We start from the raw sequence: 55,727 nt of genomic DNA, 5'->3' as shown, positions 1-55,727 counted from the left end.
CGTCGATCTGCTCGTCGGTCAACCGGCAGGTGGTGCACGCCATCCCGTCGGCCGAGCAGGTGCTGCGCGAGGGCGACCTGATCTCCATCGACTGCGGCGCGGTGCTGGACGGCTGGCACGGCGACGCGGCGGTCACGGTGCCGGTCGGCGAGGTCGATCCGGCGCTGCTGAGGATGACGGCGGTGGCCGAGGACGCCATGTGGGCCGGGATCGCCGCCGCGGCGCGCGGGGCGGCCTCCGGCAAGGGCCGGCTCACCGACATCTCGCACGCGGTCGAGACGGCGGTCCGCAAGGGCGGCCGGTACGGCATCGTCGACGGCTACGGCGGCCACGGCATCGGCACCGAGATGCACCAGGACCCGCACGTGCTCAACCACGGGCGTCCCGGCAAGGGGCCCCGCCTGGTGCCGGGCCTGGCGCTCGCCATCGAGCCGATGATCACGATGGGCTCGCCGCGAACGGTCGAGCTGTCCGACGGCTGGACCGTGGTGACCCGGGACGGGTCGATGGCGGTGCACGTCGAGCACTCGATGGCGCTGCTGGACGACGGCGTGTGGGTGCTCACGGCCGAGGACGGCGGACGGGCCCGTCTGGGTGACCTGGTGACCGCCCGGCAGACGTCCGTCGACTCTCCGGCGGCCTGAGCGGGCTGCCCCCGTACCCGGTCGAGTGCTGCCGCCTTGGCGATCGGGTGCCATGCTTGTTCCCATGGATGAGCGCAACCGGATGCGGGCGGCCGACGCGGACCGGGAGGCCACCGCGGAACGACTCCGGGTGGCGCTGGCCGAAGGCCGGCTCGACCTGGGTGAGTACGACGACCGGCTGCGGCAGGCGTACGGCGCCAAGACCTACGGCGAGCTGGACGAACTGCTGACCGATCTGCCCGGTCCCCGGCCGGCGGAGAACTCCCTGCCGGCTCCCCGCGCGACCGGGAAGAGCGGGGTGGCCGAGCCGGGCCGGGCGGCCGTCAGCGCACGTAACGCCTGGCTGCTGGGGGTCTGGGGCCCCTGGCTGAAGGTGGCCCTGATCCTCAGCGCGATCTGGTTCGTCTCCCAGCTCGGCGAGGGTGAGTTCGAGTTCGACGACTACTGGCCGATCTGGGTGCTCGGGCCGTGGGGCGCCGTGGTGCTCTACCAGACGATCCAGGGGCTGGCCCACGGGGCGCCGGAGCACGACGCCGAGCGCCGGCGGCGCAAGCAGGTCGAGCGGGAGGCCCGTCGGCGGGCGAAGCGGGAGCTGCCGGAGACGTGACCTGCGTCATATCCGAGCCGTCCGGGTGACCGTCGCGCCGGTCGGTTTGGCGAGCACGTGCGGGTCGGCGTACACTTTCTGATCGGCGCACAGCGTCCACTCCGCCATGCCCACCCTGCGCTTCGGTGGGAGTCGGAGCCGCGGCTGGCGCGGGTTTCCTGATCTTGGTCAGTTCACCCGTGTAAGACGTTGTGAGCCGTCCGGAGTAACCGACGTCAGGACAGCGGAGGACATGCCGAAAAAAGACGGAGCAATCGAGATCGAGGGTCGGGTCATCGAGCCCCTGCCGAACGCCATGTTCCGGGTGGAGCTCGCGAACGGCCACAAGGTGCTCGCTCACATCAGCGGCAAGATGCGCCAGCACTACATCCGCATCCTGCCGGAGGACCGGGTCGTCGTCGAACTCTCGCCGTACGACCTGACCCGCGGGCGCATCGTCTACCGCTACAAGTAAGCCTGACGGCGGCCGGGAGACCCGTGTCCGTCTTCGACGTCCGGATCGCGCACCGCCGCGGCTCCGGGCCAGATGGGAAGTAAGGCAACCGTGAAGGTCAAGCCGAGCGTCAAGAGGATCTGCAACAAGTGCCGGGTGATCCGCCGGCACGGCCGGGTCATGGTCATCTGCACCGACCCGCGCCACAAGCAGCGCCAGGGCTGACGCCCCACACATCACCAGCTCGTCTCAGCCGCGGTCGGGTGCGCAGCGCGTACCCCCTCGTGGTTGACCCCCGGTCGGAGGCCGGGGCCCGCTCGGGCAGCGACCGATCCCGGTCGCCGGCGTTCTTGACGCCGGAAGGACAGGGACGGCCGGTAGCGGGGTGGGACGGGTCCACACCTCCGCCACAACATCACGAGGAGTACGCCCGCACATGGCACGTCTAGTCGGCGTGGATCTCCCCCGCGAGAAGCGGATGGAGATCGCGCTCACCTACATCTTCGGGGTCGGTCGTACCCGCGCCCTGGAGACGCTCGCCGCGACCGGCATCTCGCCGGACAAGCGCGTTCGGGACCTCACGGACGAGGAGCTCGTCGAGCTCCGGAACCACATCGAGGGCAACTACAAGGTTGAAGGCGACCTGCGCCGCGAGGTCGCCGCTGACATCCGCCGCAAGGTCGAGATCGGCTGCTACGCCGGTATCCGGCACCGCCGCGGTCTGCCCGTGCGTGGCCAGCGCACCAAGACCAACGCGCGGACCCGGAAGGGCCCGAAGCGGACCGTGGCCGGCAAGAAGAAGCCCGGCAAGAAGTAACTAGGAGCGCACAGACTTATGCCACCGAAGGCTCGTGCCGGAGCCGCCGTCAAGAAGGTCCGGCGCAAGGAACGCAAGAACGTCGCCCACGGGCAGGCGCACATCAAGAGCACCTTCAACAACACCATCGTGTCCATCACGGACCCGACCGGTGCGGTCATCTCCTGGGCCTCCTCCGGCCAGGTCGGCTTCAAGGGCTCCCGCAAGTCGACTCCGTTCGCCGCGCAGCTCGCCGCCGAGGCCGCCGCGCGCCGCGCGATGGAGCACGGCATGCGCAAGGTCGACGTGTTCGTCAAGGGCCCCGGCTCCGGCCGGGAGACCGCCATCCGTTCGCTGCAGGCCGTCGGCCTCGAGGTCGGGCAGATCTCCGACGTCACGCCGCAGCCGCACAACGGGTGCCGTCCGCCGAAGCGTCGCCGGGTCTGAGAGGTTAGAGAGAGATGGCTCGTTACACCGGTGCTGACTGCCGCCGTTGCCGGCGGGAGAAGATGAAGCTGTTCCTCAAGGGCAGCAAGTGCGATGGTCCGAAGTGCCCGTTCGAGTCCCGGCCGTTCCCGCCCGGGCAGCACGGCCGCGGCCGCACGAAGGAGACGGAGTACCTGCTCCAGCTCCGTGAGAAGCAGAAGGCCCGTCGTGTCTACGGCGTGCTGGAGAAGCAGTTCCGCGGCTACTACGAAGAGGCCGTGAGCAAGGAAGCCAAGACCGGTGAGGTCCTGCTGCAGATCCTCGAGTCGCGGCTGGACAACGTGGTCTACCGGGCCGGCTACGCCAAGTCCCGGGACATGGCCCGTCAGCTGGTCAAGCACGGCCACTTCACGGTGAACGGCAAGAAGGTCGACATCCCGTCGTACCGCGTCAAGGAGCACGACATCGTCGAGGTGCGTGCCAAGAGCAAGGAGCTCACCCCGTTCCTCGTGGCGCAGGGTGAGGCCGGCTCGCGGACCGTTCCGGCGTGGCTGGAGGCGATCCCGAGCCAGCTGAAGATCCTCGTGCACTCGCTCCCGGCCCGCCAGGTGATCGACACCCAGGTCCAGGAGCAGCTGATCGTCGAGCTCTACTCCAAGTAAGGGCTCGTTGCGGTGGCCCGTCCTCCGGGGCGGGCCACCGGAACAGTTGTGTCGTGGGCGTCAAATAGCGGGCGCCCCGGAAGAGAAGAGAAAAGATGCTCATCAGCCAGCGACCGTCTCTCTCCGAAGAGTCGATCAACGAGACCCGCTCCCGGTTCACCATCGAGCCGCTGGAGCCCGGCTTCGGCTACACGCTGGGCAACTCGCTCCGGCGTACGCTGCTGTCCTCGATCCCGGGTGCGGCGGTCACCTCGATCAAGATCGACGGTGTGCTGCACGAGTTCACCACGATCCCCGGTGTCAAGGAGGACGTGGTCGAGCTCGTCATGAACATCAAGGAGCTGTGCGTCAGCTCCGAGCACGACGAGCCGGTCAGCATGTACCTGCGCAAGCAGGGCCCGGGCGACGTGACCGCCGGTGACATCCAGCCCCCGGCCGGTGTCTCGGTGCACAACCCGGACCTGAAGCTCGCCACCCTCAACGGCAAGGGCCGGCTCGACATGGAGCTGACCGTCGAGCGGGGTCGCGGCTACGTCACGGCGGCGCAGAACAAGCAGGCGGGCGCCGAGATCGGCCGGATCCCGGTCGACTCGATCTACTCGCCGGTGCTCAAGGTGACGTACCGGGTCGAGGCGACCCGTGTCGAGCAGCGTACCGACTTCGACCGGCTCATCATCGACGTCGAGACCAAGCCGTCGATGGGCCCGCGTACCGCGCTGGCCTCGGCCGGCTCGACGCTGGTGGAGCTGTTCGGGCTGGCCCGGGAGCTGGACGAGACCGCCGAGGGCATCGACATCGGGCCGTCCCCGCAGGACGCCCAGCTGGCGGCGGACCTGGCCCTGCCGATCGAGGAGCTGGACCTCACCGTCCGCTCCTACAACTGCCTCAAGCGCGAGGGCATCAACTCCGTTGGTGAGCTCATCGGGCGTACCGAGGCCGACCTCCTCGACATCCGCAACTTCGGTCAGAAGTCGATCGACGAGGTCAAGATGAAGCTCGCCGGGATGGGCCTGGGGCTGAAGGACTCGGCTCCGAACTTCGACCCGGCGCACGTCGTGGACGCCTTCGGCGAGGCGGACTACGACACCGACGACTACCGCGAGACCGAGCAGCTCTAGTCCGCGCTGCCGCCACACCTGAGGAGCACCAAGCATGCCCACGCCCACCAAGGGCCCCCGCCTCGGCGGCAGCCCCGCGCACGAGCGGCTGATGCTGGCCAACCTGGCCACTGCGCTGTTCCAGCACGGCAAGATCCAGACCACCGAGACGAAGGCCCGGCGGCTGCGTCCGCTGGCCGAGCAGCTCATCACCAAGGCCAAGCGCGGCGACCTCGCCTCGCGCCGCCGCGTGCTGGGCGTCGTCAAGGACAAGGACGTGGTCTACGCCCTGTTCGACCAGATCGCGCCCCGGTACGCCAACCGCAACGGTGGCTACACCCGGATCGTGAAGACCGGTCCGCGCAAGGGTGACGCCGCTCCGATGGCGATCATCGAGCTGGTGGAGGAGCTTCAGGTCGCCGAGCCGAAGGCGAACAAGAAGACCGCCGCCCGCAAGGCCGCGCAGCAGGACAAGGTCGAGGCCCTGGCCCCGGCCGAGGAGACCCCGCGCTCCAGCGCCGGTGACCAGGACGCCGAGGCGCCGGTCTCCGCGTCGGGTGACACCGCCGCCGCCCGTGAGGACAGCGACGAGGCCACCGAGAACGACAAGGCCTGACATCAGGCTCGACCGGGCCCGGCATCCCCTCGGGGGTGCCGGGCCCGTCGCCGTCGACAGGAGGTACGAGGTGGACGAGCGGACCCGGCTGCGGCTGGACGTCTCGTACGACGGCACCGACTTCTCCGGCTGGGCGCCCCAGCCGACCCGGCGCACAGTGGCCGGCGTACTCATGCAGACGCTGGACCTGGTGCTCGGCGCGGGCACGGCGACCGGCCTGACGGTGGCCGGGCGTACCGACGCCGGGGTGCACGCCACCGGGCAGGTCTGCCACCTCGACCTGCCGACTCCCGTGTGGCGGGAGCACGAGGGCCGGCTGCTGCGCCGGCTGGCCCGGCTCCTGCCGCCAGATGCCCGGGTACGCGCGATGACCGAGGTGCCCGCCGACTTCGACGCCCGGTTCTCGGCCACGTTTCGGCGCTACGAGTACCGGGTCACCGACGCCCGGTGGGGTGCCGAGCCGCTACGCCGCCGGGACACCCTGGCCTGGCCCAAGCCGTTGGACCTGGCGGCCCTGAACGCCGCCGCCGCCGGGCTGGTGGGCGAGCACGACTTCGCCGCGTACTGCCGGCGCAAGGAGAACGCCACCACGCTGCGCGAGGTGACCCGGCTGGACTGGCGGCGCGACCCGGACGGGATCCTTGTCGCCACCGTGCAGGCCGACGCGTTCTGCCAGAACATGGTACGCAGCCTGGTCGGGGCGATGCTGGTGGCCGGCGACGGGCGGCGGCCGGTCCAGTGGCCGGCCGGCCTGCTGACCCGGCGTGAGCGCTCCAGCGAGGTGACAGTGGCGCCGGCGCACGGCCTCGCCCTGGTCGCTGTGGGCTACCCGGCCGACCCGGCCGAGTACGCCCGCCGGGCCGAGGCGACCCGCCGGTTGCGGGTGCCGGTGGCCGAGGGCTGAGCCCGGCTCAGTCCGTGCCCCGCTGACCGGCGCTGTCCCCGGCCGATTCGGCGTCGGGCTGCCCGGCCGTGCCGGCCGCCGCGCGACGGTCCAGCACACTCCGGTTGAGGTGCAGCTCGACCATGTCGAACATGATCTCGCGGGCGGTCGCGTCGTCGCTCGGGATACGTTCCCCGTCGGCGCGGGTGACCAGGCAGTAGGCGACGTAGTGTCCGCGTACCTGCCAGGCGACCCGGGCCGCGGCCCGTTCCACCGCCTCGGTGTCGTCGCCGGCCGCCATGCCACGGAACCGTCCCTGGCGCGCGTCGAGCAGCGGCCGGATGCGGTCGCGTACCCGCTGGGCGGTGGCCACGTCGGTGAGGTTGAACAGACCGGCGGTGATCAGGTGGTCGCCGTCGGGGGAGCGGAGCGTGCCCCGCACGACCTGGTTGCAGCCGAGCCGGACCAGCAGGTCGGCGATCTCGCCGGTGGCCGCTACCTGGCACTTCGGGCTGGCCTGGGTCTTCAGCACCCGGTATGCGGGCTTCCCGTCGGTGACCACCAGATCCTTTGTCGGGAAGACCTCCTTGGCGGTGAGTGACGCCTGGTCGGTGTCCCGGGAGTCCAGGTCGGTGCCGCCGGACGGGGTGCTGGACTCGGTCGGCTGCGGGGTCGGCTGGCCAGCCGGGGGCGTGGCGGTGCGTTCGTCGAGCAGAGCCGCGACGGCGAGCCCGGTGAGCGAGAGCAGCAGCAGGACGGCGGCGCCGCCGACGAGCGTCTGCCAGAACCGGCCGCCGCCGCGGCGTTCGGCGCGCCGGGTCCGGGGCAGCTCGGAGACGTCGGCGGCGCGGGCGGTGGGGCTGGCCGGGATCGGCACCGTCGGCCGGTCCACCGCCGCCGGTACGGGCGCGGGCATGGGCGGCGCGGGCTGCGGCACCGGGGAGGGCTCCCGTGGTGGCGCGGGCCGTCCGGGTGCCGGCGCCGGGGCCGGTGGTGCCGGAACGGGTGCGCGGGCGTCGTCTGCCACCGCCTGCCCGTCGGGGATGGCCTGCTCGGCCGTGCCGGCCGGCGGCAGCGCCGGTTGCGGGCGCGGCGGCGGGGGCAGCGACGGCGTGGGGAACCGGGAGCGTGACGGACCCGCGGGCGGCGGCGTCGTGGCTGCGGGCCCGTTCGGGGCCGACCCGGGATTCGGGTACTCCAGGAAGGCGTCCTCATCGGACTCGTACCGGTACACCATGTGGCATAGAGTAGGACTGATTGTCCCTTTCAGGGGTAATATCGGGAAATTCTGGCGGAGTGGCGTCCGGCTCCGCCGGTGACACCGTCGCCGGAACCGCCCCGGCCCGGTGCGAGAATGCCTGCGTGACCGGCGACCACTACTTCACCGCTGAACCCTCGGCCCCGGCCCGCCCGCGCGAGGTCGAGTTCACCGTCGCCGGGCGCGACTACACACTCGGCTCGGCCGGTGGCGTCTTCTCCGCCGACCGGCTCGACCCGGGCACCGCCGTGCTGCTGCGCAAGGCCGACCTGCCGGCCGCCGACGTCACCGGCGCGCTGCTCGACATCGGCTGCGGCTTCGGCCCGATCACCTGCGTCCTCGCCACCGTCGCGCCGAAAGCCACCGTCTGGGCCGTGGACGTCAACGAGCGCGCCCGCGCCCTCACCACCGACAACGCGGTAAGGATCGGCGCCGCCGACCGGGTACGCGCCGTCGCGCCGGACGAACTGCCGGACGACGTCACCTTCACCCAGATCTGGTCCAACCCGCCGATCCACATCGGCAAGCCGGAACTGCACGCCCTGCTGCTGCGCTGGCTGCCCCGCCTCGCCCCGGACGGCGTGGCCTGGCTGGTCGTCGCCCGGCACCTCGGCGGCGACTCGCTGCACCGCTGGCTGGTCGAGCAGGGCTGGTCCGTCGAGCGGCACGCCAGCCAGAAGGGCTACCGGGTGCTGCGGGTCACCCGGTAATCCGGTGTCGTCCACCGACCCGGCTCGGGCAGGATGCCCGCGTGGGATACGTGGACGTGGCAGGAGTGGGGCACATCCTCCCGGACGGGCGTGAGCTGTTCAGTGACGTCTCGTTCCGGGTCGGTGAGGGTGCCAAGGTGGCGCTGGTCGGCCCGAACGGCGCCGGCAAGACCACGCTGCTGCGGATGGTCGCCGGTGACCTGCCGGTGAAGACCGGCGCGATCGCCCGCTCCGGTGGGCTGGGCGTGATGCGGCAGTTCATCGGCATGATCGGTGACGAGTCCACGCTCGCCGACCTCGCCCTGTCGCTGGCACCGCCGGCGCTGCGCGACGCCGGGCGGCGGCTCGCCGAGACCGAGGCGGCCATGCGGGCGGCCGAGGTGCGCGGCAAGTACAGCTCCGCCGCCGCCAAGACCCAGCTCGCGTACGCCGAGGCGCTGGCCGCCTGGGGTGAGACCGGCGGGTACGACGCGGAGGTCCTCTTCGACACCGTCGCCACCATCGTGCTGGACCTGCCGTGGGACAGCGCCCGGGAACGGCCGGTCCGCACGCTCTCCGGCGGCCAGCAGAAACGCTTCGCGCTGGAACTGCTGCTGCGCGGCCCGGACGAGGTGCTGCTGCTCGACGAGCCGGACAACTTCCTCGACGTACCCGGCAAACGTTGGCTGGAGGCGCGCCTGCGCGAGTCGGGCAAGTCCGTGCTGTACGTCTCGCACGACCGGGAACTGCTGGCGCAGACCGCCGACCGGGTCGTCGCGGTGGAGGGCGGCAGCGCCTGGGTGCACCCGGGCGGCTTCGCGAGCTGGCACTCCGCGCGGGTGGCCCGGCACGCCCGCCTCGACGAGCTGCGCAAACGCTGGGACGAGGAACACCAGAAGCTGCGCGAGCTGATGCTGATGTACAAGCAGAAGGCCGCGTACAACGACGGGATGGCGTCCCGCTACCAGGCCGCGCAGACCCGGTTGCGCAAGTTCGAGGAGGCCGGGCCGCCGCCCGTACCCCCGAAGGACCAGGACATCCGGATGCGCCTGACCGGCGGGCGGACCGGCAAGCGCGCGGTCATCGCCGAGCAACTGGAGCTGGACGGCCTGACGTACCCGTTCGACCTGGAACTCTGGTACGGCGACCGGGTCGCGGTGCTCGGCGCGAACGGCACCGGCAAGTCGCACTTCCTGCGCCTGCTGGCCCGGGGCGGCACCGACCCGGAGCCGGGAAACACCCCCGTCGACGGCGCCGGCGCCCTCGCACCTGTCGCGCACGGCGGCGTGGTGCGGCTCGGCGCGCGGGTCCGGCCCGGGCACTTCTCGCAGACCCACGACCGGCCGGAGCTGATGGCCAAGACACTCGTCGAGGTGCTGTGGCGCGGCGACGACCACCGGGCCGGCATGGACCGGCACGCGGCGATGGCGGCGCTGTCCCGGTACGAGCTCGCCGCTCAGGGCGACCAGCGGTTCGGCACGCTCTCCGGCGGGCAGCAGGCCCGCTTCCTGGTGCTGCTGCTGGAGCTGTCCGGGGCGACGCTGCTGCTGCTCGACGAGCCCACCGACAACCTCGACCTGGCCTCGGCCGAGGCGCTGGAGGCCGGGCTGACCGCGTTCGAGGGGACTGTGGTCGCTGTGACACACGACAGGTGGTTCACCCGTACCTTCGACCGGTTCGTGCTGTTCCGGGGCGACGGCGACGTGGTGGAGACGCCGGAGCCGGTCTGGGACGTGGGCTGATGATCGACCGGGAGCTGGCCGACCGGCTGTGCGCGGTGGACGGTGTGGTCGCGGTGGCCCTCGGCGGCAGCCGCGCCCGCGGCGACCACCGGCCCGACTCCGACTGGGACCTGGGCCTCTACTACCGGGGTACGCCGGACGTGGCCGGGCTGCGCGCGGTGGCCGCCTCGATCGCCGACGGGCCGGTGGACCTCACCGCACCGGGCGGCTGGGGACCGTGGGTCGACGGGGGCGGCTGGCTGCGTGTCGGCGGCGTCGCGGTGGACTGGATCTACCGCGACCTGGACCGGGTGCACCGGGTCTGGGCGGACTGCCGGGCCGGCCGCTACACCGTCGAGGCGCAGGCCGGGCACCCGCTCGGCTTCTACTCGCACGCGTACGCCGGGGAGGTGGCGCTCGGGCGGGTGCTCGGCGACCCGAGCGGCGAGCTGACCGCCCTGCGGGCCGAGACCGTCGACTACCCGCCCGCGCTCGGCGCCGCGCTGGTCGCCGGCGGCTGGGAGACCGGGCTGCTGCTCGACGGCGCGGCCAAGGGCGCGGCCGGGGGCGACACCGGCTACGTGGCGGGCTGCCTGTTCCGGGTGGTCGGCGTGCTGGTCCACGCGCTGCACGGCCGCGCCGGGCGGTGGCTCGTGAACGAGAAGGGCATGATCGCGTCCGCCGGACGCCTGCCGGGTGCGCCGCCGGACTTCGCCGAGCGGACGCAGGCGCTGCTGGGCGCGGTGGGGCGTACCCCGTCCGAGCTGGCGGCGACGATCGCCGCCGCCCGGACGCTGGCCGCCGAGGTGTTGCCGCTGCCCGGATGACACCCGGCAGCGGGCATAGGGTGGATCTCGTGAGTGAGATGACCTATCGCCGGCTGGGCGACTCCGGGCTCGTGGTGTCAGTGGTCGGTATCGGCTGCAACAACTTCGGCCGCAAACTCGACAGCGACGGCACCCGGGCGGTGGTGGACGCCGCGCTCGACGCCGGGATCAACTTCTTCGACACCGCCGACATCTACGGCGAGCCGCAGGGCGCCTCCGAGGAACTGCTCGGCCAGGCGCTCAAGGGCCGCCGCGACGACGTGGTGGTGGCCACCAAGTTCGGCATGGACATGAACGGCGCGAACGGGCCGGATCACGGTGCCCGGGGCGCCCGCCGCTACATCGCCCGCGCGGTCGAGGCGTCGCTGCGCCGGCTCGGCACCGACCACATCGACCTGTACCAGATGCACGAGCCGGACCCGGGCACCCCGATCGACGAGACGCTCGCCGCGCTGGACGACCTGGTGACCGCCGGCAAGGTGCGCTACCTCGGCAACTCCAACTTCGCCGGCTGGCAGATCGCCGACGCCGACTGGACCGCGTCGTCGCAGGGGCGTACCCGGTTCATCTCCGCGCAGAACCACTACTCGCTGGTCGAACGCGGGGTGGAGGACGAGGTGATCCCCGCCTGCGAGCGGTTCGGCCTCGGCATGCTGCCGTTCTTCCCGCTCGCCAACGGGCTGCTCACCGGTAAGTACAAGCGCGGCGAGGCGCCCCCAGCGGGCAGCCGCCTGGCCGGTGGCGGCCGGTACGCCGAGCGGCTGGCCGCCGCGCGCTGGGACGTCATCGAGGCGATCGAGGCGTACGCGGCCGAGCGCGGCATCACCATGCTCCAGGTGGCCATCGGTGGCCTGGCCGCCCGTCCCGCAGTCACCTCCGTGATCGCCGGCGCCACGACTCCGGCCCAGGTGAGCGCCAACGCCGAGGCCGGGACGTGGCAGCCGTCCGACGAGGACCTGGACGCCCTCGACGCCATCCTCTGACTGTCCGCGCCGGTGCAGGCGAGCCCGCTCGCGCGTCGGATCCGCCCGCGTGCTCGGTCCACCCGTGTTCGGTCCGCCCGCGCGTCGCAGGTGCGTCCGCTCGTCGTCGTGCGAGCGTCGGGGCTTGCCCCGCGCTGCGGGCGTGCGCCCACCGTGGCCGCCCGCGCGCGGAGACACCCATAACGTTCCACTCAGAGGCAGCGCTCACGATGGGTGGAACGGCATGGGTGTCAAAGGGGCCTTGAAACACCTATGGCGTTCCACTCGTCGCCAGATTCAGTCGCGAGTGGAACGCCATAGGTGTCTGCGGGCGGCCTTCCGACGCCCGTGGCGCCCGGCCCGGCCAGGCGGCGGGTGGCGGGCCGGGGTGGGGCGGAGCTGCGGGCGTGGGTCATGGTTTGCTGCGGTGGCGAGACGTTCGGCCAGGGCCTGGCGGACCAGGGCGACTGTGGCGTCGGGGCGGCGTAGCACGTCGTCGGCGGTGAACCGCAGCACCACCCACCCGGCCGCGCGGAGCGCGTTCAGGCGTGCCACGTCCCGCCGGAAGTGCGCCCGTTCGCGGTGGTGGTCGCCGTCGTACTCGACCGCGAGGCGGAGCGCCGGCCAGGCCAGGTCCACCCGGGCCACGAAACGTCCGCCGGCGCGTACCTCGTGCTGAGCGACGAGCGGGCCGAGGCCGGCGTCGAGCAGAAGCAGCCGCAACCGTGTCTCCATCGGGGACTCGCTCAACGGCTCGGCCAGCGCCAGCACCTCCCGCAGCAGCGGAGCGCCCGGCCAGCGCGACCGGGCGGCGGCGTAGGCCCGCAGGCAGGGCAGCTTCACGACCCGGCGACGCAGCAACGCGTCGACGGCGACGAGCGCGTCGACGCGGGTGCCGTGGCGGCCCAGGTCGAACGCGCGGTACGCAGCGGGGTGGTGACCGGCAGCCCACCGACGAGGGTGTGGTCCCGCTCCGGCAGCGGTGACCGGACCACCCGCAACCGTGGGTGCGGTCGCAGTCGAGCAGCAGTCGGCAGCAGCACGCTGACCGGCGCGTCGCGGGTGAGCACGTCCACGCCGAACAGCCACGCGGCGCTGCGTCCCGCCAGCACGCCACCCGTGGGCAGGCGCAACGCCACCGCCGCGCACCACATTCGGTGGTCGTCGGCGCGGTACCCGTCCCGGTGCACGTACACGTCCGGCAGCAGGCGGATCCAGGTCTGCCCGCGCAGCATCGTCCAGGTGAGCAGCCCTTCGGAGACGGCACTGCCGCCCCGGAACGGCACTGTCGCCAGGCGGCGCGGGACGCGGGCGGGAACGGACATCCGGGCAGCGTGTCGTGACGGGACGGTCACCCGCTGCCCCGATCCGGCGGACGGCTGGTGTCTGGGAAAAACCTCACCCGGGCTTCCGTACGGGCGGGAGGCGTCGTACGGTAGGCCGCAAGTGACCCACGGGAGCCCGGTGCGGACCGGGCTGAGAGGGGGGCTGGGAGCCCCCGACCGTCGAACCTGATCCGGGTAATGCCGGCGCAGGGAGGAGCGTTGCCGTGCTGTCCCTGGGACGACTGCATCTCATCACCGACACCCGGCCGGGGCGTGACCCGCTCGCCGTGCTGCGTGCCGCCCTGCCGGTGGCGGGCGCCGACCTCGTCGTGCAGGTGCGCGTGGAGGACGACGCCACCGACCGGCAGGCGTACGAGCTGGCGTGCCGCGTGACCGAGGCGTGCCGGCCGTACGGGGCGCGGTGCCTGGTCAACGACCGGCTGCACGTGGCGCTCGCGGTGGACGCCGCCGGTGGCCACGTCGGCGCGGACGACCTGCCGGTCGCAGGCGCGCGCCGGGTGCTCGGCCCGGACGCGGTGCTCGGCGCGACCGCCCGGGAGCCGGTAGGCGCCCGCGCGGCGGTGGACGCGGGAGCGAGCTACCTGGGCGTGGGCCCGTGCCACGCCACCACCACCAAGTCCGGCCTGCCGGACCCGATCGGCCCTGGCGGGGTACGTGCGGTCGCCGAGGCGGTGAGCGTGCCGGTGATCGCGATCGGCGGGGTGACCGCCGCGACCGTGCCGGCGCTGCGGGCCGCCGGGGCGTACGGGGTGGCGGTTGTCGGCGCGCTCAGCCTGGCCGCCGATCCCGCGCACGCCACCGCCGAGCTGCTGCTGGCGCTGACGCGATGAGCCCGGCCGACGTGGCGGTGGTGGGCGCCGGGCCGGTGGGACTCGCGATCGCGTGGCGGTGCGCGCAGCGCGGACTGCGCGTGGTAGTGCACGACGACCGGCCCGGGTCGGGCGCCTCGTCGGTGGCCGCCGGGATGCTGTCGCCGGTTGCCGAGGCGTACTTCGGTGAGCACGAACTCACCGCGCTGCTCGTCGAGTCGGCCGCCCGCTGGCCCGGCTTCGCCGCTGAGCTGACCGAGGCGAGCGGCGTCGACCTCGGCCACCGCACCGAGGGCACGCTCGTCGTCGGGCTCACCGCCGACGACCTGGCCGAGGCGGGGCGGCTGTGGTCGTACCAACGGGGGTTGGGACTGCCGATCACGCCGCTGCGCCCCTCGGAGCTGCGCGACCGCGAACCGGCGCTGGCGCCGCGCGTGCGCGGCGGCGCTGTCGCGCCCGGCGACCACCAGGTCGACCCGCGGCGGCTGGTCGCCGCGCTGCGCACGGCCGCCGAGCGCGCCGGGGTGGAGCTGCGCCCGGCCCGCGTCGGCGCGCTGTCCGAGCTGGACGCGCGGGTCACTGTGGTCGCGGCGGGCTGCGGCGCGGCGGCGCTGACCGGCCTGCCGGTCCGGCCGGTGAAGGGCCAGGTGCTGCGGCTGCGCGCGCCCGGTGGCGGTCCGCCGGGCTTCCGGCACGTGATCCGGGGGTACGCGGACAGCGAGTCGGTCTACCTGGTGCCCCGGGACAGCGGTGAGGTCGTGGTCGGGGCGACTGTGGAGGAGCGCGCGGACACCGCTGTCACCGCCGGTGGCGTGCTGACGCTGCTGCGCGCCGCCGCCGAACTGGTGCCGGAACTCGTCGAGTACGAAGTGGTGGAGGCAGTCGCCGGGCTGCGTCCGGGTACGCCGGACAACGCGCCGATCATCGGGCCGCTGCCCGGGCAGCCGGGCGTGCTCGCGGCGACCGGGCACCACCGGCACGGCATCGTGCTCACCCCGGTCACCGCCGACCTGGTCACCGAGCTGATCGTCACCGGCGAGCCGGATCCCGCGCTCGCCCCCTTCACCCCGGACCGCTTCGGGAAGGAGCGCACGTGGAACTGATCGTCAACGGCACCGGCCGGACGCTGCCCGAGGGCGTCACCGTCGCCGAGGTGGTCCGCACCGTCACCGACCGGGAGCGCGGGCTCGCCGTAGCGGTGAACGGCGAGGTGGTGCCGCGCGGCGGCTGGTCGGCGAGCGTCCTGCGCGACGGCGACCGCGTCGAGGTGCTCAGCGCCACCCAGGGCGGGTGAACGGCATGTCCACGCTGGAGATCGGCGGGGTCGCGTTCGGCTCCCGGCTCGTCCTCGGCACCGGCGGCGCGGCCAACCTGCACGTGCTGGAGCAGGCGATCCGCGCTTCCGGCACCGAGCTGGTGACGTTGGCGCTGCGCCGGGTGGACACCACACCCGGCGGGTCGGGCGGCCTGCTCGACCTGGTGGAGCGGTGCGGCGTACGGCTGCTGCCGAACACGGCCGGCTGCCGTACCGCGGTGGAGGCGGTGAAGACGGCGCACCTGGCCCGGGAGGCGTTCGACACCGACTGGGTGAAGCTGGAGGTGATCGGCGACGAGCGCACGCTCCTGCCCGACGGGGTGGAGCTGCTGCGCGCCGTCGAGGAACTGGTGGCCGACGGGTTCACCGTGCTGCCGTACACCTCGGACGATCCGGTGCTGGCGCGGCGGCTGGCCGACGTGGGCTGCGCGGCGGTGATGCCGGCCGGGTCGCCGATCGGTTCCGGGCTGGGCATCGGCAACCCCCACCACATCCGGCTGATCCGCGCGGCCGTGGACGTGCCGGTGGTGCTGGACGCGGGCATCGGCACCGCCTCCGACGCCGCGCTGGCGATGGAGCTGGGCTGCGACGCGGTGCTGCTGGCGAGCGCCGTGACCCGGGCCGCCGACCCGGTGGCGATGGCCACAGCGATGCGCTACGCGGTCGAGGCCGGGCGTCTGGCGTACGGCGCGGGCCGTATCGCCCGCCGCTTCCACGCCCTGGCCTCCACCCCGGATGAGGGACGGCCCGACCTGTGACCGCCTCACGCCTAGCGGATCTTGGTACGGATGCGCCCTCCGAGGGGCGGCCGCGTACCAAGATTCCGGGCGGGCCGAGCGGCGTCGTGCTGCTCACCGATCGGCGGGTTGCTCGGGGGGCGCTTGTCGACGTGGTGGCGGGGGCCGTGGGTGGGGGAGTGCGGTGGGTGGTGCTGCGGGAGAAGGATCTGCCGCGCGCCGAGCGCCTCGCGCTCGCCGCCGACCTGCGCGCGATCCTCGCCGAGGCGGGCGGCACGCTGATCGTGGCCGGCCCCGATCCGCTCGACGGGGACGCGGTGCACCTGCCCGCCGCCGGCCCGTACCCGCCGCCCGCCGTCGGGCTGGTCGGCCGCTCCTGCCACGACACCGCCGAGCTGGCCCGGCTCACCACCGAGCACTACGCGACGCTGTCCCCGGTCTACGAGACCAGGACGAAGCCCGGCTACGGCCCGCCCCTGCGGCCGACCGGACTCGCCGCCCTGGTGAAAGCCAGCCCGGTCCCGGGGCTCGCCCTCGGCGGCATCGAAACGGCAGCTCAGGTAGCGGCCTGCGTAGAGGCAGGCGCAACAGGAGTAGCAGTGCTCGGCGCAATCATGCGGGCGAACGACCCCGCCGAAACCGCCACCACGCTGGGCAGCGCCTTCCAGGAGGCGGCCACCCGTGTGGCGCGCACCCACCCCGCGCGATCCGACGAAGGCCCGCACGAGAAGGGCTGCGGCCGACCGTGACCACGGAGGGATCAAGCCTGACCGCCCGGAGTGGGCACGGTCGGCCGCAGCCCTCAACCGCAACCACCGGTGAAGGAAAGCAGTGACGCCGAAAACAGTTCTCAGCATCGCCGGCTCCGACTCCGGAGCGGGAGCGGGCATTCAGGCCGACCTCAAGACGTTCGCCGCGCTCGGGGCGTACGGCACGACAGTCCTCACCGCAGTCACCGCGCAGAGCACCAGGGGCGTGGACGCCGTCCTGCCGCTGCCGCCGCAATCGGTGCGCGACCAGATGGACAGCGTGCTCGGCGACTTCGACGTGCGCGCCGTGAAGACCGGGATGCTCGGCACCCCGGCGGTCGCCGATGCGGTGGCCGAGGCGGCAGGGGCCGGGCGGCTGCCGCACCTGGTCGTCGACCCGGTACTGGTCGCCACGAGCGGGCACCGGCTCGGCGTGGTGGAGGCGGTCGAGCGGCTGCTGCCGTACGCGGAAGTCGCGACGCCGAACTGCGCGGAGGCCGCGGCCCTCACCGGAGGCCCGGTGGGCACCGTCGAGGAGATGGTCGCGGCGGCCGAGGCGCTGGCGGCGCGTGGACCGGCGTTCGTGGTGGTGACCGGCGGCGACGTGGACGCCGACGGCGAGTCGGTGGACGTACTCGCCGGCGGCGGGACGACCCGCCTGCTGCGCGCGCCCCGGGTGGACACCCGGCACAACCACGGCACCGGCTGTTCGTTCTCGGCCGCCGTCGCGGTCCGGCTCGCCGCGGGCGACGCGGTGCCGGTCGCGGTGGCGGCCGCCAAGGAGTACGTCACCCGCGCGCTGACCGGCGCGCGGACCTGGGAGCTGGGCGCGGGACGCGGCCCGCTGGACCACTTCGGCTGGTCCGCATGAGCGACAGGGAGGCTGTCATGCAGGCACGTCGCAAGGTGTACGTGGAAGGGTCACGCCCGGACATCCGGGTGCCGTTCGCCGAGGTGACGCTGACCGGGGACAACCCTCCGGTACGGCTCTACGACACCTCCGGTCCCGGCTCCGACCCGGAGGTGGGGCTGCCCGCACTGCGCGGGCCGTGGATCGCCGAGCGCGGCGACGTGGCTCCGGTGCGCGGTGCCGGCACGCCGCTGGCCGGAACCCGTCCGACCCAGCTTGCGTACGCCCGGGCCGGAATCGTCACGCCGGAGATGGAGTTCGTGGCGATCCGCGAGTCGGTGTCGCCGGAGTTCGTGCGGGACGAGATCGCGGCCGGCCGGGCCGTGCTGCCGCTGAACGTGAACCACCCGGAGTGCGAGCCGGCCGTCATCGGCAAGGCGTTCCTGGTGAAGGTCAACGCCAACATCGGCACCTCGGCTGTCACCTCGTCGGTGGCCGAGGAGGTGGAGAAGCTGACCTGGGCGACCCGGTGGGGCGCGGACACCGTGATGGACCTGTCCACCGGCAAGCGCATCCACGAGACCCGCGAGGCGATCGTGCGGAACGCGCCGGTGCCGATCGGCACGGTGCCGATCTACCAGGCGCTGGAGAAGGTCGGCGGCGACCCGGTGAAGCTGAGCTGGGAGGTGTTCCGGGAGACGGTCATCGAGCAGGCGGAGCAGGGCGTCGACTACATGACCGTGCACGCCGGGGTGCTGCTGCCGTACGTGCCGCTGGCGGTGGACCGGGTCACCGGGATCGTGTCCCGGGGCGGCTCGATCATGGCGGCCTGGTGCCTGGCACACCACGAGGAGAACTTCCTCTACACGAACTTCCGGGAGCTGTGTTCGCTGCTCGCGAAGTACGACGTGACGTTCTCCCTCGGTGACGGCCTGCGCCCCGGTTCCATCGCGGATGCCAACGACGAGGCGCAGTTCGCCGAGCTGCGCACGCTCGGTGAGCTGACGAAGATCGCCTGGGAGTACGACGTGCAGGTGATGATCGAGGGCCCCGGGCACGTGCCGATGCACAAGATCAAGGAGAACGTGGGCCTCCAGCAGGAGTGGTGCCACGAGGCGCCGTTCTACACGCTCGGGCCGCTGACCACCGACGTCGCGCCCGCGTACGACCACATCACCTCCGCGATCGGCGCGGCGATGATCGGCATGTTCGGCACCGCGATGCTCTGCTACGTCACCCCGAAGGAGCACCTCGGGCTGCCCGACCGCGACGACGTGAAGGCGGGCGTGATCGCGTACAAGATCGCGGCGCATGCGGCCGACCTGGCCAAGGGGCACCCGGGCGCGCAGGCGTGGGACGACGCGCTGTCGAAGGCCCGGTTCGAGTTCCGCTGGGAAGACCAGTTCAACCTGGCGCTCGACCCGGAGACCGCGCGGGCGTACCACGACGCGACGCTGCCCGCCGAGCCCGCGAAGACGGCGCACTTCTGCTCGATGTGCGGGCCGAAGTTCTGCTCCATGAAGATCACCCAGGAGCTGAAGGACTACGCGGCGCGGGGCATGCGCGGCAAGTCCGAGGAGTTCGTCGCCTCCGGATCGCGGGTCTACCTGCCGCTGGCGTGAGCGGGGCCGGGGTGGGCCGTTTCGACCCGGTCCGCCCCGGCCGTCGTTCAGTCGCGGTGGTGCCGTCCGGTCCGCAGCGAGCGGGCGTCGTCGGCGTTGTCGTCCGAGGCGAGACCGGCCACCCAGTCCACGTACTCGTCGTCGGCAGCGGTGGTCGGCTCGGCCGTCCGCTCGGCCGGCTCCGGCTCGTCCTTGGCCCGGTTGCGCCGGAACAGGCCGCGCCGGGGCTTCGACTTCCCGCCGGACGCGTCGGCGTCGTCCGGTCCGGCGTGCCGCCCGCGCCGGGAGTCCGTCTCCGTGGCCTCCGGCAGTGCGGCGGTGGTGTCCGGCAGTGCGGATTCCGCCTCGCCCGGTGCGGCGGTCGCCGCCTCGGGCCGGGCGACAGGCTTCCCCGCCTCGGGCCGGGCGAGCGGCCCTGCCGGGCGGGCGTTCGTGGCGAGCGCGTCCCATCCGGTGCTCGCGCCCGGCTCGGGCAGACCCCGGTGGCGGGGACGCGGCGCCGGCTCGGCCGGGGCGGTCGTCTCCGCGCCGTCCCGGGCCGGTGTCTCAGGTTCGGTGGTCGCGCGGCGCGGGCGGCCCGCCGGAGTGATCGGCCAGGCCGGGCGTACCTCGCCGGGCGTTCCGGTCACGTCCTCGAACATCGGGAACCGGGGCCGGGTCGACGGGACCGGCGCCGGGTCGTCGAAGAAGAAGTTGCGTCCGGTACGCCCGGCCGGTGCGACCTCGTTCGAGCCGGTGCCCGTGTCGTCCCGGTGCGGGTCCGTGGCCTGGGGAACCGGGGCGGCGTTCGTGGTGTCCGGGTCGGGCCGGGTCCGCCCGCCGGGCGCCGTCGTCGCGGCCTCGGCGCCGGTGCTTGTCGGCTCGGCGTCGGCTCCCCCGCTCGGCGTCGTCGGCGCGGCGTCGGGCCGGCCGCTCGGTGTCGTCGGCGCGGTGTCGGCCGGGGTGGAGCCGGGGGAGGCCGGGCCGGTGGCGCGCGGGGCCTTCGGCGCGCGGGTACGCCGGGGGCGGGTGGCGCGGCCCGTCGCGCCGGTGTCTCCGAGGGCTTCGGCCGGTGGCGCGGCGGGGGTGTCGCTGTCCGGGTCGGCCGTGACCGGTCCGGTGAGGGCGCCGCTGTCCGTACGCGGGCCGGGAACGTGGCTGTCGGCGGTGCCGCCGGTGGCCGGTGACGTGCCCGCGCCGGTGCTCGGGGAGGTGTCTGCCGTGCCGTCGGCGGGTGACACCGGCCCGTCGGTCGTCCCGCTGGACCGGCCGGCGCGGGTACGACGCGGCCGGGTCACCCGTGGCGTAGTGGCCGCCGCTTCCGGCTCCGGTGTGGCATCGGCCGTGCCGGGAGCCGAGCCGGTGCCGGAGGCGGCCTCGCTGTCCGTCGGGATGCCGGTCGCCTGCCCGGACGCTCCATCGGCGGCTTCGGAACCGGCGACGGCCGGGTCGACCGGGACCGGGACCGGGTCGGGGCGGCCCGCGGCGAGGACGTCGATGGCCGAGGTCCGGCGGCCCGGGGGCAGCAGGCCCGGCATGGGCTGGCCGTGGCCCGTGTCGGTGACGGCCGAGCGCTCACCCACCGGCCGTTCCGCAACTGCCGGCTGTTCGAAGGCGGGCAGATCCGCGAGGGCCGGCCGGCCGGTGGCGGGCAGATCGGTACCGGCCGGAGCCGTCGCCGTGGCCGAGCCGCCGGGCTCCGGCCAGTTCCAGTGCGCGGGCGCGGCGGCGCCGCTCGTCACCGGAGGCACGGACGGGGCGGCCGGGACGCCTGGAGTGGACGAGTGCGGCAGCGGGGCGAGGATGTCGGTGGCCTCGACCGCGTCGGGGTCACCGGTGGCGGTGACCGGGCGGGGCAGCACTGTGGTGGCGGTCGAGCCGAGCGCGCCGGCGATCACGGCGATCAGCGCGCCGTAGTAGGGCGCGACCTGGTAGCGGTCGGTCGCCGAGCCGGGACCGGCGGTCAGGTAGGCGAACGCGACGAGCACCGGACCGGCCGCCCCGGCCGCACCGCCGATGAGCGGCGGCCACTCGGCCCGGCGCGCGAGTACGCCGACCGCGCCGCCGGCCAGCAGAGCGAGCACCGGCAGCAGCAGCATGGACAGGCGTTGGGCCGCCTCCGGATCGAGCCAGGAGGGTTCGAGGACGCCGAGCCGTACCGTGGCGAGCGGGCGGTTGGCGACGATCGTGGGTGCGACGGAGAGCAGCGCCAGCAGCCAGACGATGCCGGCGGTGATCGCCACGCCCCAGCCGAACGGCGGCTTGAGCAGGACGGCGATCGCCGCGCCCGCCCCGACCACCGCGCCGAGGGCGGCGCAGATGCCGGCGGCCCAGACCGGGTCGACGGATCCGCCCAGCTCGGCCGCGCGGGCCGGTTGCATGCACAGCGGGGCGACCACCATCGCGCCCAGCGCGCTGACGCCGGCGATGGAGAGCAGTTCGGTGGTGCCGCCGGGACTGTCGTCGCGGCGGGCGAAGCGCTCGGTGAGGACGGCTCCGGCGACCGTGGCGACAGCGGCGAACCAGCCCACCCAGACGAGCTGGGCGGGCCACCGGTTGACCGAGACGTCCACGAACGCGCCGTCGAGGCGTACGACTCCGAAGCCGTACGCGATCCCCAACTGGCCGGCCCCGGCCAGTACGCTCACCCCGAGCGCCGTGAGCAGCAGCCTGCCCCACGTCCGAAAGGCCATGTCGGGCACGTTACGGCCCGGTGCCCCCGATCGCCACCTTGCCGCCGCGCGGCGCGGCGAACCTGCCGGTGTGGCTACTTCAGCTCGACCAGGCGCGCGAGGTAGGTGGTGTCGCCGACGTTGGTGAGCATGTGCACCGCGCCCGGGTCGCGGTAGACCACGCCGCCGGTCGGCTCGTCGGCGTCGATGGTGGTCCCGTCGATCGTCTGCACCACGTTCTTCGCGCCCTGGATCGCCACCACCAGGTACGGGTGGTCGTGGCGGTGCAGCGGCTGCCGCTCACCCGGCTCCAGCCGGATGTGCCAGACGCGTACGCGGTCGTTCTCGTACACGATCTCCTGGCCCACCGGGCCGAGTTCGAGGTCGGCGGAGAGTTCGGTCATCGTGGTCCGTCCAGTCGGGGGAGCACCTCGGCGGCGATGAGCTCCACGTGGTCGAGGTCGTCGAAGTCGATCAGGCGCAGGTGCACCCGGGTGGCCCCGATCGCGGCGAACTCGCCGATCCGGTCGACCAGCTGGGCGGGGGAGCCGACCACCGGGTCCTCCGGCGGCAGCGCGCTGGTGACGTGCAGCGGCGCGGCCCGGCGCTGCGCCTCGGCGTCGGTGCGTCCGATCGCCACCACGATGCCGGCGGAGAGCGTCAGCGGCGCGCGGCCGGAGGCGTCCCGCCCGGCGCGATCGCACGCCTCGCGCACCCGCTCGTACGCGGCGGCGGTTTCGGCCACGCTCTTGAACGGCATGTTGAACTCGTCGGCGTAGCGGGCGGCCAGCTCGGGGGTGCGCTTCGGTCCCCGGCCGCCGACGATCACCGGCGGGCCGGGCTGCTGCACCGGCTTGGGCAGCGCGGGCGCGTCGACCAGCCGGTAGTGCTCACCGGTGAAGCTGTACGTCTCGTCGGCCGGGGTGCGCCACAGGCCGGTGACGATCTCCAGCTGCTCGGCGAGCCGGTCGAAGCGCTCGCTCACCGGCGGGAACGGGATGCCGTACGCGGTGTGCTCGCGCTCGTACCATCCGGCGCCGATGCCCAGCTCGACCCGGCCGCCGCTCATCCGGTCGACCTGGGCGACCATGACGGCGAGCGGCCCGGGGAGCCGGAACGTGGCGGACGTGACGAGCGTGCCGAGCCGGATCCGGGAGGTCTCCCGGGCGAGCGCGGCGAGCGTCAGCCAGGCGTCGGTGGGGCCGGGCAGCGCCGGCTCGTCCCCCATGGCCCGGTAGTGGTCGGCCCGGAAGAAGCCCTCGAAGCCGGTCTCCTCGACCAGCCGGGCGAACCGGAGCTGGTCGTCGTAGTCCGCACCGCGGTGGGGTTCGGTGAACACCGAGACCCGCATGGTCACCGGCCTCCGACGGGTACGCCGGGGGCGTCCCGCTCCATCAACAGTTCGTGCAGCTCGGCACTGATCCGCGCGACGTCTTCCAGGTGTTCGTGGCGGCCCAGCGTGCGCGGCCGGGGGACGTTCACCTCGACCACCTCGCGGATGCGCCCGGGGCGCGGGCTGAGCACGACGACCCGGTCGGCGAGCAGCACCGCCTCGTCGATCGAGTGGGTGACGAAGACGATCGTCGCCTTCGTCTCCATGTGCACGCGCTGGAGCTCGCCGGAGAGTTCCTCGCGGGTGAGCGCGTCGAGCGCGGAGAACGGCTCGTCCATGAGCATCACCCGGGGCGAGCCGACCAGCGACCGGCACAGCGAGACGCGTTGCTGCATGCCGCCGGACAGCTCGTGCGGGAGGCGCTTCTCGAAGCCGCCCAGCCCGGCCATCTCCAGCAACTGGCGGGCCCGGTCGCGGTGCTCGGCGCGGCGCCAGCCGAAGATCTCCACCGGCAGCAGCACGTTGTCCAGCACCGAGCGCCAGGGCAGCAGCGCCGGCCGCTGGAACAGCATCGCCACGTCGCGGCGGGGCTTCGTGATCGGCGTACCGCCCACGGTGATCTCACCGCCGGTGACCGGGAGCAGGCCGGCGATCATGCGCAGCAGCGTGGACTTGCCGCAGCCGGACCGGCCGAGGACGGCGACGAACTCGCCTTCGGCGACGTCGAGGTCGATGCCGCGCAACGCCTCCACCCGCCCCGAACGGCCGTCGAAGGTGCGGGACACCCCGGACAGTCGGATCATCTTCCGCCGGCTCCCTTCCACGTCGTCCGAATGCGAGCCGGGCTAGCGTAGCCGACCGTGCTTATAGCACCGTCCGGGGTGGACGTCAGTCCGCTTTCCGTCACGCAACTTCGTTTCCGTTCCGCAACCGGGACGGCGGCGGCAGGTCATCTGGCTTCTCGTACGCTGTTGCGCGCGAAGAGTCCCCTCACGACGGTCCAGTCGGCCGAACCCACGTGCCGACCCCGTCGGACCCACGACCCGACCGGCGAAGAAGTCCTGGTCGGAAAGGACATGGTGCACTGATGAGAAGGCTGACCCGCACGGTCGCCGCCGCGGCTCTGGCCACCGCCCTCGCCCTGGTGGGCGGCTGCAGCAGCGACTCGGACAAGTCCGAGAGCGGCGGCGGCAACGGCGCGGCGCTGGAGAAGGTGACGTACCTCACCTCGTTCGGCAACTTCGGGCGTGACTCCTACGCCTGGGTGGCGAAGGACAAGGGCTTCTTCAAGGAGGCCGGTTTCGACGTCGACATCAAGCCCGGTCAGGGCACCGGCTCCGTGATCCAGACCATCACCGGCGGCCAGGCCGACTTCGGCCCGATCGACCTGACCGGTGGCATCCTCCAGCTCGGCAACGGCCAGGCGAAGGACTTCGTGGCGGTGGCCGCAATTCAGCAGCGCACCATGGCCGCGATCGTCACGGTCGAGGGCAAGAACATCGCCACCCCGAAGGACCTCGAGGGCAAGAAGCTCGCCGACACCCCGACGTCCGTCGTGCGCAACCTCTTCCCGACGTACGCGCGGCTCGCCGGCATCGACGGCAGCAAGGTGACCTGGGTCAACGGTGAGGCGCAGGGCCTGATCGGCATGCTCGGCTCGGGCTCGGTGGACGGCATCGGCCAGTTCGTCGTCGGCCAGCCGACGGTGGAGACGGTGACCAAGAAGAAGCCGGTCGTCCTGCCGTACAGCAACGTGATGCAGGACCTCTACGGCAACGCGCTGATCACCTCGTCGAAGATCGCCAAGGAGAAGCCGGAGATGGTGAAGAAGTTCACCGCCGCGCTGCTCAAGGGCCTGGAGTACTCGCTGGCCCACCCGGACGAGGCGGCCGAGATCCTGAAGAAGAACGTGCCGGCCGCCGTCCCGGCCGCGGCGTCCGCCGAGCTTCAGCTGATGGCCGCGTACGTGCGGTCGAGCAACTCCGGCACCGCGATCGGCACGCTGGACAGTGGCCGGGTGGCCAAGAGCATCGCGCTGCTGCAGGGCGCCGGTGCGCTGAAGCAGAACCTCACCCCGGACCAGATCATCGACTTCAACCTCGCGCCGAAGGCCTGACCGGCCCGCTCGGGCCAACGGGGGTGCGACCCGCCGGACACCCCGGTGGGGCGCACCCCCTTCGCGTGCCGGTCACACCGACCGGCGCAGAGAGGAGGACACGTTGACACAGTCGACCGAGGCCCGGCCGGAGGCGCCGCCGCGCCCGGCGGTCCGGCGCGGGATCGCCGTACGCCCGGCGGCGGTCGGGCTGCCGGCGCTCGGCCTGGTGATCGCGGTGGCGGCCTGGTGGCTGGTCACCTCGGGCCTGAACCTGGTGCACCCGGCCGCGCTGCCCCCGCCGCAGGCGGTGGGGAAGTCCCTCGCCGGCACCACCGAGGTGCTGCTGCCCGCGCTGGGCATCACCACCTGGATGACGGTGTTCGGCTTCCTGCTCTCGTCGGTGGCCGGGGTGCTGATCGGGATGGCACTGGCCGCCTCCAGCCGGGTGGAACGGATGTTCGCGCCGCTGCTGGTGGCGGTGAACGCGGTCCCGAAGATCGCGTTCGGGCCGCTGCTCGTGGTAGCCGTGGGCTGGGGGCAGAAGCCGATCCTGACCATGGTGTTCCTGCTCTGCTTCTTCCCGATCGTGCTCTCCACCGCGACCGGACTGACCACCACCCCGGCGGACCTGGCGGAGCTGGGCCGGTCACTCAACGCCTCGTGGTGGCAGTCGTTCCGCAAGGTGCGCTTCCCGGCGGCGCTGCCGCAGATCTTCGTCGGTCTCAAGGTGGCCATGCCGCTCGCCGCGATCGGCGCGGTGATCGGGGAGTTCTACTCGGACCGCCCGGGCCTGGGTTACCAGATCCTCCAGTACAACGGCGTCGGCGACACCGCTACCGCGTGGGCGGCGATCGTGCTGGTGGCGCTGATGAGCATCGTGCTCTACGCCGCACTGAGCCTGGTCGAGCGCCTGGCCCTGCCCTGGGTGAAGGCCACCACCTCAGCCCGCTGACACCCCGAGACGAAAACCCGACGTCGACCGAGCACCCAGAAGGAAACCTCAACCCGCGGGTGCCGGCGGCCCACGACAGGTTTGGCCCCACCGCAACCGGCGCAGGGATCAAGCTTGACCGCCCGGAGCCGGTTGCGGTGGGGCCACACCCCCACCGCAACCGACCAAGCGATCAGCCGGCCAGCCGCCAACGACCACCACGGGCCACCAGCGTCGTCAACGCCTGCGGCATCAGCCCGGAGTGGTTGTCCGGCGTCATCCGGATCGGCCCGGAGAGCCCATCGAGCTGCGACGTCTCCAGCACGTCGCGCAGCCCGTCCCGGTCGACCTTGCCCGGCTCGCCGCCGGCCTGCAGCTCGGCGTCGGCGATCAGCTGGACCGCGTCCGCCGCGAAGGAGGAGAAGCCGTTGTAGCCGCCGAACCGGGCGGTGTAGTCCTGGAACCACTGCCGTCGCGCGGCCTTGGCCGGGGTGGTGGCGATCACGTCGTCGATCACCATGGTCTGGGTGAAGATCAGCGTGGCCTCGTCCGTGGAGCGGGCCGAGGGGCCCAGGAAGAGGTCACCGGCGGCCGTGGCGTCGAAGAACAGCGACCCGCGGAACTTGCTCTGCCGTGCCGTGGTGGCGGCGAGCATCGCCTGCTCCGGCGTGGTCCACAGGACCAGTGCCTGCGGCTTGCGGGCGACCAACTCGTTGATCTGCGTGCCGACCTCGGTGTCGGTGACCCGCACCGACTCGTTGGCGACCAGCTTCACGGAGGTCTTGCTCAGCTCACGGCGCAGGGCGGCGAGCCCTTCCTGGCCGTAACCCTCGGCGCTGTGCAGCAGCGCCACCTTGCGGATCTCGCGCCGCTCCAGTTCCGCGGCGAGCGCGGCGGCGCTGTCGGTGGCGTTCGGGGCGAGCTTGAAGACATATCGGCGCTCGGCCACCGGCTCGGTGATGTCGCTGGACGACCCCAGTGCGATCGTCGGAATGCGCTTCTCGCCGATCGTTCGGGCCGCGCCGACGGCGCATTCGTTGCAGCCGCCCATGATGACCGCGCTCACGCGTGAGTCACCGCTGAAATCATTGATGTTCCGCAAGGATTCCGCGGCATCCGAGCGGTTGTCCTTGACCCGCAGATCGATCTTCCGGCCGCCCAGTGCGCCGGAGGCGTTCAACTGCTCGACCTTCAGTTGCAGAGCCCGTTGGTAGACCTTGCCGACCGGCGCCGACGCGCCGGAGAGTTCCAGGTCGGCGGCGATCACGATCGGGCTGGTGTCCTGCGGTTCCCCGCCGATCCCGCAGCCGGTGAGCGTGGTGGCCAGCACGGCCGATGCGAGCGCCGCGATGCTCGCGGAGCGGATGGGGCTCAACTCAGTCCTCCAGGTGCGGCGCGGGCCGACGCCCGATCACCGCCGCTCGTCCGTCCTCAGTGGAGGAACGGGATTGGTTTGCCGTACGGTGTGCGCGAAGCCTGCAAAACCTTGCCAATGCCGGGGCCTGTGGTCAAGCCGGGCTGACGAGTGCTGTTTCGGGACAGCCATCCCACATGCTGGGGACACGGAACATTAACTGACAATTACTGCACAGATGCGCGTGACCACTCTGGAGTGACATCCCCTGTTCAGGGGGTTGGAGAAAAGAAGGTATTAGGTGATCGGATCCCGGGATGCGTCGGCCGCGACCGTTTCCTGCCTCACTGCGGCTTCCCAAACAGGATCTCGTCTGATGAAATCGCGGCCGTGCCGCGCGTGGCGCTGGCCGCTGCACCAGGCACGGGTCAGCGGGTCGCGCGTGGAAGAAACGACGGAGGCGATGTCGTGAGCACCGGACCTACGACCCTGCCCGGGAGCCCCAACGCCGAACAGCGGAACCGGCGCCGGCGCCTGCCCAGGCTGCGCGACGCGCGGATCCGCTCCAAGCTCGCCCTCATCCTGGTCGTTCCGGTCGCCGCTGTCATCGCACTGGCAACTATCCGACTCGTTTCGGTCGGCGAGGGCGCGTACGAGGCGGACCGGGTCCGGTCGCTGAGCGCGGTGTCCGTCGACATCGCGGCGCTCACCCAGGACCTGCACAAGGAGCGGATGGCGGCGGCGGTCTTCCTGGCCGACCCGAACCAGAAGCCGGACGCGTACAACCTGCGGGTGCGCCAGACCGACGAGCGCATCGCGGCGTACCAGGACGAGCGCGGCAAGCTCGGCGACGTGTCCGGCGCGATCAGCAACCAGCTCAAGGTGATCGACGCCCACCTGTCCACGTTGAACGGCACCCGCCAGGAAGTGCTGGACCGGCTGCAGATGCCGGTGGCCGAGGCGAGCCTGCGCTACGGCATCGTGCTCGACGACCTGGTCGCGTACAGCGACGCGCTGGCCCAGCAGCCGGGCGCGGACAGCCTGGCCGACGCCCGCCGCGCGGTGGCCGCGTTCGCCCACGCCAAGGCCCAGGTGGCCGAGGAGCAGGCGGTGGCCTTCACCGCCCTCGACGGCGGGCAGGTCGGCGAGGAGCAGTTCTCGTCCTTCGTGGCCACGCTCACCGGTCAGCAGGAGGCGCTGCTCACCTTCTCCCGGACCGCGACGCCGGGCCAGCGGGCCCTGGTGGACCGCACCGTCTCCGGTGACGCCGTCCAGCTCGCCGACCGGGTCGCCGGCGACGTCTCCCGGTCCATCGGGCGTCCGGCGCTGGTCACCCGCGACGAGGCGTCGGCCGCCATCGGCGCGGTCGACGACCTGATGCGGTGGGCCGAGATCCAGCTCCTGGACGAGATGCTGGCCGACGCCGACGAGGCACGCGCCGACGTGATCCGGCAGGCGATCGTGGAGAGCCTGCTCGTGCTGCTCACGCTCGCGGTCGCGGTGACGCTCGCCGTGGTGCTGGCCCGCTCGCTCAACGACTCGCTGCGCCGGCTGCGCGAGGGCGCACTCGCCGTGGCCAACCACGACCTGCCGGACGCGGTGAGCCGGTTGCAGAACGTCAACGCCATCGGTGACGGCGGTGTGGACGAGATCGTCCAGCAGGTACGGGACCCGATCAAGCTGAGCAACCGCGACGAGGTCGGTCAGGTGGCGGTGGCCTTCAACGTGGTCCACCGCGAGGCGGTCCGGGTCGCGGCCGAACAGGCCGCGCTGCGGACGAGCGTCTCGGCGATGTTCCTCAACCTGGCCCGCCGCTCGCAGAGCCTGGTCGACCGCATGATCGGCGAACTGGACGCGATCGAGCGGTCCGAGGAGGACCCGAAGCGGCTGGCGCAGCTGTTCGAGCTGGACCACCTCGCCACCCGGATGCGCCGCAACGACGAGAACCTGCTGGTGCTCGCCGGCGCCGACTCGGCCGTGCCGCGCCGCGACGACGCGCTCCTGGTCGACGTGCTGCGCGCCGCGCAGTCCGAAGTCGAGCTCTACAACCGGATCGAGTTCGGCACCGTCGACACCGACATCTCGGTGGCCGCGCACGCCGTCAACGACGTCGTCCGGCTGGTCGCCGAGCTGCTCGACAACGCAACCCGGTTCTCGCCGCCGAACACCACTGTGGTGGCCGACGGCCGCCGGATCCGCGACTATGTGCTGATCCAGATCGAGGACCGCGGTCTGGGCCTCAGCGACGACCAGCTCGACTCGCTCAACCGGCGCCTGGCCGCGCCGCCGACCGTCGACGTGGCCGCGTTCCGGCTGATGGGTCTGGCCGTGGTCAGCCGGCTCGCGTCCCGCTACGGGATCCGCGTCGAGCTGCGCCGCAACGTCGAGGGCGGCACCGTCGCCCAGGTCACGCTGCCGAACTCGACGGTGGTGCTGCCGGCCAACCGGGGCCAGGCACCGCTGACCCGGCCGCGTCAGCCGCTCGCCGTCGAGCAGTCCCCGCTCAGCCAGGTCGGCGCCGGTGACGCGCTGGCCGGAGCCGGGCGGGGCGCTGCCACCGCGACGCTCGCCGACCAGTGGCGCGGGGCGACCACCGCCCCGCCGTCCCGGTGGCAGACGCCCGCCGAGACGCGCGACACCACTCCCGCCGTACAGCTGGGTGGGGCGACCGGCGCGCTGCCGACTGTGGCGGCGCCCGCCCCGGTGGCCGCGGCGCCCGCCGCGCCGGCTCCGGTCTCCGGAGCGGGCTGGTCGGCCGGCGGGCCGACGGTGGCGTACCCCGCGCTGGACCCGCTGCCCAAGCGGACGCCCGGTGTCGAGTCGGCGCAACCCGCGACCCAGGCCGCACCTCCGGCCTACCAGCCGCTCGCCGCGGCGCCGGCGGTGGAGAGCACCCCGGCGACGCCGGTGGTGGCCCGGCCCGAGCAGCGGGCCGAGGCGCCGATATTCCGTGAGATGGAGGCGGTCTGGTTCCGTTCGCACGGAGAGGACGAGACCACCATCTTCACCCGTCCCACGTTCGACGAGCCGCCCGCGCCGGCACAGCCGGCGGTGGCGCCCCCCGCGGCGTCGGCGCGTCCGAAGCTGCCCACCCGTACCCCGGGGGCCCAGGCGTCGGGGCTGACCACGTCGACGACGCCGCCCGCGTACAGCCCGCCGGAGGTTCCGTCCACGCCGCCGGCGGCCGCGACGCCGCCCCCGACGCCACCCGCCGCCGAGCCCGCGCCCGCGCCGTCGATCGACCCGGAGGCCTGGCGTACGGCGGCCGACGAGGGCTGGTCGCGGGCCAGCCGTGCCGCGGAGCCCACCACCGGCGGGACCACCCGCTCCGGCCTGCCCAAGCGGGTTCCGCAGGCCCAGCTCGTGCCCGGCGGAATAGAGCCGAAGAGCGGCCGGGACCGCAGCCGGCGCACGCCGGACGAGGTACGCGGTCTGCTCTCCGCCTACCACCGTGGCGTCCAGCGGGGCCGTACGGCCGGCGCCGACCTGAACAGCACCTCGACCAAGGAGACGAACCGATGAACAGGCCGGCGGCCATGCAGGACATGGGGTGGCTTCTCACCAACTTCGCCGACAGCGTTGCGGGCATCGCGCACGTGGTGGCGGTGTCCGCGGACGGGCTGCTGCTCGCCTCCTCGCGGGATCTGCCCGGCGACCGGGCCGACCAACTCGCCGCGATCACCTCCGGCGTGGTGAGCCTGACCGAGGGCGCGGCGCGGATGTTCAGCGCCGGTGGGGTGCTGCAGACCGTGATCGAGATGGACAGCGGCTACCTGTTCCTGATGTCCATCAGCGACGGTTCGTCGATGGCCGTGCTCGCGGCGCGCAGCTGCGACGTCGGCCAGGTGGGTTACGAGATGGCACTGCTGGTGGAGCGGGTCGGCCAGGCACTGGTCCCGCTGCCGAGGGACGCGGTCCGGTCCTGATCGGAGCGGGGAGCTGACGACCGGAGCCGGTGCGGCTCCGAACGAGGGGAGGTGATCGCGAGATGGACCCGCGACGTGATCCACGTGGCGCGCTGGTGAGGCCGTACGCGGTCACCCGGGGCCGCACCGAGCCGTTGCAGAACATCGCGCTCGAAGCGGTGCTGTCGAGCACGCCGACGCAGTCGGCCGAGGCGCGCTTCGCCGGGCACGACAAGTACCGCATCTCCTCGGTCTGTGAGGGCCGGGCGCAGTCGCTTGCGGAAATCGCCGCTTACACCCGGATGCCGCTGGGCGTCACCCGGGTGCTGGTCGCCGACATGGTGGCCGAGGGCCTGCTGACGCTACACACTGCCGCTCCCGCGACGGGTTTCGCGGCGCGGATGAACCTGCTTGGAAGGGTGCTAAGTGGACTTCGCGAACTATGACCCCGACGGGGTGAACCGCGGCCGGGAGATCATCTCCGCGAAGATCGTGATCGCGGGTGGCTTCGGCGTGGGTAAGACAACGCTCGTCGGGGCGATCTCCGAGATCCAGCCGCTGACCACCGAGGCGCTGATGACCGCGGCCGGCGTGGGAATCGACGACGCGTCGAAGGTGCCGGGCAAGGAGACCACCACGGTCGCCATGGACTTCGGCCGTATCACGATGGCCGAGGACCTGATCCTCTACCTGTTCGGCACACCGGGCCAGACCCGCTTCTGGTTCATGTGGGACGAGATCATCAGGGGCGCGGTGGGTGCGGCGGTGCTCGTGGACACCCGCCGGATCACCGACGCGTTCGCGCCGCTGGACTACTTCGAGAACCGCAAGCTGCCGTACGTCGTGGCGTTGAACCGCTTCGGCGACGCGCCGCACTACGAGCTGGAGGAGGTCCGGGAGGCGCTCGCCATCTCCCCGGACGTGCCGATGGTCCTGTGCGACGCCCGTCAGCGGGACTCGGTCAAGCAGGTGCTGGTCACCGTGGTGGAGCACGCCATGCTCCGCCTCCAGGCCGAGCACGGCTACCCGGCCTCCGTGGGCTGACCGCCTGCGGGTCAGTCGACCCGCAGGCGGTACCCCCGCTTGACCACCGTCTGCACCACGCGGGGCGCCTTCAGCCCGGCTCGCAGGCGGGCGACAGCCATCTCCACCGCGTGCTCGTCGGCGCCGCGCGGCAGCGTCCGCAGCAGCGCGGTGCGGGAGAGCACCTTCCCCGGTGACGCGGCGAGTGCCCGCAGCACCGCCATCGGCGCCGGCGCCAGCTGACGCAGCTCGCCGTCCACCACCGCGGCGTGCCCGCGCAGCGTCAGGACGTGCCCGGCCGCCTTCACCGAGACGGTACGCCGGGGCAGTTCCTCGACGATGGTGCGGACCAGCGCGCCCAGCCGGGCCCGGCTCGGTGCGCTCACCGGCACCCCGCGGCGGACCAGCGGCTCGGCGGTGACGGTGCCGACGCACCCGGCCAGCACGTCACCGCGCAGCGCCTCCAGCACCGTCTCGGTACGGTCCCCGGCCGCCCGCAGCAGCGCCTCGGCCGCCGGGGCCGAGGTGAACGTGACGGCGTCGACGAGCCGCCCGGCCACCAGGTCGATGAGCCGGTGCAGCGGCGCCGGGTCGGCCGGCGGCGCCCACCGGTACACCGGCACCTCGATCACCGTGGCGCCGGCCGCCACCAGTGCGTCGGCGCACTCGGGCTGCCGCTCGCCGTGCAGTTGCATCGCCACCACCTGGCCGGCCACCCCCCGCCGGACCAGGTGCTCGACCACCTCGTCGCAGCTCTCCGAATCCGGTGACCAGTGCTCGCGCAGCCCGGCGGCACGGATCGCGCCGGTCGCCTTCGGGCCGCGGGACACCACGTAGGCGCGGGCGAGCGTGCTGCGCAGCGGCTCGGCCAGCCCCCAGCCCTCGGCCGCCTCCAGCCAGCCGCGCATGCCGATGCCGGTGTTCGCCATCAGCACGTCCGGCGGCTGTTCCAGGCAGGCCCGGGTGGCCTCACGCAGGTCCGTGTCGTCGGCCAGCGGGACGATCCGTAGCGCCGGGGCGAGCACCACCCGCGCCCCACGCCGCTGGAGCAGCGCGGCCAGTTCGTCGCGCCGCCGGTCGGCGGTGACCCCGATGGTGAAGCCGGCCAGCTCGTCCCGCATCATTCCTCCTGCCGTAACCGCACCTCGACCAGGCCGTCCCGGCAGCGCACCGGATGCCGGCGCAGCGTCACGCCCGGTAGGTCCAGGCACCGTCCCGTGGTGAGGTCGTAGACCTGCTTGTGCAGCGGCGAGGCGAGCGTGGGCACCCCGCCCCGGCTGCCGACCAGCCCCCGGGACATGACGTACGCGCCGCCGACCGGGTCGAGGTTGTCCACCGCGTACAGCCCGTCCGCGGTGCGGAAGACCGCCACCTGGACGCCGTCGACGAGCGCGGCCACGCCCCGGCCGGGGTCGAGCCGGTCCAGCGGGCAGACCGGGGTCCAGTCCAGCGTGACGACGGGGCTCATCGGCGTACCTCCGGCAGGCCCAGCACGACGGGCTGGCGGCGGTGTCCGCCGTCCGGGGGCGCGCCCCGGGCCGGCACCGGCTGGCCCCGTTCCTGGGTGAACGTGATGGACGGGTCGGGTACGTCCGGCGCGTTGACGAACGAGGTGAAGCGGCGCAGCCGGTCCGGGTCCTCCAGGACGTCGCGCCACTCGTCGGAGTAGCTCGCGACGTGCCGGGCCATCGATGCGTCGAGGTCGGCGCAGAGCCCGAGCGAGTCGTCCACGAGCACCGACCGGAGGTGGTCCAGGCCGCCGTCCATGGCCTCGATCCAGGCGGCGGTGCGCTGCAACCGGTCGGCGGTGCGGATGTAGTACATGAGGAACCTGTCGATGAGCGTGACCAGCTCCGCCGTGCTCAGGTCGGTGGCGAACAGGTCGGCGTGCCGGGGCCGGAAACCGCCGTTGCCGCCGACGTACAGGTTCCAGCCGCTCTCGGTGGCGATGATCCCGAAGTCCTTGCTCCGGGCCTCGGCGCACTCGCGGGCGCAGCCGGAGACCGCCGACTTGAGCTTGTGCGGCGCGCGCAGGCCCCGGTAGCGCAGCTCCAGCGCGACGGCGAGCCCGACCGAGTCCTGGACGCCGTAGCGACACCAGGTGTCGCCGACGCAGGACTTCACGGTGCGTAGCGCCTTGCCGTATGCGTGGCCCGACTCGAAGCCCGCGTCGACGAGCCGGCGCCAGATCTGCGGCAGCTGGTCGACCCGCGCGCCGAACAGGTCGATCCGCTGCCCGCCGGTGATCTTCGTGTACAACCGGAAGTCCCGCGCCACCTCGCCGATCGCGATCAGCTTCTCCGGGGTGATCTCCCCGCCGGGGATCCGGGGCACCACGGAGTAGCTGCCGTCGCGTTGCAGGTTGGCCAGGAAGTGGTCGTTCGTGTCCTGGAGCGACGCCGCCTCGCCGTCGAGCACGTGCCCGGTGCCGAGCGAGGCCAGGATCGAGGCCACCACCGGCTTGCAGATGTCGCACCCGCCGCCGCGCCCGTGCTCGGCGACGAGCCGGGAGAACGTGCTGATGCCCCGCACCCGGATCAGGTCGAACAGCTCCTGCCGGCTGTGGTCGAAGTGCTCGCACAGCGCGGTGGACTGGCGTACCCCGGCGGCGTCCAGCAACTGCTTCAGCATGGGCACGCAGGAACCGCAGCTCGTACCGGCCCGGGTGCACGCCTTCAGCGCCGGCACGTCGGTCGCCCCGCCGGCGATCGCCGCGTCCAGGTCGGCCCGGGTCACCGCGTTGCAGGAGCAGACCTGCGCGGTCGCGGGCAAAGCGCCCGCACCGGCGCCCGCGCCGCCGGCCGGCGCCAGCAACGCCAGCGGGGGAGCGGGCAGCGGCCCGCCGACACTGGCCCGCAACGCCGGGTACGCGCTGGCGTCCCCGACCAGCACGCCGCCGAGCAGCGTCCGCGCGTCGTCGGAGAGGACCAGCTTCGCGTACGAGCGGGTGGCCGGGTCGGTGTACGTCACGTCGAGGCAGCCGGGGGTGACGCCGTGCGCGTCACCGAACGACGCCACGTCCACACCGAGCAGCTTGAGTTTCGTGGCGGTGTCCGCGCCGGGGAACGTCGCAGCGCCGCCGAGCAGCCGGTCCGCGACCACCTCGGCGGTGGCGTACCCGGGCGCGACGAGTCCGTGGCAGACCCCGTCGACCGCCGCGCACTCGCCGACCGCCCAGATCCGCTCGTCGGCGGTCCGGCAGGACGCGTCCACCAGCACGCCGCCGCGCGGGCCCAGCGGCAGCCCGGCCGCGCGGGCCAGCTCGTCACGTGGCCGGATCCCGGCGGCCACCACCACCAGCTCCGCGTCGACCGCACGGCCGTCGGCCAGGTCGAGCGCGGCGACCGAGCCGTCCGGCCCGGGGCGCAGCGCCGTGGTGGCCACCCCGAGGTACGGCGTGACGCCCAGCTCCTCGACGTACCGCCGGAGCATCGCCCCGCCCGCCTCGTCCACCTGCACCGGCATGAGCCGGGGCGCGAACTCGACCACGCTCGTGGTGAGCCCGAGCAGCCGCAACGCGTTCGCCGCCTCCAGCCCGAGCAGCCCGCCGCCGATCACCGCGCCGCTGCGGCGGCCCCGGGCGTGCTCCCGGATCGCGGCCAGGTCGTCCAGCGTCCGGTAGACGAAGACGCCTGGCAGATCGGTGCCGTCGACCGGCGGCACGAACGCGTACGAGCCGGTGGCCAGCACCAGCGCGTCGTACGGGTACTCGCCGGCCGCCGTGGTCACCACCCGCCGTGCCCGGTCGACGCCGGTGGCCGGTTCGCCCAGTCGCAGGTCCACACCGGCGTCGGGGGTGTGCAGGTTCAGGTCGCCGGCGTCCACCCCGTCGAAGACGGCCGAGAGCCGCACCCGGTCGTACGCCGGGCGACGTTCCTCGGCGAGCACCGTGACCCGCCACCGTCCGTCGGTGTCCCGGGCCCGCAGCGCCTCGACGAACCGCTGCCCCACCATGCCGTTGCCGACCACGACCAGCCTGCTGATTCGCTCGGTCATGACGCCACCTCCACCGTCTCGCGTACCTCGTCGGTTGTGGACGGATCCGCCTCGGCGAGCCAGGCGGCGATGCCGGCCACCGCGTCCCGGCAGCTGCCGCAGCCGGTGGCGGCCCGGGTCGCCACGGACAGCTCCGCCGCCGTCCGGGCGCCTGCCCGCCAGCACGCCACCAGCGCGCCCTTGCTCACGTCGTTGCACCGGCACACCGTTGCGGCGTCCGGCATCAGCGCCGGTGACGCGGCCGGTCCGGCCGGCGCCTCGCCGAACGCCCGGCCGAGCAGCAGCGAACGCCGGTCCGCCGGCACCGGCGCGCCCCTGTCGAACAACTGCACCACCGTGCCGACCGCCGGGTTGTCGCCGAGCAGGATCGCGCCGGTCAGCCGCTCGTCCCGGATGCGCAGCCGGGCGTAGGTGCCCCGGGCCGGGTCGGCGAAGGTCAGCTCCTCGACCGGCGGCCCGTCCGGGTCGCGGGTCCCGTCCACGTCGCCCATCGCGGCCAGGTCGATGCCGGCCGCCTTGAGCCGGGTCACCGCCGGCCGGGGCCGGTACCGGGCCAGCGGGTCCGCGCCGGTCAGCACGTCGGCCACCACCCGGGCCTGCGCCCAGGCCGGCGCGACGAGCCCGGTCAGCGTCCCGTCGTGCTGGGCGCAGTCGCCGATCGCGGAGATCCGCCTGTCGCTCGTCCGCAACCGGTCGTCAACCACCACGCCCCGCTCGACGGCGAGTCCGGCCGCCGCGGCGAGCGCGGTGTCGGGGCGTACCCCGCAGCAGAGCACCAGCAGGTCGGCGTCGAGCGGCTCGGCGTCGGCCAGGTGCAGGCGGACGCCGGTGGCGCCGGCGCTCACGGCGGTGGCCGGCACCCCGAGCCGGGACCGGACGCCCAGGCCGGCGAGCGTGCCCGCGAGGACCGCGCCGGCAGGCGGGTCGAGCTGGCGTTCCATCAGGTGGCCGACCGGGTGGACCACAGTCACGTCGAGACCCCGGGCGGCCAGCCCGCGGGCCGCCTCCAGACCCAGCAGCCCGCCGCCGAGCACGATCACGCGTCGCGCGCCCTCGGCGGCGGCGAGGATCCGGCGGCAGTCGCCGAGCGTGCGGAACGGGACGACCCGCTCGGGCAGCGGGGCGAGGCCCGGCAGCGGCGGCACCACGGCCCGGCTGCCGGTGGCGAGCACCAGGTGGTCGTACCCGTGCCGCTCGCCGTCGTCGGTGACCACCTCGCGGGTGGCCCGGTCCACGGCGGTGACCGCCGCGCCGGTGCGGACCCCGACCTCCGGCCCGATTGCTTCGACCAGCTCCACGTCCGGCTCGCCGATGCGCCCGGCGAGCAGCGTGGAGAGCATGATCCGGTTGTACGCGCGGTGCGGCTCCGCCCCGAGCACTGTGATCCGCCGGTCCCCACCGCGCGCGTGCAGCTCGGCGGCGAGGCGGGCGCCGGCCATGCCGTAGCCGACGACGACGATGTGCTCGCTCATGCCGCCTCCACCCGGACCGCGCAGATCTTGAACTCGGGCATCCCGGAGACCGGGTCGAGGGCGTCGTTGGTGACCGAGTTGGCGCGTTGCGTGCCGGGCCAGTGGAACGGCGCGAAGACGGTGTCCGGCCGGATCGCGGTGCTGAGCCGGGCCGGTGCGCGCAGCTCACCCCGGCGGGAGACCACCCGTACCGGCGCCCCGTCGGTCACGCCGATCCGTGCCGCCAGGTCGGGATGCAGCTCGACGAAGCCGCCCGGCGCGGCGCGGCGCAACGCGGCCACCCGCCGGGTCTGCGCGCCGGACTGGTACTGCGCGAGCACCCGGCCGGTGGTGAAGTGCAGCGGGTAGTCGGCGCACACCGGCTCGGCGGCCGGCCGGTGGGTCACGGCGTGGAACCGGGCCCGGCCGTCCGGCGTGGGGAAGCGGTCGGCGAACAGCCGGGGCGTGTCCGGGCCTTCCCGATCCGGGCAGGGCCAGAACACGCCGGTGTCGGCGTCGATGCGGTCCCAGGTGATCCCGGCGTAGTCGGCCGGCCCGCCGGCCGAGGCCCGGCCCAGCTCCGCGAACACCTCGCGCGGATCGGCCGGCAACGGCGTCCCGCCGCCGCTCAGCCGTTCCGCCAGCGCGGCGAGGATCTCCAGCTCGGTACGGACGCCGGCGGGTGGTTCGCGCAGCGCCCGGCGGCGCAACACCCGGCCCTCCAGATTGGTCATCGTCCCGTCCTCCTCGGCCCACTGGGCGACCGGCAGCACGACGTCGGCCAGCTCGGCCGTCTCGGAGCGGACGAAGTCCGCCACCACGAGCAGGTCCAGGGCACGCAGCCGGGACTCGACCCGCGCCGCGCGGGGCGCGGACACGACCGGGTTGGAACCGAACACCAGCAGCGCCCGCGCGCCCGACGGCGTGCCGAGCGCGTCGAGGAGCTGGTACGCCGGCACTCCCGGCCCGGGCAGCGCGTCCGGGTCGACGCCCCACACCCCGGCGACGTGCTCGCGGGCCGCCGGGTCGTCGATGCGCCGGTAGCCGGGGAGCTGGTCGGCCTTCTGCCCGTGCTCCCGGCCGCCCTGCCCGTTGCCCTGCCCGGTCAGGCAGCCGTAGCCGGAGCCGGGACGGCCGGGCAGGCCCAGGGCGAGCGCCAGGTTGATGAAGGCGGTGACCGTGTCGACCCCCTTGGCGTGCTGCTCGGCGCCCCGGGCGGTGAGGACGACCGCGCGGTCCACCGTGGCCAGCGCGCGGGCGGTCGCGTACAGGTCGGCCACCGGCACGCCGGAGAGCCGTTCCACCTCCGCCGGCCAGTAGCCGGCCACCGTCCGCCGGACCTCGTCGAAGCCGGTGGTCCGCTCCGCGACGTACGCCCGGTCCAGCCAGCCCTCGGTGAGCGCGATGTGCAGCAGCGCGTTCGCCACCGCGAGGTCGGTGCCGGGCAGGGGTTGCAGGTGCAGGTCGGCCTGGCGGGCGGTGGCGGTGGCGCGCGGGTCGACCACGATCAGCCGACCGCCGCGTTCCCGCAGGTCGGTGACGTGCCGCATCAGCGGTGGCATGGTCTCGGCCGGGTTCGCGCCGACCAGCAGCAGCGTGTCCGCGCGGCCGAGGTCGGCGAGCGGGAACGGCAGTCCGCGGTCGATCCCGAACGCCCGATTCCCGGCCGCGGCGGCCGACGACATGCACCAGCGCCCGTTGTAGTCGATGTGCCGGGTCCGCAGCGTCACCCGGGCGAAGCGGCCGAGCGCGTACGCCTTCTCGTTGGTGAGTCCGCCACCGCCGAAGACGGCCACCGCGTCCGGCCCGTGGCGGTGCTGCACGTCCCGGACCCCGGCGGCGACGCGGTCCAGCGCCTCGTCCCAGGTCGCCGGCCGCAGCTCGCCGCCGGGCCGGTCGCGCAGCAGCGGCGTGGTGAGCCGCTCCGGGTGGTCGAGCAGGTCGGCGGCGGTCCAGCCCTTCTGGCACAGCCCGCCCCGGTTGGTGGGGAAGTCGCGTGCGGCGACCTCGACACCGTCACCGGTGGCGCGCAGCACCATGCCGCACTGCAACGCGCAGTACGGGCAGTGCGTGGCGGCCTCGACGGGGCGTGACCCCGTTCGCGTCGCCGTGCGTGCACCGTCTGTCATGTCGGAAAAGCGTGCCGTCGGGCGGTTTCCGGTCCGGGTCTGCTCTGTTTCGGTCCTGTCACGACCGCTTCACACCGCACGTGGGTGACGTCGTCCTCCGCGGGGTTTACAATGTGGGAAATCCGTCTCAAATAACGGGAGGCTCCGATGAGCGTGGCGGACGCGTTCGACGCGGTGGCCGGCAGCTACGACCAGGCCCGGCGCCGCTTGGTGCCCTGCTTCGACGCCTTCTACGGCACCGCTGTCGAGGTGGCCGCGCCGCCGCTGCGCGCCGCGCTCGCCGCCGGGCGTACCCCCGAGGTGCTGGACCTGGGCGCGGGCACCGGCCTGCTGTCCCTGCTGCTGGCCGCGGCCGTCCCCGGGGTCCGCCTGACGCTCGTGGACGGCGCCCCCGGCATGCTCGCGGTGGCCGCCGGGCACCTGGACGCCCGGGGCGTGCCGCACCGCACGGTCCACGCCGACCTGGCCGACCCGCTGCCCGCCGGCCGGTACGACGCGGTGGTGTCCGCGCTGGCCATCCACCACCTCGACGACTCCGGCAAGCGGGCGCTGTACCGGCGGGCCGCTGACGCGCTGGCCCCCGGCGGGGTGTTCGTCAACGCCGAGCAGGTGGCCGGACCGACCCCGGCGCTGGACCGCCGCTACGACGAGGTGTGGACGGCGCGGATCACCGAGCTGGGCTCCGACGCCGAGGAGATCGCCGCCGCGCGGGAGCGGATGCGGCACGACCAGCCGGCCCCGGTGGCCGAGCAGTGCCGGTGGCTGGCCGAGGCGGGACTGGTGGACGTGGACTGCTTCTTCAAGGAATGGCGCTTCGCGGTCTTCGGCGGCAGGCGTCCCTGAGGCGCCGTGTCCGATTCCGCGATCGGTGGGGAGGAGGATGACTGCTGGTCATACCGATGGGTAGTCTTCGCGGCATGACCGCCAAGGTGACGCTGTCGTTCTCCGACGAGACGATCGAGGAGGCGCGCCGGTTCGCCAAGCGGGAAGGGCTCTCCCTCTCCGCCTGGATGGACCAGGCCGCCCGGGAGAAGGCGCTGCGCGAGGTCTTCACCGCGCACGCCGACGCGGTCGGCCGGGCCGGCCTGGACCTGGAATCCGCCGCCCTGGCCGACGCGCAGGAGGCCGCGCTCGTCGACGACGCCCTGTTCGGCGGGCGTCCGCGTGCTGCGTAGGGGCGAGGTCTGGCGCATCTCCGGCGCCCGGGAACGGTTCGGCCTGGTGATCAGCTCCGACGTCTACAACGCCACGGCGGTGCCGATCGTGATCGTGGCCGAGGTGGTCGAGGAGTCGCTGCTGCGCGACTCGCCGCTCGCCGTGCGGATGGGCCCGTACGTGGTGATGCCCGACCGGATCTCCTCACCGATGAAGAAGTGGTTCACCGAGTGCGTGGACGTGGCCGACACCGAGACCATGCAGCGGGTCGGCCGGGCGCTGCGGATCCTCCAGGAGCTGTGACCGTCTCACCGGCGCCGTCCGGCGGACGTGCGATCTCCGTTGCCGGGCCGACGCGCGCGGGGCACGCCGGGGAAACCACGGGCTGAGAGCGTCCCCCTCGTCATCGACGAGGAGGAGTCCGTCAGTGAGCACGCTCGTTTCCGCACCGACCACGCCGCCGGCCACCACCGCCGGCCGGCTCACCGAATGGCGGCCGGAGGATCCGGCGTTCTGGGCGGCGGGCGGCGCCCGGGTGGCCCGGCGCAACCTGTACGTCTCGATCTTCGCCGAGCACGTCGGTTTCTCCGTGTGGAGCCTCTGGTCCGTCACGGTGCTGTTCCTCGGCCCCGAGTACGGCATCGACCCGGCCGGGAAGTTCCTGCTCACCGCCGTACCGGCCGCGCTGGGTGCGGTGCTGCGGCTGCCGTACACGCTGGCCGTGGCCCGCTTCGGCGGCCGGAACTGGACCATCGTGAGCGCCCTGCTGCTGCTCGTACCGGCGGTGCCGATGGCCGTGCTGATCGAGCCCGGGGTGTCGTACGCCACGCTGATGGTGCTCGCCTGCCTGTCCGGCGTCGGCGGCGGCAACTTCGCCTCGTCGATGGCGAACATCAACCTGTTCTTCCCGGAGCGGCTCAAGGGCCGGGCGCTGGGGCTCAACGCCGGCGGCGGCAACCTGGGCGTACCGGCCGTGCAACTGGTCGGGCTGGCGGTGCTGGCGACGGCCGGCGCCGCGTACCCCCGGCTCGTGCCGGCGGTCTACCTGCCGCTGATCGTGCTGGCCGCGCTGGCCGCGGCGCGGTGGCTGGACAACGTGCCGGGGGCGCGAAACGAGCCCGGCGCGCTGCGCGCGGCGGCCCGCGACCCGCACACCTGGGTGATGTCGCTGCTCTACGTGGGCACGTTCGGCTCGTTCATCGGCTTCGGGTTCGCCTTCGGCCAGGTGCTCCAGCTCCAGTTCCACGACCGGTTCCCGACGCCCGTGGACGCCGCCTGGCTGACCTTCCTCGGGCCGCTGATCGGGTCGCTGATCCGGCCCGTCGGCGGTCAGCTCGCCGACCGGCTGGGCGGGGCGCGGGTGACGTTCTGGAACTTCGTGGCGATGGCCGCCGGGGCCGGGCTGGTGCTGTACGCGGCCCGCGAGCGGTCCTTTCCGCTCTACCTGGCCGGGTTCCTGGCGCTGTTCGTCTTCTCCGGGATCGGCAACGGCTCGACGTACAAGATGATCCCGGCGATCTTCCGGGCCCGGGCCGTCGCGGAGAGCGAGCTGACCGGCGACCCGGAGGCGGCGCAGCGGCGGGCCCGGCGTCTGTCCGGGGCGGTGATCGGGATCGCCGGGGCGGTCGGGGCCTCGGGCGGGGTGCTGGTGAACGTGGCGTTCCGGCAGTCGTTCCTGACCTCCGGCACGGCGGACGCCGCGTACCTGGCATTCATCGCCTGGTACGCGCTCTGCTTCCTGGTGACCTGGGTGGTCTACCTGCGTCCGGGGCCGCGTACGCTGGCCGGCGTGTGACCTGTGCCATGACGAACCCGCAGGCCATGCGCGGCGCGACCCCGTTTTGACCTGCCACCGGGCGGCCGGGTATCGTTGCCTGCTGTTGTACGACATTCTTAGGCGTGCCGCATCAGGTACGCTTGGTCGTTCGTGCGCGCTGGTCCGGCTGGGTACTCCTGGTCACCTCGGCGCGCGACCCCAGACCGACGACGAGACAAGGTAGACCTGTGCGTACGTACAGCCCGAAGCCGGGTGAGATCGAGCGTCAGTGGCACGTCATCGACGCCTCTGATGTCGTGCTGGGCCGCCTGGCGACCCACGCCGCCACGCTCCTGCGTGGCAAGCACAAGCCGACTTTCGCGCCGCACGTCGACACGGGCGACTTCGTCGTCATCGTGAACGCGGGCAAGGTCGCGCTGACCGGCAACAAGCGTCAGACCAAGGTCGCTTACCGCCACTCCGGTTACCCGGGTGGCCTGAAGCGGGTCGGCTACGACGAGCTGCTGACCAAGCGGCCCGAGCGGGCCATCGAGCTGGCCGTGAAGGGCATGCTCCCGCACAACAAGCTGGGCCGTCAGCTTCTCAAGAAGCTGAAGGTCTACGCCGGTGCCGAGCACCCGCACACCGCGCAGCAGCCGGTGCCGTTCGAGATCAAGCAGATCGCGCAGTGAGCGCGGGCGAAGGAAGCAGCATGACCGACATCACCGCCACCGAGGTCGCCCCCGAGGCCACCGAGGCGCCGGCGCCCGTCGCGCGCGCGCCCCGTGGTGACCGCCCGATCCAGACCGTGGGTCGGCGCAAGGAAGCCATCGTCCGGGTCCGGATCGTCCCGGGCACCGGCAAGATCACCTGCAACGGCCGCGACCTCGAGGCCTACTTCCCGAGCAAGGTGCACCAGCAGCTCATCAAGGACCCGCTGGTCACCGCCGAGAAGCCCGAGGCGTTCGACGTGATCGCCAACCTGCGTGGCGGCGGCACCACCGGCCAGGCCGGCGCGCTGCGGCTCGCCATCGCCCGGGCGCTGATCGTCAGCGAGCCCGACGACCGCCCGGCCCTGAAGAAGGCCGGCTTCCTGACCCGTGACGCCCGGGTCAAGGAGAGCAAGAAGTACGGCCTCAAGAAGGCCCGCAAGGCTCCCCAGTACTCGAAGCGCTGATCACCACAAGCGTCTTGTACTTCTGACGGACGGCCGGTTCGCCTCCCCATCCGGGAGGCGGACCGGCCGTTCCGCGTTTTCTCCTCTCATCGGCAGTTCCACGGAGGTTGGCGGGTATGGGCCGGTTGTTCGGCACGGACGGCGTACGCGGGCGGGCGAACGCGGATCTCACCCCGGAGTTGGCGCTTGCGGTCGCGGTGGCCGCGGCCCACACGCTGGCCGAGACCGACAAGAGCCATCCGCCGCTCGCGGTGGTCGGCCGGGACACCCGGGCCAGCGGCGAGATGCTGGAGGCGGCGGTGGTCGCCGGGCTCACCAGCGCCGGCGCCAACGTGGTCCGGGTCGGCGTGCTGCCCACCCCGGCGGTGGCGTTCCTCACCGCCGAGGCCAAGGCCGACCTGGGCGTGATGCTCTCCGCCTCGCACAACCCGATGCCGGACAACGGCATCAAGCTGTTCGCGGCCGGCGGGCACAAGCTGCCCGACGAGATCGAGATGCGGATCGAGGAGGCGGTGAAGGCGAACGCCACCACCGCCTGGAAGCGTCCCGTCGGTGCAGGTGTCGGCCGCGTGCACGACCTACTCGACGGCGCCGACCACTACGTGCAGCACCTGGTCGGCACCGTGCCGCACCGCCTCGACGGGATCAAGGTCGTGGTCGACTGCGCCAACGGCGCGGCCGCCGACGTCGCCCCGGTCGCCTACCGGGAGGCCGGCGCCGAGGTGATCGCCATCCACGCCGAGCCGGACGGGCTCAACATCAACGACGAGTGCGGCTCGAACCACATCGAGGCGCTGCGCGCCGCAGTGGTCGAGCACGGCGCCCACCTCGGCATCGCCCACGACGGCGACGCCGACCGCTGCGTCGCGGTCACCGCCGACGGCGACGAGGTCGACGGCGACCAGGTCATGGCGATCCTCGCGCTGGCCATGCGGGACGCCGGCGAGCTGACCCAGGACACCCTGGTCGCCACCGTGATGAGCAACCTCGGTCTCCGCCTGGCCATGTCCGAGCACGGCATCCGGCTGGTCGAGACCAAGGTCGGTGACCGGTACGTGCTGGAGGAGCTGCGCGCCTCCGGCCTGGCGCTCGGGGGCGAGCAGAGCGGCCACATCGTGCTGCCCGCGTACGCGACCACCGGCGACGGCGTGCTGACCGGCCTGCACCTGATGGCCCGCATGGCCGCGACCGGCACCTCGCTGGCCGAGCTTGCCGCGGTGGTCACCAAGCTGCCCCAGGTGCTGATCAACGTGCCGGTCGGGGACCGTACCGTCGGCGCCGCCGCACCGGCCGTCCGGGCCGAGGTCGAGCGCGCCGAGGCGGAGCTGGGCGAGACCGGCCGGGTGCTGCTGCGCCCGTCCGGCACCGAGCCGCTGGTGCGGGTCATGGTCGAGGCGGCCACCGAGGACACCGCGCGTGAGGTCGCCGAGCGCATCGCCGAGCACGTGCGGACCGCGAGCCCGGTCGCCTGAGCCACGCCGCCCGCCCGCTGGGGAAACTCCCTCCAGCGGGCGGTTCAGTCTCCGCGCAGACCACGCAGCCGGGTCACCGCCTCGGCCAGCACCTCCGGCCGCTTGCAGAACGCGAACCGGATCAGCCGGCGACCGGCCTCCACGTCGTCGTAGAACACCTGCGTCGGCACCGCCACCACGCCGCAGCGCTCCGGCAGCGCCCGGCAGAACTCCACCCCGTCCCGGCCGCCCAGCGGCGTGACGTCGGCGGTCACGAAGTAGGTGCCCTCCGGCGGGAGCACACCGAACCCGGCGTCGGCCAGCCCGGCGGCGAGCTGGTCCCGGCGACGTTGCATGTCGTCCCGGAACCCGGTGAAGTACGCGTCCGGCAGCCCGAGCGCCACCGCCACCGCCGGTTGCAGCGGTCCGGCGTTGACGAACGTCAGGAACTGCTTCACCCGCAGTACGGCGGCCACCAGCGGCGCGGGGCCGCTCACCCAGCCGACCTTCCAGCCGGTGCAGGAGAACGTCTTGCCGGCCGACGAGATGCGCAGCGTCCGCTCCCACATCCCCGGCAGCGTGGCCGGTGGTACGTGCGGCGCGGCGGCGTCGGTGAACACCAGGTGCTCGTAGACCTCGTCGGTGACCGCGTACACGTCGTGTTCCCGGCACAGCTCGGCCACCGTCGTCAGTTCGTCGGCGGTGAAGACCTTGCCGGTCGGGTTGTGCGGCGAGTTCAGCAGCACCAGCCGGGTACGCGACCCGAACGCGGCGCGCAACTCGTCCGGGTCGAACGCGTACCTGCCGTCGGGCCCGGGCCGTAGCGTCACCGGGCGGCGGACCGCCCCGGCCAGCGCGATCGAGGCGGCGTACGAGTCGTAGTACGGCTCGAAGCAGATCACCTCGTCACCCGGCTCGCACAGCGCGAGGATGCTCGCCGCGATCGCCTCGGTCGCCCCGGCGGTCACCACGATCTCGCCGTCCGGGTCGTACTCCAGGCCCCAGAACCGGCGCTGGTGCTCGGCGACGGCGGCGCGCAGCGCGGGGATGCCCGGACCGGGCGGGTACTGGTTGTGGCCGGTACGCAGCGCCTCGGCCGCGGCGGCGAGCATCTCCGGCGGGCCGTCGGTGTCCGGGAAGCCCTGCCCGAGGTTGACCGCGCCGGTACGCACTGCGAGCGCGGACATCTCGGCGAAGACGGTGGTGCCGAACGGCCGCATCCGGGCCACCAGGGGATCGGTCGTCGTCACGGCTGCGAGCCTACGGCCCGCCGCCGAGTGCTCACCAGCCGAAGCAGGTCGCGCCGTACTCGCCCGAGTCCTTGGAGACGACCTTGCCGTTGACGGTGATCCGGCAGGTCACGTCGCCGGACCCGACCGGGCTGGCGATGATCTGCACCCGCTCGCGGTCGTTCGCCGTGAAGCTCAGCCGCCAGGGGGTGTCCACGGCGCCGGGCTGGTGGAAGTTGGCGTCCGCGTCGTAGAACTGCACCTCGGCCTCGCCGTCGGTGGCTGTCACCTCGTACAGCACGGTGAACTTGCCGGGCCCGCCGGACGGGGTGGTGGCCGGCCGGGCCGGCGGCGCGGTCGGCTCGTCGGCCCACCCGTCGGGCTCGCCGTAGAACGGCTCGTCGTACCGGTCGCCGGAGGCCGTCCCGTCGTCCAGGCCCCGGCCGAGGAAGGACAGCCCGACGCAGCCGCAGACGATGATCGCCAGCACGGTGACGAGGCCGATCACCAGGCCGGCCACCCAGCCACCGCCGCCACCGCGGCGCGGCGGCATGCCCGGATACGCGTACGGCGGCGGGTAGGGGCCGGGCGGGTAGGTGCCAGGTGTCCAGGCCGGCTGTGCCGGGAAGTCGGGCACGCCGGGCTGGGACGGCCACCCGGGCGCACCCGGGATGTGCGGGTCGCCGGAGGTCGGTGGGACGGGCGGGCGCGGCGCGGCGGCCGGGTCGGCCGGAGCCGCCCACCCCGGTTCGCCCACCGGGTGTCCCGTCCCGCTCGGTGGCATGGCCGGACCGGTTCCGGCTGACGCGCTCCCCGGGCCGGTGGCCGCCCAGGGGCTCGGAGCGGGCGGCGGCGACCAGGGCTCGGGCGGCGTCCACGGCTGCGGGGCGGCCAGCGGGTCCGGCGGCGTCCAGGAGGAGGGCTGCGGCGTGGCCGGCGCGGCGGTCGGGTCGGCCGGTCCGGGGGCCGGTTCGGGGGAGGGGGTCGTCTCGGACATGGGCTCAGCTCACAGGGGTACGGCGCGGACGACCGCGGAACGGTGGGGCCGGGGGACGGCGCCCGGCCTCAATGTAGGCGGTGGCGACCAGCCGTGCGGTCCCGGCCGGCGGTCCGCGCCCGGCGTCCCGAACCGGTCCGGACGGGCGGAACGACCTGGATGGTGCTTTGTCCGGTAATCGCATCCTCGACGCTCGGTTCGCTCAAATTCAGTGATCGTTAACCGCCCTTCCGAGCACGCGCGATGAGCGAAACTCGGTTAGGCTGCGGACCATGTGTGGAATCGTGGGTTACGCCGGCGCGCGCCCGGCGCTCGGCATCGTGCTTGACGGACTGCGGCGTCTCGAATACCGCGGCTACGACTCGGCCGGTGTCGCCGTGGTCTGCGAGGACGAGCTGCTGACCGAGAAGAAGGCCGGCAAGCTCGCGAACCTGGAGAAGGTCCTCTCCGAGCGCGCGGCCGACAACCCCGAGGACTGCGCCGCCAGCCCGATCGGCATCGGCGACGGCACCACCGGCATCGGCCACACCCGTTGGGCCACGCACGGCGGCCCGACCGACCGCAACGCCCACCCGCACCTCTCCCCGGACGGCCGCGTCGCGGTGATCCACAACGGCATCATCGAGAACTTCGCGAAGCTCCGCGCCGAACTGGAGGACGAGGGTGTCGAGTTCGCCAGCGACACCGACACCGAGTGCGCCGCGCACCTGATCGCCCGCGCGCTGGCCGACCTGCGCTCGGCCGGTGAGACCGACAGCCCGCAGCTCCTCGCCGCCGCCATGCGCGTGGTCTGCGGGCGCCTGGAGGGCGCGTTCACGCTGCTCGCCGTCGATGCCGGCATCCCCGGCGCGGTGGTCGGCGCCCGGCGCAACTCGCCGCTCGTGGTCGGCCGGGGCGACGGCGAGAACTACCTGGCCAGCGACGTCGCCGCGTTCATCGAGCACACCCGGGACGCAGTCGAGCTGGGGCAGGACCAGATCGTCCTGATCACCCCGGACAGCATCGACATCACCGACTTCCACGGCCAGCCGGCCAGCGGCACCGACTTCCACATCGACTGGGACTCGTCGGCCGCCGAGAAGGGCGGCTACGACTGGTTCATGCTCAAGGAGATCGAGGAGCAGCCGCAGGCCATCGCCGACACGCTGCTGGGCCGGCTCACCGAGACCGGCGAGATCGCCCTCGACGAGGTCCGTCTCAGCGAGCAGGACCTGCGCGACGTCGACAAGATCTTCATCGTCGCCTGCGGCACCTCGTACCACGCCGGCCTGGTCGCCAAGTACGCCATCGAGCACTGGACCCGCATCCCCTGCGAGGTGGAGCTGGCAAGTGAGTTCCGCTACCGCGACCCGGTGCTCGACCGCTCCACGCTGATCGTGGTGATCTCGCAGTCCGGCGAGACGATGGACACGCTGATGGCGCTGCGCCACGCCAAGGAGCAGAAGGCCCGCGTGCTGGCGATCTGCAACACAAACGGCTCGACCATCCCGCGCGAGTCCGACGCGGTGCTCTACACCCACGGCGGCCCGGAGATCGCTGTCGCCTCCACCAAGGCGTTCCTCACCCAGGTCGTCGCCTGCTACCTGATCGGCCTGCATCTGGCCCAGGTGCGCGGCATCAAGTTCGCCGACGAGGTGGGCGCGGTGGTGGCCCAGCTCCAGGAGATGCCGGGCAAGCTGCGGGAGCTGCTGGACCGGATCGAGCCGGTCCGCGAGCTGGGCCGCGAGTTGAAGTCCGAGCCGACGGTGCTGTTCATCGGCCGGCACGTGGGCTACCCGGTGGCGCTGGAGGGCGCGCTGAAGCTCAAGGAACTGGCGTACATGCACGCCGAGGGCTTCGCCGCCGGTGAGCTGAAGCACGGCCCGATCTCGCTGATCGACCAGGGCACCCCGGTGATCTGCATCGTGCCCTCCCCGGTCGGCCGGGGCATGCTGCACGACAAGGTCGTCTCCAACATCCAGGAGGTACGCGCGCGCGGCGCCCGCACCATCGTGATCGCCGAGGAGGGCGACCAGGCGGTGGTCCGCTACGCCGACCACCTGATCTACGTGCCGCGTACGCCGACGCTGCTGGCGCCGCTGGTGACCACGGTGCCGTTGCAGGTGCTGGCCGCCGAGATCGCCGCCGCCCGCGGGCACGACGTCGACCAGCCCCGGAACCTGGCCAAGTCGGTCACCGTCGAGTAGCCGATCTCGTCCACGGTCCCTCCGCCCGCACCACGGGTGGGGGGACCGCGTCGCATCCGGCCCGGTCATCGGCCCAGCACGATCCGGGCCATGCCGTCCAGCGCCGGGTTGTCCGGATCCCAGTAGCCGGTGTGGCCGTGCGGGGCGCTCCGGAAGCGCCGGCCGCCGAAGCCCGGCGCGCTCGGGTCGGCGCCGAACCAGAGCCGCTCGCCGGGCCCGTCGAGCGCGGCGAGCGCCGGACCGAGTGGCGTACCCGCGAACAGCGCGCGGCGGGCCAGCTCGTCCGGTGGGCGGGCCAGCCGGATCACGTCGTCCGGCGCGGTCGACGACCAGACCTGACCGGCGGGCATCCGCAGCTCGGCGGCATGGTCCACGCCGACGCCGGGCGAACCGACGAAGACCAGCGCGTCGGCGCTCAACCCGTGGTCGCGGGCGGCGGCGCCGACCACGAGCGAGCCGTAGCTGTGCCCGAGCACCGTCTGCCGGGCCGGCTGGCCCTCGTGCGCGGTCCGCAGCCCGTCCTGGAACCGGTGCAGCGCCGGGCCGGCGTCCTCGGCCTGCCGGGCGCCGGCCGCCTCGGTGAGGAAGTCCGGCGCGTCGTAGTCCAGCCAGAGCACCGCCGCCGCCTCCTCGCCCGGCCCGAGCGCCGCGCATCGCTGCAACACCCGGGCCGCGCGGCCCAGCTCGGCCGGCGCGTCGGCCAGATCCGAGGTCATGCCCGGGACGTAGGTGAGCACGGAGGCGGCGCGGTCCGGGTTGCCGAGCGCCACCACCGCGCGGCCGTCGCCGGCCGGGTCGAGCCCCAGCAGGTACGCCCGGGGCGCCCCACCCGCGGCCAGCCGCTCGGTGAGCCCGTCCAGACCGCGCAGCGCCGCCTCGACAGCGGCGAGCCGGACCCGGCGGGACGCCTCCAACGGCCCCGCCGGAAGCGGGTGCAGCAGCGCGAGCCGCCGTACGAGCAACAGCTCCCGCCGGTCACCGAGCAGCAGCCGGTTCGCCTGGTCCCGAGCGGCGGCCGGAAGCCCGTCGAGGCGACCGATCCGGCCCGGTTCCCGCCCGACCAGCCAGCGTCGCTCGGCCGCGCTCAGACCGGCCCACCAGCGGCTCACCTCGGCCGGACCGGCACCGAGCCCGGGCCGGTACGCGGGCGGCACGCTGACCCAGCCGCGTACCGAGGCGGTGGTCAGCTCCGCGAGCCGGTCGGCGGCCTCCCGGTCGGCTGCGTCGGCGAGCGTCAGCGCGCCCCGGATCCCGGCCCGCGCGTGGATCACCGCCGGTCCGGCCTGTGCCACCGGGCGCGCCGGATCGGGCCGGACCGCTCCGGTGCGGTCGACGAGCAGGCCACCCGACCCGGCGCGGGCCACCTCGGCGCCGAGCCGCGCCTTCGCCGCGCCCAGCCGGGCACCGAGTTCGGCGAGCACCTGGTCGACCTCGAGCAGGGCGGGCAGCACGTCGGTCAGGTCGGTGCGCAGGTCCCCGATCCGCCGTTGCGCCGCCGTCGCGGCGGCACCCGACCACCCGGGGCGGAGCGTGCCGATCCGGGCGGTCAGCGCGTCGGCGCGCCGCCGTACCGGCGTGGTGAGGCCCCGCCATGCCGTCCCGGCGGCGGACCAGGTGCCCGGGTCGGCGCGCCAGAGCTGCGCGTAGCCGACCGGCGTGGCGGCGTCAGCACTCCCGCCGCTCACCGGAGCACCCCGGTGAGGCGGCGGGCGGCGCGTTCGTCTACCGCCTCGTAGCCGTCCGCGCCGCGCCGCAACGCCTGAGCGGTGTCGGCCACCCGGGCGCCGAGCGCGCCGGACCAGCGCCGCACCGCCGCCTCCAGGTCGGCCAGCGCCGCACCGGATCGCCAGCCCTCCGTTGCCGCCACCAGCAACGACTCCGGCGCGGCGCCCGGCCCGCAAGCCAGCCGGTACGCGTCGTCGGCCAGCTCGCGCGCCACACTGCGCAGCAGCTCCGGGTCGACGTCGAACGGTCTCTCCACCACGTGACCTCCCTCGCCCGGCGCCACCGGCCGGCTCCGGACACCGGGACGCTAGGCGGCACCCGGCGGTGGCCGCCGACCCCTGTGGACAACGGCCGGGGTTTTCCACAGGGCGTTTCCGCCAGGCGGTCCGCGGCGCGTACCGCCGGTAGGGTGAGGCCGTGATCGGGGGAGCCGCGGGCGGAAGCTGAGCCGGCGCGACGAGCGGGGCGGGGTGGCATGAGACAGGTGTGGCGGGTCGCGGACGTTCGCGCGGCGGAGGCGGGCCTGCTGGCCACCCTCCCGCCCGGTGCGCTCATGCAGCGGGCCGCGGCCGGGCTGGCCCGGCGCTGCGCGTTGCTGCTCGCCGACCGGGGCGGTGTCTACGGCGCCCGGGTGCTGCTGCTCGTCGGGTCCGGCGACAACGGCGGCGACGCTCTCTTCGCGGGCGCGCACCTGGCCCGCCGGGGCGCGGCGGTGACCGCGCTGCTCCTCGCGCCGGGCCGGGCGCACGCCGAGGGCCTGGCCGCCCTGCGCGCCGCCGGTGGGCGCGTGGCCGACCGGCCGCCCGCGGTGGTCGACCTGGTGCTCGACGGCATCGTGGGCATCGGCGGCACCGGAGGGCTCCGCGAGACGGCCGAACAGCTGGCCGCGAGCCTGACCGGGCAGCGCGGGCGCGACGGCACGCCCGCCACCGTGGTCGCGGTCGACGTGCCGAGCGGCGTCGCTGTCGACACCGGCCACGTCCCGCTCACCGACGCCGGGCGGCCCCGGGCGGTTCGCGCCGACGTGACGGTCGCCTTCGGCGCGCTCAAGCCCGCACTGGTCGTCGGCCCGGCCGCCGAGCTGGCCGGAGAGGTCGAGCTGGTCGACATCGGGCTGACGCCGTGGCTGCGCGGCACACCGGCGCTCCAGGTGATCGAGCAGGCGGACGTCGTCGACTGGTGGCCGGCGCTGGGCGCGTCGTCGGAGAAGTACACCAGGGGCGTGGTCGGGGTGGCCACCGGTTCGGCCACCTACCCGGGCGCCGCGGTGCTCTCGGTCGCCGGGGCGCTCGCCGGTCCCACCGGACTGGTCCGCTACGCCGGGAGTGCCAAGGGCGAGGTGCTGCACCAGCACCCGTCGGTGATCGCCACCGGCCGGGTCGCCGACGCCGGCCGGGTGCAGGCGTGGGTCTGCGGCTCCGGCCTGGGCACCGGCGATGACTCCGCCGCCGAGCTGCGCGCGGTGCTCGCCGCGCCGGTGCCGGTGGTGCTCGACGCGGACGCGCTGACGCTGCTCGTCGACGGCAAGCTGGCCGATCGGCTGCGTGGCCGGGACGCGCCGATCGTGGTGACGCCGCACGACCGGGAGTACGCCCGGCTCTGCGGCGAGATGCCGGGGGAGGACCGGGTCGCCGCAGCGCTGCGGCTGGCCGCCTGGATGAACGCGGTGGTGCTGCTCAAGGGCGACCACACGATCATCGGTACGCCCGACGGCCGCGCGTACGTGAACCCGACCGGCACCCCGGTACTCGCCACCGGTGGCACCGGCGACGTGCTGGCCGGGCTGCTGGGCTCGCTGCTCGCCGCCGGGCTCGCGCCGGAGCGGGCGGCGGCCGCCGCGGCGTACCTGCACGGGCTGGCCGGCCGGGAGGCGGCGCGCGGCGGTCCGGTGACCGCGCCCGACGTGGCGGCGGCGTTGCGTCCGGTACTGGCCCGGCTGGGCTGATCCGGGCGGCGGTGCCCGGTGGCGACGGGCACCGCCCGCACGGCTCACGGCGCCGATGATCACTGACGGAAGTAGGCTGAGGACATGTGGCAGTCGGAGGTGCGCGTCGACCTGGACGCGATCCGGGAGAACGTGACCCGGCTCAAGGCCGGCACCAGCGCCGAGCTGATGGCGGTGGTCAAGGGCGACGGCTACGGCCACGGCATGGTGCCCGCCGCCCGGGCGGCGCTCGACGCGGGCGCGGACCAGCTCGGCGTCTGCACGCTGGACGAGGCGTTGCGGCTGCGTGAGGCGGGCATCACCGCGCCGGTGCTGGCCTGGCTGCTCGACCCCGGCCTGCCGCTGCACGACGGGATCACCGTCGGCGTCGACCTCGGCTGCGCCAGCCTCACCCAGCTCGACGAGATGATCGAGGCGAGCCGCCGGGCGGACCGCGCGGCCCGGCTGCACCTCAAGATCGACACCGGGCTGGCCCGGGGCGGCGCCACCGTCGCCGACTGGCCGGCGCTGCTGGAGGCCGCCGCGAAGGCCCAGGCCGACGGCCTGGTCGAGGTGGTCGGCGTGTGGAGCCACTTCGTGTACGCGGACTCGCCCGGCCACCCCACCACCGACCGCCAGCTCGCTGTGTTCCACGAAGGGCTGGAGATGGTGACGCGCGCCGGGCTGCGTCCGCGCTACCGGCACCTGGCCAACTCGGCCGCCACGCTGACCCGGCCGGACACCCACTTCGACCTGGTCCGGCCCGGCATCGCCGTCTACGGCCTGTCGCCGGTTGCGGGCGAGCAGTTCGGTCTGCGTCCCGCCATGACCGCCCGCGCCCGGGTGATGCTCACCAAGCGCGTCGCGGCCGGCACCGGCGTCTCCTACGGGCACACCTATCTGACCGAGCAGGAGGCCAACCTCGCGGTGGTGCCGCTCGGCTACGCCGACGGGGTGCCCCGGCACGCCTCCAACACCGGCCCGGTGCACCTCGCCGGCAAGCGCCGGACCATCTCCGGGCGCGTCTGCATGGACCAGTTCGTGGTCGACTGCGGCGACGACGAGGTGACCGCCGGTGACGTGGTGACGCTGTTCGGCAGTGGTGCGGACGGCGAGCCCACCGCCGACGACTGGGCCGAGGCGGTCGGCACCATCAACTACGAGATCGTGACCCGCTTCGGCGGCGTGCGCGTGCCCCGCGTCTACGACGGTGAGCGCGCATGAGTGTCCGGTTGCCGCGACCGCGTACCGCCGCCGGCAAGGTCGCCGGGCTGGTCGGCGCCGCCGTCGGTGTGGCCGCCGCCGGGCTCGCGGCGGGCGTGGTCAGCGAGCGGGTGCTGGTCCGCCGGCTCAAGAACGACCCCACCGATCGGTACGCCGACGAGGTCTTCGGCGAGCAGCGTTACGACGAGGCGTACCGGCTGGAGATGCCGGACGGCACCGACATCCACGTGGAGGTGGTCGAGCCGGCCCGTCCGGTCGCCGGGCACCCGACGGTGGTGCTGGTGCACGGGTTCTGCCTGGACATGGGCACGTTCCACTTCCAGCGCAAGCGGCTCGCCGAGCGCGGCGACTACCGGGTGGTCGCGTACGACCAGCCGGGGCACGGCCGTTCCGGCCGGCTGGAGAGCGGCGAGTACGACCTGACCGCGCTGGGCCACACGCTGCGCCGGGTGCTCGACGAGGTGGCCCCGGAGGGTCCGCTGGTGCTGGTCGGGCACTCGATGGGCGGCATGACGATCATGGCATTGGCCGAGCTGTACCCGGAGATGTTCGGTGACCGGGTGGTCGGCACCGTGCTGATGGCGACGTCGGGCGGCCTCGCGGCGGAGACCAAGCTGGTGGCGCCCGCGCTGCTCGGCCGCGTCGGCTCGCCGGTGCTCTACATGATGAGCAACGCCACCCGGTACGGCGGCACCGTGATCGACCGGGCGCGCCGGTCGACCTCGAACGTAGCCTGGCTGCTCACCCGCAAGTACGGCTTCGGCACGTCGAAGCCGAGCCCGGCCCTGGTGTCGTACGTCGAGATGATGAACTCGCGCACCTCGGCCGACACGGTCACCCGCTACCTGCGCACGATCGCCACCCACTCCCGGTTCCCGGCGCTGGCGGCGCTGGCCGGCACGCCGGTGCTGGTGATCGTGGGGGACAAGGACATGATCACGCCGGTGACGCACTCCGAGGAGATCGTCCGGCGGCTGCCGCAC

Annotated in this window: 55 protein-coding genes and 1 riboswitch (2 of these 56 cut by a window edge); of the genes, 38 read left to right on the top strand and 17 right to left on the bottom strand. The window is 73.6% G+C overall.

Annotated elements, in window-relative coordinates; all coding sequences use genetic code 11:
• The 10 genes from map to truA form a co-directional block, all read left to right on the top strand.
• Positions 1–644: the 3' portion of a type I methionyl aminopeptidase gene (gene map / locus IRY44_RS17575; protein ID WP_194801422.1), read on the top strand. The gene continues 211 nt to the left of window position 1, outside the view; the window shows 644 of its 855 coding nt (coding positions 212–855); its start codon lies off the left edge, out of view; it ends in the stop codon at positions 642–644.
• 82 nt (positions 645–726) lie between these two features.
• Positions 727–1,251 carry a DUF1707 domain-containing protein gene (locus tag IRY44_RS17570; RefSeq protein ID WP_194801540.1) on the top strand — a complete coding sequence of 175 codons (525 nt, stop codon included), beginning with the start codon at positions 727–729 and terminating at the stop codon, positions 1,249–1,251.
• Positions 1,252–1,483: 232 nt separating this feature from the next.
• A complete protein-coding gene (gene infA / locus IRY44_RS17565) occupies positions 1,484–1,705 on the top strand; it encodes a translation initiation factor IF-1 (RefSeq protein ID WP_007073013.1) in 222 nt (73 codons plus the stop codon).
• A gap of 90 nt (positions 1,706–1,795) precedes the next feature.
• Positions 1,796–1,909, top strand: a complete 114-nt coding sequence (gene rpmJ, locus IRY44_RS17560; RefSeq protein WP_012184307.1) for a 50S ribosomal protein L36 — start codon at positions 1,796–1,798, stop codon at positions 1,907–1,909.
• Positions 1,910–2,120: 211 nt separating this feature from the next.
• On the top strand, positions 2,121–2,501 hold the full coding sequence (gene rpsM / locus IRY44_RS17555; protein ID WP_013288614.1) for a 30S ribosomal protein S13: 381 nt from the start codon (positions 2,121–2,123) through the stop codon (positions 2,499–2,501).
• An 18-nt stretch (positions 2,502–2,519) separates the two neighbouring features.
• On the top strand, positions 2,520–2,927 hold the full coding sequence (gene rpsK / locus IRY44_RS17550; protein WP_013288613.1) for a 30S ribosomal protein S11: 408 nt from the start codon (positions 2,520–2,522) through the stop codon (positions 2,925–2,927).
• A 14-nt stretch (positions 2,928–2,941) separates the two neighbouring features.
• Positions 2,942–3,568 carry a 30S ribosomal protein S4 gene (gene rpsD / locus IRY44_RS17545; RefSeq protein ID WP_018784565.1) on the top strand — a complete coding sequence of 209 codons (627 nt, stop codon included), beginning with the start codon at positions 2,942–2,944 and terminating at the stop codon, positions 3,566–3,568.
• Positions 3,569–3,663: 95 nt separating this feature from the next.
• On the top strand, positions 3,664–4,686 hold the full coding sequence (locus IRY44_RS17540) for a DNA-directed RNA polymerase subunit alpha (protein WP_007073009.1): 1,023 nt from the start codon (positions 3,664–3,666) through the stop codon (positions 4,684–4,686).
• Between the two features lie 34 nt (positions 4,687–4,720).
• The gene (rplQ, locus tag IRY44_RS17535; RefSeq protein ID WP_013288611.1) at positions 4,721–5,281 is read left to right on the top strand and encodes a 50S ribosomal protein L17; all 561 of its coding nucleotides are present in this window, start codon (positions 4,721–4,723) and stop codon (positions 5,279–5,281) included.
• 70 nt (positions 5,282–5,351) lie between these two features.
• Positions 5,352–6,185: a tRNA pseudouridine(38-40) synthase TruA gene (gene truA / locus IRY44_RS17530; RefSeq protein WP_194801421.1), complete on the top strand. Its 834-nt coding sequence runs from the start codon at positions 5,352–5,354 to the stop codon at positions 6,183–6,185.
• Between the two features lie 7 nt (positions 6,186–6,192).
• Here truA and IRY44_RS17525 read toward each other — a convergent pair whose 3' ends face one another.
• Positions 6,193–7,401, bottom strand: coding sequence for a hypothetical protein (locus IRY44_RS17525; RefSeq protein WP_228532304.1), 1,209 nt, complete (start codon positions 7,399–7,401; stop codon positions 6,193–6,195).
• Between the two features lie 125 nt (positions 7,402–7,526).
• Between IRY44_RS17525 and IRY44_RS17520 the strand changes: the two genes are divergently transcribed.
• The 4 genes from IRY44_RS17520 to IRY44_RS17505 are packed head-to-tail and all read left to right on the top strand — an operon-like array spanning position 7,527 to position 11,642.
• The gene (locus tag IRY44_RS17520) at positions 7,527–8,132 is read left to right on the top strand and encodes a class I SAM-dependent methyltransferase (RefSeq protein ID WP_194801420.1); all 606 of its coding nucleotides are present in this window, start codon (positions 7,527–7,529) and stop codon (positions 8,130–8,132) included.
• A gap of 41 nt (positions 8,133–8,173) precedes the next feature.
• Positions 8,174–9,853 carry an ABC-F family ATP-binding cassette domain-containing protein gene (locus IRY44_RS17515; RefSeq protein WP_194801419.1) on the top strand — a complete coding sequence of 560 codons (1,680 nt, stop codon included), beginning with the start codon at positions 8,174–8,176 and terminating at the stop codon, positions 9,851–9,853.
• A complete protein-coding gene (locus tag IRY44_RS17510; protein WP_194801418.1) occupies positions 9,853–10,659 on the top strand; it encodes a nucleotidyltransferase domain-containing protein in 807 nt (268 codons plus the stop codon). Before IRY44_RS17515 ends, IRY44_RS17510 begins: the two co-directional genes overlap by 1 nt.
• 20 nt (positions 10,660–10,679) lie before the next feature.
• Positions 10,680–11,642, top strand: coding sequence for an aldo/keto reductase (locus IRY44_RS17505; RefSeq protein WP_194801417.1), 963 nt, complete (start codon positions 10,680–10,682; stop codon positions 11,640–11,642).
• 276 nt (positions 11,643–11,918) lie between these two features.
• Here IRY44_RS17505 and IRY44_RS30750 read toward each other — a convergent pair whose 3' ends face one another.
• Together IRY44_RS30750 and IRY44_RS30745 are read right to left on the bottom strand one after the other, a co-directional pair.
• Positions 11,919–12,464, bottom strand: a complete 546-nt coding sequence (locus IRY44_RS30750; RefSeq protein ID WP_370584963.1) for an endonuclease domain-containing protein — start codon at positions 12,462–12,464, stop codon at positions 11,919–11,921.
• Positions 12,461–12,946 (bottom strand): hypothetical protein, encoded by a 486-nt coding sequence (locus IRY44_RS30745; RefSeq protein WP_228532302.1) that lies wholly within the window; start codon positions 12,944–12,946, stop codon positions 12,461–12,463. Before IRY44_RS30745 ends, IRY44_RS30750 begins: the two co-directional genes overlap by 4 nt.
• Positions 12,947–13,064: 118 nt before the next feature.
• Positions 13,065–13,176, top strand: a riboswitch (TPP riboswitch).
• Between IRY44_RS30745 and thiE the strand changes: the two genes are divergently transcribed.
• From thiE to thiC, 7 genes are all read left to right on the top strand, one after another.
• The gene (thiE, locus tag IRY44_RS17495) at positions 13,174–13,797 is read left to right on the top strand and encodes a thiamine phosphate synthase (RefSeq protein WP_370584966.1); all 624 of its coding nucleotides are present in this window, start codon (positions 13,174–13,176) and stop codon (positions 13,795–13,797) included. Its footprint overlaps the riboswitch before it by 3 nt.
• Entirely contained in the window at positions 13,794–14,879 is a 1,086-nt protein-coding gene (thiO, locus tag IRY44_RS17490; RefSeq protein WP_194801415.1) for a glycine oxidase ThiO, read from the top strand. Before thiE ends, thiO begins: the two co-directional genes overlap by 4 nt.
• Positions 14,870–15,070 carry a sulfur carrier protein ThiS gene (gene thiS, locus IRY44_RS17485; RefSeq protein WP_013288601.1) on the top strand — a complete coding sequence of 67 codons (201 nt, stop codon included), beginning with the start codon at positions 14,870–14,872 and terminating at the stop codon, positions 15,068–15,070. Before thiO ends, thiS begins: the two co-directional genes overlap by 10 nt.
• Before the next feature lie 5 nt (positions 15,071–15,075).
• Entirely contained in the window at positions 15,076–15,849 is a 774-nt protein-coding gene (locus IRY44_RS17480) for a thiazole synthase (RefSeq protein WP_194801414.1), read from the top strand.
• A gap of 62 nt (positions 15,850–15,911) precedes the next feature.
• The gene (locus IRY44_RS17475) at positions 15,912–16,577 is read left to right on the top strand and encodes a thiamine phosphate synthase (RefSeq protein WP_194801538.1); all 666 of its coding nucleotides are present in this window, start codon (positions 15,912–15,914) and stop codon (positions 16,575–16,577) included.
• Between the two features lie 82 nt (positions 16,578–16,659).
• Positions 16,660–17,448 (top strand): bifunctional hydroxymethylpyrimidine kinase/phosphomethylpyrimidine kinase, encoded by a 789-nt coding sequence (gene thiD / locus IRY44_RS17470; protein WP_194801413.1) that lies wholly within the window; start codon positions 16,660–16,662, stop codon positions 17,446–17,448.
• Between the two features lie 17 nt (positions 17,449–17,465).
• Complete coding sequence (thiC, locus tag IRY44_RS17465) at positions 17,466–19,049, top strand: phosphomethylpyrimidine synthase ThiC (protein WP_194801412.1); 1,584 nt, start codon at positions 17,466–17,468, stop codon at positions 19,047–19,049.
• Between the two features lie 47 nt (positions 19,050–19,096).
• Here thiC and IRY44_RS17460 read toward each other — a convergent pair whose 3' ends face one another.
• The 4 genes from IRY44_RS17460 to IRY44_RS17445 form a co-directional block, all read right to left on the bottom strand.
• On the bottom strand, positions 19,097–21,721 hold the full coding sequence (locus IRY44_RS17460) for a hypothetical protein (protein ID WP_194801411.1): 2,625 nt from the start codon (positions 21,719–21,721) through the stop codon (positions 19,097–19,099).
• Positions 21,722–21,795: 74 nt separating this feature from the next.
• Positions 21,796–22,104: a cupin gene (locus IRY44_RS17455; RefSeq protein WP_013288595.1), complete on the bottom strand. Its 309-nt coding sequence runs from the start codon at positions 22,102–22,104 to the stop codon at positions 21,796–21,798.
• Positions 22,101–23,051, bottom strand: a complete 951-nt coding sequence (locus IRY44_RS17450) for an LLM class F420-dependent oxidoreductase (protein WP_194801537.1) — start codon at positions 23,049–23,051, stop codon at positions 22,101–22,103. Before IRY44_RS17450 ends, IRY44_RS17455 begins: the two co-directional genes overlap by 4 nt.
• A gap of 2 nt (positions 23,052–23,053) precedes the next feature.
• Positions 23,054–23,836 (bottom strand): ABC transporter ATP-binding protein, encoded by a 783-nt coding sequence (locus IRY44_RS17445; RefSeq protein WP_194801410.1) that lies wholly within the window; start codon positions 23,834–23,836, stop codon positions 23,054–23,056.
• Between the two features lie 284 nt (positions 23,837–24,120).
• Here IRY44_RS17445 and IRY44_RS17440 point away from each other — a divergent pair, with 284 nt between their 5' ends.
• Together IRY44_RS17440 and IRY44_RS17435 are read left to right on the top strand one after the other, a co-directional pair.
• Entirely contained in the window at positions 24,121–25,149 is a 1,029-nt protein-coding gene (locus tag IRY44_RS17440; protein ID WP_194801409.1) for an ABC transporter substrate-binding protein, read from the top strand.
• A gap of 103 nt (positions 25,150–25,252) precedes the next feature.
• Complete coding sequence (locus tag IRY44_RS17435; protein WP_194801408.1) at positions 25,253–26,083, top strand: ABC transporter permease; 831 nt, start codon at positions 25,253–25,255, stop codon at positions 26,081–26,083.
• A 172-nt stretch (positions 26,084–26,255) separates the two neighbouring features.
• Here the strand turns inward: IRY44_RS17435 and IRY44_RS17430 are convergent, their stop codons facing one another.
• Positions 26,256–27,437, bottom strand: coding sequence for an ABC transporter substrate-binding protein (locus IRY44_RS17430; RefSeq protein WP_194801407.1), 1,182 nt, complete (start codon positions 27,435–27,437; stop codon positions 26,256–26,258).
• Positions 27,438–27,884: 447 nt separating this feature from the next.
• Between IRY44_RS17430 and IRY44_RS17425 the strand changes: the two genes are divergently transcribed.
• The 4 genes from IRY44_RS17425 (at position 27,885) to IRY44_RS17410 (ending at position 32,365) form a co-directional block, all read left to right on the top strand.
• Positions 27,885–30,938 carry a nitrate- and nitrite sensing domain-containing protein gene (locus tag IRY44_RS17425; RefSeq protein WP_194801406.1) on the top strand — a complete coding sequence of 1,018 codons (3,054 nt, stop codon included), beginning with the start codon at positions 27,885–27,887 and terminating at the stop codon, positions 30,936–30,938.
• On the top strand, positions 30,935–31,342 hold the full coding sequence (locus IRY44_RS17420; RefSeq protein ID WP_013288588.1) for a roadblock/LC7 domain-containing protein: 408 nt from the start codon (positions 30,935–30,937) through the stop codon (positions 31,340–31,342). The genes IRY44_RS17425 and IRY44_RS17420 overlap by 4 nt, the downstream gene beginning before the upstream one ends.
• A 62-nt stretch (positions 31,343–31,404) precedes the next feature.
• Entirely contained in the window at positions 31,405–31,767 is a 363-nt protein-coding gene (locus IRY44_RS17415; protein WP_013288587.1) for a DUF742 domain-containing protein, read from the top strand.
• The gene (locus IRY44_RS17410; RefSeq protein ID WP_013288586.1) at positions 31,748–32,365 is read left to right on the top strand and encodes an ATP/GTP-binding protein; all 618 of its coding nucleotides are present in this window, start codon (positions 31,748–31,750) and stop codon (positions 32,363–32,365) included. Before IRY44_RS17415 ends, IRY44_RS17410 begins: the two co-directional genes overlap by 20 nt.
• Positions 32,366–32,376: 11 nt before the next feature.
• Here the strand turns inward: IRY44_RS17410 and IRY44_RS17405 are convergent, their stop codons facing one another.
• From IRY44_RS17405 to IRY44_RS17385, 5 genes are read right to left on the bottom strand one after another with little or no spacing between them, the layout of a single operon-like run.
• Positions 32,377–33,465 carry a uroporphyrinogen-III synthase gene (locus IRY44_RS17405; RefSeq protein WP_194801405.1) on the bottom strand — a complete coding sequence of 363 codons (1,089 nt, stop codon included), beginning with the start codon at positions 33,463–33,465 and terminating at the stop codon, positions 32,377–32,379.
• On the bottom strand, positions 33,465–33,812 hold the full coding sequence (gene nirD, locus IRY44_RS17400; protein ID WP_194801404.1) for a nitrite reductase small subunit NirD: 348 nt from the start codon (positions 33,810–33,812) through the stop codon (positions 33,465–33,467). Before nirD ends, IRY44_RS17405 begins: the two co-directional genes overlap by 1 nt.
• The gene (nirB, locus tag IRY44_RS17395; RefSeq protein WP_194801403.1) at positions 33,809–36,340 is read right to left on the bottom strand and encodes a nitrite reductase large subunit NirB; all 2,532 of its coding nucleotides are present in this window, start codon (positions 36,338–36,340) and stop codon (positions 33,809–33,811) included. The genes nirD and nirB overlap by 4 nt, the downstream gene beginning before the upstream one ends.
• Positions 36,337–37,812 carry an FAD-dependent oxidoreductase gene (locus IRY44_RS17390; protein WP_194801402.1) on the bottom strand — a complete coding sequence of 492 codons (1,476 nt, stop codon included), beginning with the start codon at positions 37,810–37,812 and terminating at the stop codon, positions 36,337–36,339. The genes nirB and IRY44_RS17390 overlap by 4 nt, the downstream gene beginning before the upstream one ends.
• A complete protein-coding gene (locus IRY44_RS17385) occupies positions 37,809–39,920 on the bottom strand; it encodes a molybdopterin oxidoreductase family protein (RefSeq protein ID WP_194801401.1) in 2,112 nt (703 codons plus the stop codon). The genes IRY44_RS17390 and IRY44_RS17385 overlap by 4 nt, the downstream gene beginning before the upstream one ends.
• Positions 39,921–40,067: 147 nt before the next feature.
• On the opposite strand from IRY44_RS17385, the gene IRY44_RS17380 reads away from it, so the two are divergent.
• The 7 genes from IRY44_RS17380 to glmM all read left to right on the top strand — a co-directional run bounded on the left by IRY44_RS17380 (position 40,068) and on the right by glmM (position 45,480).
• Positions 40,068–40,763, top strand: coding sequence for a class I SAM-dependent methyltransferase (locus IRY44_RS17380; protein ID WP_194801400.1), 696 nt, complete (start codon positions 40,068–40,070; stop codon positions 40,761–40,763).
• A gap of 74 nt (positions 40,764–40,837) precedes the next feature.
• Positions 40,838–41,095: a DUF6364 family protein gene (locus tag IRY44_RS17375; protein ID WP_181726592.1), complete on the top strand. Its 258-nt coding sequence runs from the start codon at positions 40,838–40,840 to the stop codon at positions 41,093–41,095.
• Positions 41,085–41,378, top strand: coding sequence for a type II toxin-antitoxin system PemK/MazF family toxin (locus tag IRY44_RS17370; RefSeq protein WP_120573117.1), 294 nt, complete (start codon positions 41,085–41,087; stop codon positions 41,376–41,378). Before IRY44_RS17375 ends, IRY44_RS17370 begins: the two co-directional genes overlap by 11 nt.
• Positions 41,379–41,502: 124 nt before the next feature.
• Positions 41,503–42,870, top strand: a complete 1,368-nt coding sequence (locus tag IRY44_RS17365; protein WP_194801399.1) for an MFS transporter — start codon at positions 41,503–41,505, stop codon at positions 42,868–42,870.
• Positions 42,871–43,079: 209 nt separating this feature from the next.
• Positions 43,080–43,523, top strand: coding sequence for a 50S ribosomal protein L13 (rplM, locus tag IRY44_RS17360; RefSeq protein ID WP_013288574.1), 444 nt, complete (start codon positions 43,080–43,082; stop codon positions 43,521–43,523).
• Positions 43,524–43,543: 20 nt separating this feature from the next.
• The gene (gene rpsI, locus IRY44_RS17355; RefSeq protein WP_018784602.1) at positions 43,544–44,008 is read left to right on the top strand and encodes a 30S ribosomal protein S9; all 465 of its coding nucleotides are present in this window, start codon (positions 43,544–43,546) and stop codon (positions 44,006–44,008) included.
• 116 nt (positions 44,009–44,124) lie between these two features.
• Complete coding sequence (gene glmM / locus IRY44_RS17350; protein WP_194801398.1) at positions 44,125–45,480, top strand: phosphoglucosamine mutase; 1,356 nt, start codon at positions 44,125–44,127, stop codon at positions 45,478–45,480.
• A 44-nt stretch (positions 45,481–45,524) separates the two neighbouring features.
• Here glmM and IRY44_RS17345 read toward each other — a convergent pair whose 3' ends face one another.
• Complete coding sequence (locus tag IRY44_RS17345; RefSeq protein WP_194801397.1) at positions 45,525–46,709, bottom strand: pyridoxal phosphate-dependent aminotransferase; 1,185 nt, start codon at positions 46,707–46,709, stop codon at positions 45,525–45,527.
• A gap of 31 nt (positions 46,710–46,740) precedes the next feature.
• On the bottom strand, positions 46,741–47,685 hold the full coding sequence (locus IRY44_RS17340; protein ID WP_194801396.1) for an MmpS family transport accessory protein: 945 nt from the start codon (positions 47,683–47,685) through the stop codon (positions 46,741–46,743).
• 272 nt (positions 47,686–47,957) lie between these two features.
• On the opposite strand from IRY44_RS17340, the gene glmS reads away from it, so the two are divergent.
• Positions 47,958–49,871 carry a glutamine--fructose-6-phosphate transaminase (isomerizing) gene (gene glmS, locus IRY44_RS17335; protein ID WP_135242042.1) on the top strand — a complete coding sequence of 638 codons (1,914 nt, stop codon included), beginning with the start codon at positions 47,958–47,960 and terminating at the stop codon, positions 49,869–49,871.
• A 65-nt stretch (positions 49,872–49,936) separates the two neighbouring features.
• Here glmS and IRY44_RS31300 read toward each other — a convergent pair whose 3' ends face one another.
• A complete protein-coding gene (locus IRY44_RS31300; protein ID WP_194801395.1) occupies positions 49,937–51,556 on the bottom strand; it encodes an alpha/beta hydrolase in 1,620 nt (539 codons plus the stop codon).
• Positions 51,553–51,855 (bottom strand): type VII secretion target, encoded by a 303-nt coding sequence (locus IRY44_RS17325; protein ID WP_194801394.1) that lies wholly within the window; start codon positions 51,853–51,855, stop codon positions 51,553–51,555. Before IRY44_RS17325 ends, IRY44_RS31300 begins: the two co-directional genes overlap by 4 nt.
• Positions 51,856–52,071: 216 nt before the next feature.
• On the opposite strand from IRY44_RS17325, the gene IRY44_RS17320 reads away from it, so the two are divergent.
• The 3 genes from IRY44_RS17320 to IRY44_RS17310 all read left to right on the top strand — a co-directional run.
• On the top strand, positions 52,072–53,541 hold the full coding sequence (locus tag IRY44_RS17320; protein ID WP_194801393.1) for an NAD(P)H-hydrate dehydratase: 1,470 nt from the start codon (positions 52,072–52,074) through the stop codon (positions 53,539–53,541).
• A gap of 84 nt (positions 53,542–53,625) precedes the next feature.
• Positions 53,626–54,744 carry an alanine racemase gene (alr, locus tag IRY44_RS17315; RefSeq protein WP_194801392.1) on the top strand — a complete coding sequence of 373 codons (1,119 nt, stop codon included), beginning with the start codon at positions 53,626–53,628 and terminating at the stop codon, positions 54,742–54,744.
• Positions 54,741–55,727: the 5' portion of an alpha/beta fold hydrolase gene (locus IRY44_RS17310; protein ID WP_194801391.1), read on the top strand. Its footprint extends 99 nt past the window's final position; the window shows 987 of its 1,086 coding nt (coding positions 1–987); it begins with the start codon at positions 54,741–54,743; the stop codon falls past the right edge of the window. Before alr ends, IRY44_RS17310 begins: the two co-directional genes overlap by 4 nt.

The organism is Micromonospora sp. ANENR4 (genome assembly GCF_015354395.1).
Lineage (GTDB): Bacteria > Actinomycetota > Actinomycetes > Mycobacteriales > Micromonosporaceae > Micromonospora > Micromonospora aurantiaca.
The sequence above is the reverse complement of the archived record's forward strand: the minus strand, read 5'-3'. Positions and strand labels throughout refer to the sequence as shown.

Bases quoted from the DNA above. Each gene is read 5' to 3' on its own strand.
- IRY44_RS17570 (WP_194801540.1), top strand. From the start codon at position 727: ATGCGGGCGGCCGACGCGGACCGGGAGGCCACCGCGGAACGACTCCGG.
- infA (WP_007073013.1), top strand. From the start codon at position 1,484: ATGCCGAAAAAAGACGGAGCAATCGAGATCGAGGGTCGGGTCATCGAG.
- rpsM (WP_013288614.1), top strand. From the start codon at position 2,121: ATGGCACGTCTAGTCGGCGTGGATCTCCCCCGCGAGAAGCGGATGGAG.
- rpsK (WP_013288613.1), top strand. From the start codon at position 2,520: ATGCCACCGAAGGCTCGTGCCGGAGCCGCCGTCAAGAAGGTCCGGCGC.
- rpsD (WP_018784565.1), top strand. From the start codon at position 2,942: ATGGCTCGTTACACCGGTGCTGACTGCCGCCGTTGCCGGCGGGAGAAG.
- IRY44_RS17540 (WP_007073009.1), top strand. From the start codon at position 3,664: ATGCTCATCAGCCAGCGACCGTCTCTCTCCGAAGAGTCGATCAACGAG.
- rplQ (WP_013288611.1), top strand. From the start codon at position 4,721: ATGCCCACGCCCACCAAGGGCCCCCGCCTCGGCGGCAGCCCCGCGCAC.
- IRY44_RS17525 (WP_228532304.1), bottom strand. From the start codon at position 7,401: ATGGTGTACCGGTACGAGTCCGATGAGGACGCCTTCCTGGAGTACCCG.
- IRY44_RS17510 (WP_194801418.1), top strand. From the start codon at position 9,853: ATGATCGACCGGGAGCTGGCCGACCGGCTGTGCGCGGTGGACGGTGTG.
- IRY44_RS30745 (WP_228532302.1), bottom strand. From the start codon at position 12,946: ATGTCCGTTCCCGCCCGCGTCCCGCGCCGCCTGGCGACAGTGCCGTTC.
- thiO (WP_194801415.1), top strand. From the start codon at position 13,794: ATGAGCCCGGCCGACGTGGCGGTGGTGGGCGCCGGGCCGGTGGGACTC.
- IRY44_RS17480 (WP_194801414.1), top strand. From the start codon at position 15,076: ATGTCCACGCTGGAGATCGGCGGGGTCGCGTTCGGCTCCCGGCTCGTC.
- thiC (WP_194801412.1), top strand. From the start codon at position 17,466: ATGCAGGCACGTCGCAAGGTGTACGTGGAAGGGTCACGCCCGGACATC.
- IRY44_RS17460 (WP_194801411.1), bottom strand. From the start codon at position 21,721: ATGGCCTTTCGGACGTGGGGCAGGCTGCTGCTCACGGCGCTCGGGGTG.
- IRY44_RS17455 (WP_013288595.1), bottom strand. From the start codon at position 22,104: ATGACCGAACTCTCCGCCGACCTCGAACTCGGCCCGGTGGGCCAGGAG.
- IRY44_RS17450 (WP_194801537.1), bottom strand. From the start codon at position 23,051: ATGCGGGTCTCGGTGTTCACCGAACCCCACCGCGGTGCGGACTACGAC.
- IRY44_RS17445 (WP_194801410.1), bottom strand. From the start codon at position 23,836: ATGATCCGACTGTCCGGGGTGTCCCGCACCTTCGACGGCCGTTCGGGG.
- IRY44_RS17440 (WP_194801409.1), top strand. From the start codon at position 24,121: ATGAGAAGGCTGACCCGCACGGTCGCCGCCGCGGCTCTGGCCACCGCC.
- IRY44_RS17420 (WP_013288588.1), top strand. From the start codon at position 30,935: ATGAACAGGCCGGCGGCCATGCAGGACATGGGGTGGCTTCTCACCAAC.
- IRY44_RS17415 (WP_013288587.1), top strand. From the start codon at position 31,405: ATGGACCCGCGACGTGATCCACGTGGCGCGCTGGTGAGGCCGTACGCG.
- IRY44_RS17405 (WP_194801405.1), bottom strand. From the start codon at position 33,465: ATGCGGGACGAGCTGGCCGGCTTCACCATCGGGGTCACCGCCGACCGG.
- nirD (WP_194801404.1), bottom strand. From the start codon at position 33,812: ATGAGCCCCGTCGTCACGCTGGACTGGACCCCGGTCTGCCCGCTGGAC.
- nirB (WP_194801403.1), bottom strand. From the start codon at position 36,340: ATGACCGAGCGAATCAGCAGGCTGGTCGTGGTCGGCAACGGCATGGTG.
- IRY44_RS17390 (WP_194801402.1), bottom strand. From the start codon at position 37,812: ATGAGCGAGCACATCGTCGTCGTCGGCTACGGCATGGCCGGCGCCCGC.
- IRY44_RS17385 (WP_194801401.1), bottom strand. From the start codon at position 39,920: ATGACAGACGGTGCACGCACGGCGACGCGAACGGGGTCACGCCCCGTC.
- IRY44_RS17380 (WP_194801400.1), top strand. From the start codon at position 40,068: ATGAGCGTGGCGGACGCGTTCGACGCGGTGGCCGGCAGCTACGACCAG.
- IRY44_RS17375 (WP_181726592.1), top strand. From the start codon at position 40,838: ATGACCGCCAAGGTGACGCTGTCGTTCTCCGACGAGACGATCGAGGAG.
- rpsI (WP_018784602.1), top strand. From the start codon at position 43,544: ATGACCGACATCACCGCCACCGAGGTCGCCCCCGAGGCCACCGAGGCG.
- glmM (WP_194801398.1), top strand. From the start codon at position 44,125: ATGGGCCGGTTGTTCGGCACGGACGGCGTACGCGGGCGGGCGAACGCG.
- IRY44_RS17340 (WP_194801396.1), bottom strand. From the start codon at position 47,685: ATGTCCGAGACGACCCCCTCCCCCGAACCGGCCCCCGGACCGGCCGAC.
- glmS (WP_135242042.1), top strand. From the start codon at position 47,958: ATGTGTGGAATCGTGGGTTACGCCGGCGCGCGCCCGGCGCTCGGCATC.
- IRY44_RS17320 (WP_194801393.1), top strand. From the start codon at position 52,072: ATGAGACAGGTGTGGCGGGTCGCGGACGTTCGCGCGGCGGAGGCGGGC.
- alr (WP_194801392.1), top strand. From the start codon at position 53,626: ATGTGGCAGTCGGAGGTGCGCGTCGACCTGGACGCGATCCGGGAGAAC.